Origin of the sequence: Lysinibacillus sp. RS10 (genome assembly GCF_041956855.1) — a bacterium.
Lineage (GTDB): Bacteria > Bacillota > Bacilli > Bacillales_A > Planococcaceae > Lysinibacillus > Lysinibacillus xylanilyticus_A.
Genome location: NZ_CP167122.1, coordinates 346,028 through 403,698, shown reverse-complemented (window position 1 = coordinate 403,698; position 57,671 = coordinate 346,028). Strand labels below are relative to the sequence as shown.

General features: G+C 37.8%; 51 protein-coding genes, 2 pseudogenes and 2 riboswitches (2 of these 55 running past the window's edge). Of the genes and pseudogenes, 12 read left to right on the top strand and 41 right to left on the bottom strand.

Translation table 11 applies throughout. The features are described 5' to 3' along the window. The 10 genes from ACB089_RS02135 to ACB089_RS02090 all read right to left on the bottom strand — a co-directional run. Positions 1 to 155 carry the 5' end (the start) of a sensor histidine kinase gene (locus ACB089_RS02135; RefSeq protein WP_374967647.1) on the bottom strand. 853 nt of this gene lie to the left of the window's left edge, so only the first 155 of its 1,008 coding nucleotides appear in the window; its start codon is at positions 153 to 155; its stop codon lies beyond the left edge, outside the window. Between the two features lie 294 nt (positions 156 to 449). Continuing rightward, positions 450 to 1,481 (bottom strand): fatty acid desaturase, encoded by a 1,032-nt coding sequence (locus tag ACB089_RS02130; RefSeq protein ID WP_374965103.1) that lies wholly within the window; start codon positions 1,479 to 1,481, stop codon positions 450 to 452. Between the two features lie 110 nt (positions 1,482 to 1,591). Next, positions 1,592 to 2,092 (bottom strand): GNAT family N-acetyltransferase, encoded by a 501-nt coding sequence (locus ACB089_RS02125; protein ID WP_374967646.1) that lies wholly within the window; start codon positions 2,090 to 2,092, stop codon positions 1,592 to 1,594. A gap of 116 nt (positions 2,093 to 2,208) precedes the next feature. After that, a complete protein-coding gene (locus tag ACB089_RS02120) occupies positions 2,209 to 2,616 on the bottom strand; it encodes a hypothetical protein (RefSeq protein ID WP_374965102.1) in 408 nt (135 codons plus the stop codon). 176 nt (positions 2,617 to 2,792) lie between these two features. Then, positions 2,793 to 6,224, bottom strand: coding sequence for a methionine synthase (metH, locus tag ACB089_RS02115; RefSeq protein ID WP_374965101.1), 3,432 nt, complete (start codon positions 6,222 to 6,224; stop codon positions 2,793 to 2,795). After that, positions 6,217 to 8,064: a bifunctional homocysteine S-methyltransferase/methylenetetrahydrofolate reductase gene (locus ACB089_RS02110; RefSeq protein ID WP_374965100.1), complete on the bottom strand. Its 1,848-nt coding sequence runs from the start codon at positions 8,062 to 8,064 to the stop codon at positions 6,217 to 6,219. The genes metH and ACB089_RS02110 overlap by 8 nt, the downstream gene beginning before the upstream one ends. Positions 8,065 to 8,152: 88 nt before the next feature. Continuing rightward, a riboswitch (SAM riboswitch) is annotated at positions 8,153 to 8,252 on the bottom strand. Between the two features lie 127 nt (positions 8,253 to 8,379). Then, positions 8,380 to 9,768: a protoporphyrinogen oxidase gene (locus tag ACB089_RS02105; RefSeq protein ID WP_374965098.1), complete on the bottom strand. Its 1,389-nt coding sequence runs from the start codon at positions 9,766 to 9,768 to the stop codon at positions 8,380 to 8,382. Positions 9,769 to 10,031: 263 nt separating this feature from the next. Further along, positions 10,032 to 11,321, bottom strand: a complete 1,290-nt coding sequence (locus tag ACB089_RS02100) for a protoglobin domain-containing protein (RefSeq protein ID WP_374965096.1) — start codon at positions 11,319 to 11,321, stop codon at positions 10,032 to 10,034. Positions 11,322 to 11,826: 505 nt separating this feature from the next. Next, the gene (locus ACB089_RS02095; protein WP_374965094.1) at positions 11,827 to 13,191 is read right to left on the bottom strand and encodes an SEL1-like repeat protein; all 1,365 of its coding nucleotides are present in this window, start codon (positions 13,189 to 13,191) and stop codon (positions 11,827 to 11,829) included. A gap of 106 nt (positions 13,192 to 13,297) precedes the next feature. After that, a complete protein-coding gene (locus ACB089_RS02090) occupies positions 13,298 to 14,314 on the bottom strand; it encodes a YdcF family protein (RefSeq protein ID WP_374965092.1) in 1,017 nt (338 codons plus the stop codon). Positions 14,315 to 14,499: 185 nt separating this feature from the next. On the opposite strand from ACB089_RS02090, the gene ACB089_RS02085 reads away from it, so the two are divergent. Then, positions 14,500 to 14,958 (top strand): hypothetical protein, encoded by a 459-nt coding sequence (locus ACB089_RS02085; RefSeq protein WP_374965090.1) that lies wholly within the window; start codon positions 14,500 to 14,502, stop codon positions 14,956 to 14,958. Then, positions 14,946 to 15,233: a DUF2653 family protein gene (locus ACB089_RS02080; RefSeq protein ID WP_068986427.1), complete on the top strand. Its 288-nt coding sequence runs from the start codon at positions 14,946 to 14,948 to the stop codon at positions 15,231 to 15,233. The genes ACB089_RS02085 and ACB089_RS02080 overlap by 13 nt, the downstream gene beginning before the upstream one ends. Before the next feature lie 75 nt (positions 15,234 to 15,308). Here ACB089_RS02080 and ACB089_RS02075 read toward each other — a convergent pair whose 3' ends face one another. From ACB089_RS02075 to ACB089_RS02050, 6 genes and pseudogenes are all read right to left on the bottom strand, one after another. Then, positions 15,309 to 16,637, bottom strand: coding sequence for an IS3 family transposase (locus tag ACB089_RS02075; protein WP_374964033.1), 1,329 nt, complete (start codon positions 16,635 to 16,637; stop codon positions 15,309 to 15,311). Positions 16,638 to 16,773: 136 nt separating this feature from the next. Continuing rightward, the gene (locus ACB089_RS02070) at positions 16,774 to 17,796 is read right to left on the bottom strand and encodes an S-layer homology domain-containing protein (RefSeq protein ID WP_374965088.1); all 1,023 of its coding nucleotides are present in this window, start codon (positions 17,794 to 17,796) and stop codon (positions 16,774 to 16,776) included. A gap of 259 nt (positions 17,797 to 18,055) precedes the next feature. Then, positions 18,056 to 18,169: pseudogene (locus ACB089_RS02065) on the bottom strand (zinc ribbon domain-containing protein); the annotation flags it as partial. A gap of 625 nt (positions 18,170 to 18,794) precedes the next feature. After that, complete coding sequence (locus ACB089_RS02060; RefSeq protein ID WP_374965086.1) at positions 18,795 to 19,361, bottom strand: GDSL-type esterase/lipase family protein; 567 nt, start codon at positions 19,359 to 19,361, stop codon at positions 18,795 to 18,797. Between the two features lie 79 nt (positions 19,362 to 19,440). Further along, positions 19,441 to 20,607 carry an endonuclease Q family protein gene (locus ACB089_RS02055; RefSeq protein WP_374967645.1) on the bottom strand — a complete coding sequence of 389 codons (1,167 nt, stop codon included), beginning with the start codon at positions 20,605 to 20,607 and terminating at the stop codon, positions 19,441 to 19,443. Between the two features lie 74 nt (positions 20,608 to 20,681). Continuing rightward, positions 20,682 to 20,843 carry a hypothetical protein gene (locus tag ACB089_RS02050; protein WP_374965085.1) on the bottom strand — a complete coding sequence of 54 codons (162 nt, stop codon included), beginning with the start codon at positions 20,841 to 20,843 and terminating at the stop codon, positions 20,682 to 20,684. 146 nt (positions 20,844 to 20,989) lie between these two features. Between ACB089_RS02050 and ACB089_RS02045 the strand changes: the two genes are divergently transcribed. The 4 genes from ACB089_RS02045 to ACB089_RS02030 all read left to right on the top strand — a co-directional run bounded on the left by ACB089_RS02045 (position 20,990) and on the right by ACB089_RS02030 (position 22,732). Beyond that, a complete protein-coding gene (locus ACB089_RS02045) occupies positions 20,990 to 21,568 on the top strand; it encodes a TetR family transcriptional regulator (RefSeq protein ID WP_374965083.1) in 579 nt (192 codons plus the stop codon). A gap of 76 nt (positions 21,569 to 21,644) precedes the next feature. Further along, a complete protein-coding gene (locus tag ACB089_RS02040; protein WP_068986430.1) occupies positions 21,645 to 21,998 on the top strand; it encodes a multidrug efflux SMR transporter in 354 nt (117 codons plus the stop codon). Then, the gene (locus ACB089_RS02035) at positions 21,998 to 22,312 is read left to right on the top strand and encodes a DMT family transporter (protein ID WP_374965081.1); all 315 of its coding nucleotides are present in this window, start codon (positions 21,998 to 22,000) and stop codon (positions 22,310 to 22,312) included. Before ACB089_RS02040 ends, ACB089_RS02035 begins: the two co-directional genes overlap by 1 nt. Positions 22,313 to 22,423: 111 nt before the next feature. After that, positions 22,424 to 22,732, top strand: coding sequence for a monooxygenase (locus ACB089_RS02030; protein WP_374965079.1), 309 nt, complete (start codon positions 22,424 to 22,426; stop codon positions 22,730 to 22,732). Between the two features lie 197 nt (positions 22,733 to 22,929). Here the strand turns inward: ACB089_RS02030 and ACB089_RS02025 are convergent, their stop codons facing one another. Together ACB089_RS02025 and ACB089_RS02020 are read right to left on the bottom strand one after the other, a co-directional pair. After that, positions 22,930 to 23,724, bottom strand: a complete 795-nt coding sequence (locus ACB089_RS02025; protein ID WP_374965077.1) for a heme ABC transporter ATP-binding protein — start codon at positions 23,722 to 23,724, stop codon at positions 22,930 to 22,932. A gap of 5 nt (positions 23,725 to 23,729) precedes the next feature. Continuing rightward, positions 23,730 to 24,776, bottom strand: coding sequence for a FecCD family ABC transporter permease (locus ACB089_RS02020; RefSeq protein ID WP_374965075.1), 1,047 nt, complete (start codon positions 24,774 to 24,776; stop codon positions 23,730 to 23,732). Between the two features lie 153 nt (positions 24,777 to 24,929). After that, a riboswitch (cobalamin riboswitch) is annotated at positions 24,930 to 25,121 on the bottom strand. Between the two features lie 173 nt (positions 25,122 to 25,294). Here ACB089_RS02020 and ACB089_RS02015 point away from each other — a divergent pair. Then, the gene (locus ACB089_RS02015; RefSeq protein ID WP_374965073.1) at positions 25,295 to 25,891 is read left to right on the top strand and encodes a biotin transporter BioY; all 597 of its coding nucleotides are present in this window, start codon (positions 25,295 to 25,297) and stop codon (positions 25,889 to 25,891) included. Positions 25,892 to 26,017: 126 nt separating this feature from the next. Then, positions 26,018 to 26,602 (top strand): YdhK family protein, encoded by a 585-nt coding sequence (locus ACB089_RS02010; RefSeq protein WP_374965072.1) that lies wholly within the window; start codon positions 26,018 to 26,020, stop codon positions 26,600 to 26,602. A 218-nt stretch (positions 26,603 to 26,820) separates the two neighbouring features. On the opposite strand, the gene ltrA (ACB089_RS02005) is transcribed toward ACB089_RS02010, so the two are convergent. From ltrA (ACB089_RS02005) to ACB089_RS01940, 14 genes are all read right to left on the bottom strand, one after another. Further along, positions 26,821 to 28,083, bottom strand: coding sequence for a group II intron reverse transcriptase/maturase (gene ltrA, locus ACB089_RS02005; protein WP_374963429.1), 1,263 nt, complete (start codon positions 28,081 to 28,083; stop codon positions 26,821 to 26,823). A gap of 578 nt (positions 28,084 to 28,661) precedes the next feature. After that, positions 28,662 to 29,345, bottom strand: coding sequence for a response regulator transcription factor (locus ACB089_RS02000; RefSeq protein WP_374965070.1), 684 nt, complete (start codon positions 29,343 to 29,345; stop codon positions 28,662 to 28,664). Between the two features lie 6 nt (positions 29,346 to 29,351). Beyond that, a complete protein-coding gene (locus ACB089_RS01995) occupies positions 29,352 to 30,716 on the bottom strand; it encodes an ATP-binding protein (RefSeq protein ID WP_374965069.1) in 1,365 nt (454 codons plus the stop codon). 129 nt (positions 30,717 to 30,845) lie between these two features. Continuing rightward, positions 30,846 to 31,388, bottom strand: coding sequence for an NADPH-dependent FMN reductase (locus ACB089_RS01990; RefSeq protein WP_374965067.1), 543 nt, complete (start codon positions 31,386 to 31,388; stop codon positions 30,846 to 30,848). Positions 31,389 to 31,450: 62 nt separating this feature from the next. Further along, complete coding sequence (locus ACB089_RS01985; protein ID WP_374965065.1) at positions 31,451 to 32,068, bottom strand: nitroreductase family protein; 618 nt, start codon at positions 32,066 to 32,068, stop codon at positions 31,451 to 31,453. Positions 32,069 to 32,144: 76 nt separating this feature from the next. After that, positions 32,145 to 33,128, bottom strand: a complete 984-nt coding sequence (locus tag ACB089_RS01980) for a ring-cleaving dioxygenase (protein WP_223555348.1) — start codon at positions 33,126 to 33,128, stop codon at positions 32,145 to 32,147. A 61-nt stretch (positions 33,129 to 33,189) separates the two neighbouring features. Next, entirely contained in the window at positions 33,190 to 33,375 is a 186-nt protein-coding gene (locus ACB089_RS01975; protein ID WP_374965063.1) for a hypothetical protein, read from the bottom strand. Between the two features lie 228 nt (positions 33,376 to 33,603). Continuing rightward, entirely contained in the window at positions 33,604 to 34,068 is a 465-nt protein-coding gene (locus ACB089_RS01970; RefSeq protein WP_374965061.1) for a YusW family protein, read from the bottom strand. A gap of 98 nt (positions 34,069 to 34,166) precedes the next feature. Next, positions 34,167 to 36,377 (bottom strand): YcdB/YcdC domain-containing protein, encoded by a 2,211-nt coding sequence (locus ACB089_RS01965; RefSeq protein WP_374965059.1) that lies wholly within the window; start codon positions 36,375 to 36,377, stop codon positions 34,167 to 34,169. 134 nt (positions 36,378 to 36,511) lie between these two features. Beyond that, complete coding sequence (locus ACB089_RS01960) at positions 36,512 to 37,801, bottom strand: glycoside hydrolase family 18 protein (protein ID WP_374967644.1); 1,290 nt, start codon at positions 37,799 to 37,801, stop codon at positions 36,512 to 36,514. A gap of 250 nt (positions 37,802 to 38,051) precedes the next feature. Then, a complete protein-coding gene (gene ltrA, locus ACB089_RS01955) occupies positions 38,052 to 39,314 on the bottom strand; it encodes a group II intron reverse transcriptase/maturase (protein WP_374963429.1) in 1,263 nt (420 codons plus the stop codon). A 600-nt stretch (positions 39,315 to 39,914) separates the two neighbouring features. Continuing rightward, complete coding sequence (locus ACB089_RS01950; RefSeq protein ID WP_374965057.1) at positions 39,915 to 40,472, bottom strand: hypothetical protein; 558 nt, start codon at positions 40,470 to 40,472, stop codon at positions 39,915 to 39,917. Beyond that, the gene (locus tag ACB089_RS01945; protein WP_374965056.1) at positions 40,472 to 41,005 is read right to left on the bottom strand and encodes a hypothetical protein; all 534 of its coding nucleotides are present in this window, start codon (positions 41,003 to 41,005) and stop codon (positions 40,472 to 40,474) included. The genes ACB089_RS01950 and ACB089_RS01945 overlap by 1 nt, the downstream gene beginning before the upstream one ends. Then, positions 41,005 to 41,514, bottom strand: a complete 510-nt coding sequence (locus tag ACB089_RS01940) for an RNA polymerase sigma factor (RefSeq protein ID WP_374965054.1) — start codon at positions 41,512 to 41,514, stop codon at positions 41,005 to 41,007. Before ACB089_RS01940 ends, ACB089_RS01945 begins: the two co-directional genes overlap by 1 nt. 155 nt (positions 41,515 to 41,669) lie before the next feature. On the opposite strand from ACB089_RS01940, the gene ACB089_RS01935 reads away from it, so the two are divergent. Then, positions 41,670 to 42,089, top strand: a complete 420-nt coding sequence (locus ACB089_RS01935) for a hypothetical protein (RefSeq protein ID WP_374965052.1) — start codon at positions 41,670 to 41,672, stop codon at positions 42,087 to 42,089. A gap of 12 nt (positions 42,090 to 42,101) precedes the next feature. Next, on the top strand, positions 42,102 to 47,189 hold the full coding sequence (locus tag ACB089_RS01930; protein WP_374965050.1) for a DUF4132 domain-containing protein: 5,088 nt from the start codon (positions 42,102 to 42,104) through the stop codon (positions 47,187 to 47,189). Positions 47,190 to 47,713: 524 nt separating this feature from the next. Here ACB089_RS01930 and ACB089_RS01925 read toward each other — a convergent pair. From ACB089_RS01925 to ACB089_RS01905, 5 genes and pseudogenes are all read right to left on the bottom strand, one after another. Next, positions 47,714 to 48,325, bottom strand: coding sequence for a hypothetical protein (locus ACB089_RS01925; RefSeq protein ID WP_374965048.1), 612 nt, complete (start codon positions 48,323 to 48,325; stop codon positions 47,714 to 47,716). A 361-nt stretch (positions 48,326 to 48,686) separates the two neighbouring features. Beyond that, positions 48,687 to 48,987: pseudogene (locus ACB089_RS01920) on the bottom strand (zinc ribbon domain-containing protein); the annotation flags it as partial. 589 nt (positions 48,988 to 49,576) lie between these two features. Beyond that, positions 49,577 to 49,738 (bottom strand): hypothetical protein, encoded by a 162-nt coding sequence (locus ACB089_RS01915; RefSeq protein ID WP_374965046.1) that lies wholly within the window; start codon positions 49,736 to 49,738, stop codon positions 49,577 to 49,579. Continuing rightward, positions 49,731 to 51,068, bottom strand: a complete 1,338-nt coding sequence (locus ACB089_RS01910) for an AAA family ATPase (protein WP_374965045.1) — start codon at positions 51,066 to 51,068, stop codon at positions 49,731 to 49,733. The genes ACB089_RS01915 and ACB089_RS01910 overlap by 8 nt, the downstream gene beginning before the upstream one ends. 241 nt (positions 51,069 to 51,309) lie before the next feature. Further along, on the bottom strand, positions 51,310 to 51,579 hold the full coding sequence (locus tag ACB089_RS01905; protein WP_374965043.1) for a hypothetical protein: 270 nt from the start codon (positions 51,577 to 51,579) through the stop codon (positions 51,310 to 51,312). Between the two features lie 630 nt (positions 51,580 to 52,209). Between ACB089_RS01905 and ACB089_RS01900 the strand changes: the two genes are divergently transcribed. Continuing rightward, positions 52,210 to 53,958, top strand: a complete 1,749-nt coding sequence (locus tag ACB089_RS01900; RefSeq protein WP_374965041.1) for a methyl-accepting chemotaxis protein — start codon at positions 52,210 to 52,212, stop codon at positions 53,956 to 53,958. Between the two features lie 119 nt (positions 53,959 to 54,077). On the opposite strand, the gene ACB089_RS01895 is transcribed toward ACB089_RS01900, so the two are convergent. The 3 genes from ACB089_RS01895 to groES form a co-directional block, all read right to left on the bottom strand. Beyond that, positions 54,078 to 54,311 carry a hypothetical protein gene (locus tag ACB089_RS01895; RefSeq protein ID WP_374965039.1) on the bottom strand — a complete coding sequence of 78 codons (234 nt, stop codon included), beginning with the start codon at positions 54,309 to 54,311 and terminating at the stop codon, positions 54,078 to 54,080. 3 nt (positions 54,312 to 54,314) lie between these two features. Beyond that, on the bottom strand, positions 54,315 to 55,946 hold the full coding sequence (groL, locus tag ACB089_RS01890; protein ID WP_368638108.1) for a chaperonin GroEL: 1,632 nt from the start codon (positions 55,944 to 55,946) through the stop codon (positions 54,315 to 54,317). Between the two features lie 124 nt (positions 55,947 to 56,070). After that, the gene (groES, locus tag ACB089_RS01885) at positions 56,071 to 56,355 is read right to left on the bottom strand and encodes a co-chaperone GroES (RefSeq protein WP_049667833.1); all 285 of its coding nucleotides are present in this window, start codon (positions 56,353 to 56,355) and stop codon (positions 56,071 to 56,073) included. 169 nt (positions 56,356 to 56,524) lie between these two features. On the opposite strand from groES, the gene ACB089_RS01880 reads away from it, so the two are divergent. Then, complete coding sequence (locus ACB089_RS01880) at positions 56,525 to 57,289, top strand: CPBP family intramembrane glutamic endopeptidase (protein ID WP_068986768.1); 765 nt, start codon at positions 56,525 to 56,527, stop codon at positions 57,287 to 57,289. A 131-nt stretch (positions 57,290 to 57,420) separates the two neighbouring features. Here ACB089_RS01880 and ltrA (ACB089_RS01875) read toward each other — a convergent pair whose 3' ends face one another. Continuing rightward, positions 57,421 to 57,671, bottom strand: partial view of a group II intron reverse transcriptase/maturase gene (ltrA, locus tag ACB089_RS01875; RefSeq protein ID WP_374963429.1) — the end only. The gene runs 1,012 nt beyond the window's last position; the window shows 251 of its 1,263 coding nt (coding positions 1,013-1,263); its start codon lies beyond the right edge, outside the window; it ends in the stop codon at positions 57,421 to 57,423.

The following is a 57,671-nucleotide window of genomic DNA, read 5'->3' as shown; positions in this document are numbered from 1 at the left end:
ATATTTCCTATAAAGAAAGCTGTAAAAATTGATAAATACACATAACCATACAATATAGTCATAACGATATTAATGACCATCTCAAAACTAATCCACATATAAACTAGACCGCTTTTCGAATTCATGGAAAACCGATAGAAGATAAAATAGAGCATTAAAAATGTAATCCCTATTGATATGTCAATATAAGATGATTTTCTAAAAATGAAGAAAAACGGTAGAAAACAGAAAATAATCCATAAATATATACTGAGCATCGGACTATTCGGAATAATACTATGCCATTTCCTCATCATAATCTCACGCTCTTTCCTACTTTTCCCTCATTATAACAAGAAAATTAATTTTATGCCTGTACATGGTTATCAGTGTATGAGCCATATTGCAATAGAAAACTCATTTATGTAAAACAGCCATCCCTTAGAAGAGATGGCTGAAAAAAATTTTTACTAAGCAGCAAGACTACCTCTTGCTTTTCGTTTGATTATTTCATTAACGTCTTTAAAGGATACAAACTTGCCTTGATCTTCATCATATAACTTGAAGCGTAATGATTCTAAGCTTTTACGTAATGTAATAGTCGTTGCAGTGTGTAATGGCGGTATTTCATTATGCGCTTGTTCAAGATTATAGTTCGGCACACGTGGAGCTAAATGATGTACATGGTGGAAACCAATATTGCCTGTCATCCATTGTAATAGCTTCGGTAATTTATAATACGAGCTACCTTCAACAGCAGCCTTTACATAATCCCACTCTGATTCATGCTCAAAATAAGAATCTTCATACGTATGTTGGATGAAAAATAACCAAATGCCAAGAGAAGCAGCAACATACAACGTTACAACATGCACTAATACGAATGCTTGCCATCCCATAAAGTAAATTAACGCAACACAAATTCCCGTAATGACTATATTTGTTAAATAAGTGTTAAAACGTTCTTTCTGTTTAGCGTCATTACGATTACGACGGTTTAAAATTAACACCATAAACAGTGGTCCTAAGCCAAACATTACGAATGGATTACGGTAAAAACGATACCATAAACGTTGTCCTTTAGATGCTTGTAAAAACTCTTCCACTGTCATCATATCAATATCACCAATACCACGCTTGTCTAAGTTCGAGCTAGTTGCGTGGTGAATTGTATGCTCACGCTTCCATTTTTCATATGGGAATGATGTTAACACTCCAGTTACAAAACCAACCCAGTCGTTTGCTTTTTTACTTTTGAAAAATGAACCGTGTGTACAATCATGGAAAATAATAAATGTTCTTACGACAAAACCAGCAGAAATTACACTTAAACCAACTGTTAACCATGGTGAAATATCCACCAACATATATGCAGCTACCCATAGAGCGATTAACGGTACAATCGTATTGACCATTTGAAAAATACTTTTAGCTGTATCAGATTTCGCAAATGGTGCTACATCCTGGCGCAGTTTTTTTGTTTTTTCTTTATCTGTTGCCATCGTTTTACTCCCTCGTTTCCTTTTTCTTATGACCTCATCATAAAACATGAGTGTAAACTAGCAACAGATGCAAACATCATAAAAAGGATATGACATTTGTCATACCCTTTTTATGCTTTTGGTCCAGTTAAATGTAGCTGATAAAACACAAGATCTAGCCATTGTCCAAATTTAAAGCCCGCATTTTTAATTGTCCCTGCATATTCAAAGCCTAATTTTTCATGTGCTTTAATGCTGCCCATATTTTCACCATCAATGCCAGCTACGAGAGTCTTCACACCTTGCTCTTCTGCAATTCGAATAAGTTCATGCATTAACTTCGTAGCAATACCCTTTTGATAGTGATCTTTATGCACATACACTGAGTGCTCCATAGTGTGTTTATAACCAGGGTATGGACGGAACTGACTATATGTTGCAAAGCCGGCTACTATGCCGTTTTCATCAAAGATAAGGAGAGGATTGCTAGATGCTTGCTGCTCCTTAAACCACTGCTTTTTTTCTTCTAACGATTGTGTCTCATATCGATAAACAGCTTTGCTCGTTAAAATAATGTCATTGTAGATGGCTAAAACCTCGGGCAAATCTTTCTCTTCCATTAATCGAATCATCATACTCACTTCCTTTTATTTAAAGACTTAAAGTGCACTATTATAAATCAACACTCTACCTTTCTCTTCCACAGAAGTTGTTTCCATCCTGATTAATTAGAAGGCTCTGATTTCCGCTACGGGCTACTCGCTTTGTTGCTGTCGCTTCGCCTTCGCACAGATAAAACATTTGTTGCTGACGCTTCGCTTTCGCGCAGATAAAACATTTGTCGCTGTCGCTTCGCTTTCGCACAGATAAAACATTTGTTGCTGTCACTTCGCTTTCGCACAGATAAAACATTTGTCGCTGTCGCACAGATAAAACATTTGTTGCTGTCGCTTCGCTCTCGCACAGATAAAACATTTGTCGCTGTCGCTTCGCTTTCGCGCAGATAAAACATTTGTCGCTGTCGCTTCGCTTTCGCGCAGAGCAAGGCTTCCTGCGGGCGGGAGTCGAGTAGCCCTACGCTACAATCAGTTAATAATGGGCACACATTAGCAAAATAGTAACAAAAAATACTTTTAACGCTCAATAATAATCCCATTCCCCCCTATACAAAACACCTGCATTTAAAACACTTTTTTAGCTCACCACCATAACGTAAGGTTAATTTCCATTCCGACTGGGACGTTCAGCTTCACTCCAATCAACTTATGCACATGGCCTACGTTTCAAACAAAATATCATCCCACTTTCGGTGATGAACCTCTTTTTTCAACTTTACACATTAAAATATCGAGCATCCGGATGTGCAAAGACAATCGCAGACACAGAAGCTTCTGGCTCCATCATAAAGCCTTCCGTTAAATGAACACCAATGTCCTCCGGTTTTAATAAACCGAACAATTTCTCTTGATCTTCTAGGTTCGGACATGCAGGATAGCCGAATGAGAAGCGCTGTCCTTGATATTTTGCCGCAAAACGATCACGCATTGTAAAATCTGTCGCATCTGAGAAGCCCCACTGGTCACGAATTTCTTGGTGCATACGCTCCGCAAAGCCTTCCGCAAGCTCAAGCGCTGTAGATTGTAATGCATGGCTTTCGAGGAATTTCCCTTCTTCTTTTAGCTGACGAGCCTTTGCCATGACACCTTGTCCTGCCGTTACGACCATTAAGGCAATATAGTCCATTTCACCACTTTCGACTGTTTTTAGGTAATCCGCGAGACATAAAAACGGTTCAATCTGCTGTCGCGGGAAGGTAAATCGTTCAATTTCCGTTTTACTATCCGCTGGATCATAAACGACTACATCATCCCCATCTGCTTGCGCAGGGAAAAACTGATACATACCTGATGGCTTCAATAGATCCCCTTGCAAATAATCATCGACTAAGTCTTTTAATTCTGTTGCTCTTGCATCTCCAGCATCAAGTAATTGCTGAACTTGCCCCTTTAAACCTAAGTGATGTCCAAGTAATGTCCGCATATTAACATATGGATATAAATGCGAAACAGCATATTCTCGCTTTACATGGCGTCGCAAATCAGCCGGAAGAAAGACAGAAGCTTCTTTTACCGTGCGTGCAGGCTTTACAGTTACTTCTTTTGCAGGACGAGCCGCTCTTTTTTCGTCTGCCTCTAAGCGTTTTTTCCGTGATTCCTCAATTTCAACTAAGAAGTCAGCTCGTGTATCTGTCCCCATTAACCGATTCGCCTGCTCTAATCCTTGCATCGCATCCTTTGAATAAATGACAGGTCCATTATATTCGCCGGCGATTTTCGTTTCAGTAAAGCGACGAGATAATGCCGCCCCTCCTACTAAAATCGGTACGTCAATACCCGCTTCCTTGAAGTCCTGAGCTGTAATAACCATTTGCTGTGCTGATTTTACAAGTAAGCCAGAAAGCCCAATGAAATCTGGCTTTTCCTTACGAATGGCTTCAATTAATTGGGCAGGTGTTACTTTAATGCCCAGATCAACAACCTTATAGCCGTTATTACTTAAAATAATATCGACTAGGTTTTTCCCAATATCATGCACATCACCTTTTACAGTAGCAAGTACCATTTTCCCCTTACCAGTACTCTCTTCATTTTTCTCCATAAATTGTTCTAAATGTGCCACTGCTGCCTTCATAACTCCTGCTGATTGCAATACTTCCGCTACGATTAGCTGATTATCATTAAATAAGCGACCAACCTCAGCCATTCCATTCATTAATGGTCCATTAATAATATCTAGTGGCATTTCGAAAATTTCACGAGCAGCATCTAAATCCTCAATAAGTCCTTCCTTTGTACCTTCTAAAATATAGTAAGCCAAACGACCTTCTACCGTTTTCGGAATATCTTCCTCCGTTTTTTCCTTCTTTTTATCACGATAGAAATCCGTGAAGATTGCTAATGTTTCGTCATTTGTATTAAAGAGTAATTCATTGGCTAGCTTAATTTCCGCCTCAGGAATAGATGCATAACGTTCCAGCTTTTCGGTATTAACAATTGCATAATCTAAACCAGCCTGTGTACAGTGATATAAATACACAGCATTTAATACTTCCCGACCTACAGGTGGTAATCCGAATGAAATATTACTTACACCAAGCACTGTTAATGTACGTGGCATTTTTTCTTTAATAAGGCGAATCCCTTCAACTGTTTCAAGTGCTGAGCCAATATACTGCTCATCTCCCGTACCTACAGGGAACATTAATGGGTCAAAGATGATATCCTCAGGCGCAATACCCCACTTTTCTGTTAACAAATTATAGGATCGCTCAGCAATCTCTAGCTTGCGGTGTCGATCAACCGCCATGCCTTGCTCATCAATTGTACCCACAACTAAAGAGGCACCATATTTTTTCACTAACGGTAAAACTGCATCAAAACGCTCCTCGCCATCTTCTAAGTTAATAGAATTGATGATAGCTTTCCCTTGAGAAAACTTAAGTGCTTCTTCTATTACTTTTTCATCTGTCGAGTCAATAACAAGAGGTACTTTTACTTTTTTTACAACCTCTTGCATAAAACCTTGCATATCAGCTAATTCATCGCGGTCAGGATTCGCTAAACAAATATCAATAACATGTGCTCCATTTTTCACTTGGGCACGAGCGATTTCAGCTGCTTCCTCAAACTTTCCGCCAATAATTAAATTTTTAAACTTTCTAGAGCCGATTACATTTGTACGTTCCCCAATAAATAATGGACGCATGGAATCGTCGTACACTAATGGCTCGATACCTGATACTACATGACCATGCGTTGCAACTGGTAATTGGCGAGGCTTTTCGTCCCTTAGCACCTCTCGAATTGCTGCAATATGTGCTGGCGTTGTACCACAGCAACCTCCGACAATATTCAGCCAACCCTTTTCTGCAAAACCTTTTAATTTCTGAGATAACGATTCAGGCGACTCATGGTAGCAACCTTCCTCATCAGGTAAGCCCGCATTCGGATAACAGCTAATATAGCCAGTTGAAAGCTCTGCTAATGAGCGAATGTGGTCAGTCATAAACTCTGGTCCCGTCGCACAGTTTAAGCCAACTGATAACGGCTTAATATGCTCAATAGAAATGTAGAAAGCATCGATTGTTTGACCGGCAAGTGTCGTGCCCATTGGTTCAATTGTTCCCGATATCATCACAGGGAGCTCTTTTCCAGTTGCTTCAAAAGCACGAGATACTCCTAGAGTCCCCGCCTTAACATTCAACATATCCTGACTTGTTTCTAGCAATAGAACGTCCGCCCCAGCTTCGATTAATGCCTTGGCCTGAACATAAAAGTTTTCCTCTAACTCATCAAATGTAATACCACCTGTTACCGACAAGGTTTTTGTAGTTGGCCCCATAGCCCCCGCTACAAAACGTGGCCAATCGGATGTTGAAAACTCATCTACTACTTTGCGCGCAATTTCCACAGCACGTTTATTGATCTCTTCTGCCTTCGCGCCAAGATCATATTCGTTTAGTACAAGCGGTGTTCCACCAAATGTATTTGTACAAATAATATCTGCTCCAGCCTCTAAATATTTTCTATGAACTTTTTCAAGCACATCTGGTCTAGTTAGCACAAGATTTTCATTACAGCCATCGTATTCCTCGCCGCCAAAATCGTCCGCTAATAAATTTTCATTTTGTAGCATTGTACCCATTGCGCCATCAAGAATTAATATTCGTTTCTCTAGTTGTTCTTCAATCAAGTGCTTAGCCATTTATACTTACCCCTTTTTTCTGTTCATCCAATTGCTCAATATATTTCATCAATTCAAGTGTCATATCATAGCGCAGAAACGGTGTGATAAGATAAATACCATTGAAATATTCCGCCGCTACTTCCACTAATTCCTTGGCAATTGCAATCCCTTCTAGTGTTGCGCGTTCCTTATCATCACCACAAGCCTTCATACGCGTTAACGCATCATCTGATAGTTTGATGCCTGGTACTTCATGATGTAAAAACTCCGCACTTTTATAGCTTGTTACTGGCATAATACCTATATATATTGGTGTTTCTAAATGCTTTGTCGCCTCGTAAATTTCCACGATTTTTTCCTTTGTATAAACAGGCTGTGAAATAAAATAATCTGCCCCATGTTCAATTTTCTTTTCTAATCGAGACACAGCACGATCCAGTACACGTACATTAGGATTAAACGCTGCCGCTACAGAGAAATTCGCCTTTTTACGAAGTGGTTTCCCTGAGAACGATACACCTTCATTTAACTGTTTTATTAATTGGATTAGTTCCATTGAAGATACGTCATAAACGCTAGTCGCCCCTGGGAAATCACCTACCTTTGTCGGATCTCCAGTAACCGCTAAAATATCATGAATCCCAAGTGCATTTAATCCCATTAAATGTGATTGAAGACCAATTAAATTACGATCTCGGCATGTTATATGTGTCAATGGGCGTACCCCATGGACTTCTTTTAATAGGGCACCCATCGCAATATTACTAATCCTTGGCGATGCCAGTGAATTATCAGCCATCATGACTACATCTGCGCCAGCTTTATATAATTTTTCGGCACCTTCAATAAAGCCTTCAATTTCTAAATGTCTAGGAGTATCTAACTCCACGATAACTGAGCGTTCTCGTTTTACTTTTACATGTAATGGCTCATAACTTGGCGGCTCTGCCTCACGTAAAACTGCGATTTTTTCTGGCTTTGCGTGCTTTTCCTCAACTGGAGATAGCGCCTCTAAATACTTTTTCACTGCGGCAATATGTTTGGGTGTCGTACCACAGCAACCACCTATTAAACGCACTCCCTGATCACGAAGTGCTACAGCTGCTCGCCCAAAATAATCTGCCTCAGATTCATAAACGACACGGCCATCCTCCAAATCAAGAAGAGATGCATTCGGATACGCTGACATAAATGCCTTTTCAGGAAGCTCTACACCTTCAAATGCTTGAATAGTATGGTGCGGGCCTAAGCGACAGTTAACACCTACGATATCAGCACCTAGCGCTTCAAGTTTATGTAAAGCGGCGTTTAAACTCATTCCATTTTGCAAAATGCCTGGTTCGTGCATAGAAACTTGCGCAATAATCGGTAATTTCGTTTTAGCTCGTAGCATTGTTAAAGTTGCTGTCAGCTCTTCAAAATCATAATAGGTTTCAAGCAAAAGACCATCTGGATTTCCCGCAAGTAAAACAGTTGTTTGCTCTTCAACCGTTGCTAGAATTTCCTCTAACGTTGCATCACTCTTTCGAATACCACGGATTCCTCCAATAGTACCCAAGACAAATTGTCCACCATCTGCCGCCGCTCGTTTGGCAATCGTAATAGCAGCTTCATTAAACTGCTGCACACGTGATTCTAATCCATAGCGAGCTAATTTTATGGCATTAGCTCCATAAGTGTTTGTTTGAATAATGTCGGCTCCAGCTGCTATATACTCTCTATGAATCTTTTCAATTAATTCTGGTCTCTGAACATTCATTTCCTCATGGCAGTACTCCAAGCCATAGCCGTACAAAACCGTACCAATTGCACCATCTGCTGTAAGAACATTCGTTTTTAACTTTTCAAGCAATCCCATAAAACTAGCCTCTCTTCCCTTATCTTTAAAATAAAAAAAAAGCCTTCTTTCAAAAAAAGAAGGCTTTAACGTTTCGTAATTGTTTTCCTTCTCATCTTCGACACATTGGTCTTCTGGATTTAGCACCTGACAAAAAGTTGGTTGCTGAAGCTTCATAGGGCCAGTCCCTCAGCTTCTCTTGATAAGAATGTAGTATGAATTTTTTAAATAATTAAAAGAATCATATCGTTTACGAACGATAGAGTCAAGACTATTTCACTGAACAAAAGATATTTTCTACGAAAAAAATATTATATTTTGATTTTTATCAAACAATTACAATAGTTTTTCAGCAAGTTCCTCACCAATTTTTTTCCCGTTTTGAATACAAGCACCTATGCCTACTCCAAAATAAGAGCATCCTGCTATTAATAAATTGGGATAGTTGTTCTCAAGCTCTTGCACTAGACCTTGCAACGCCTCACGATGTGCCAAGTCATACTTCGGCATTTGATCAATCCATTTTGTCACATCGACAACAGTTGGTTTTTCCTCAATCCCCAAGCTTTTTCTAACATCCTCTAAGGCTACAGCTGCTAATTCTTCATCTGTCATCATACGCAATCTCTCATACGCAGGGTTAATGCTCTTATAAAAAAGTCGTACAAGTAATTTCCCTTCTGCAGAGGTGTGCTTCCACTTGCGACTTGTCCACGTTGCTGCATTACATATAACATCGGAATTATGTGACACAATATAGCCTGTTCCATCTGCTGGTAATCTATGATCGGGTACGTCAAATCCTAAATAAATCGTAATGGCTGATGCAGTATTGAATTGACCAAAATAGCGGTTCAATGATTCATCTTGCAATAAGTTTTGTACCGAATCGTTAGGAAGTGCTAAAACAACATGATCTGCTTCAATCATTTTATCGTTTGCTAAAGTAACGATATATTGATTCTCCTGCTTTTTAACACTAGTCGTAGCAATTCCTTTCACAATTTCTACATCTGTTAAAGATTCTTCAAGTCGTTCAATTAGTGACGATAAACCATTTTTAAATGAAATAAATTTTTTATTAGCAGCTTTCACAAATTGCTCTCTGTTTGCATCGAAACCTTTAATAATACTACCGTAATCATTTTTATAATCGATTAAATACGGTAAAGTGGAAGCAATTGAAAGTTGATTTAAATCTCCCGAATATACACCTGCAAGTACTGGTGCTATTTGATTTTGGACAAGCTCCTCACCTAAATAATACGTTAAAAATTCCCCAATAGAGCTTTCCTTTGTAAACCCTTCATTTGGCATTGTTAAATCCTTTAATGCTGCTTTTTTCCCTTCTTCCGATACAAGTGTGCTTTCCTCAAGAGATGATAAGCTCATTGGAATACCGAACGTCGAGTCTGTTGGGATAGCATGTAACTCATTATTTGTATAAATATACGAAATACCAGTTTCGTTATAAACAAGATTCTGTTTAAAATCAAGTTCCTCTACTAACTCTAAAACACCTTTATGACGTGCAACAATGGAATCTGCTCCTGTTTCCAGGATAAAGCCTTGTTCATACGCTGAGTGTAGCTTGCCACCTAGATATGTATTTTTTTCAACGAGCACAAGCTTTACATCTAGGTTTTTCTCTCGAATTTGACGTTGCAAATAATGCATTGTACACAATCCTGTAATTCCGCCACCTAATACAACAACTGTTTTCATGTTAAACCGCCCCTATTTTTAGTTCTTTATTCAGTATAAACTTTTTTACCTAAAAATTACGCAAAACACTTTACAAATTTAGCAAAAATGGAGCTACCCAGCATTTGGGATAGCTCCATTTTTTTCATTACTATATATTATGTAGAGATCATCAAAAATACTTTTGCGTCATTTCTTCAAACTTTATGAAAACACCCATCTAACATACCCTAGACTCATTGGACTCTATATATTAATAGTTGATATAGTGTTTTTTATATTAATTAGTTTAGATTTTGGGCAACGTTCGCTAATTTTTCAGCAGAACTCGTTACTTCTTCAAAGGCAATACCTAATTCATTGAGAATTTCTGCTATAGCTAGAACATCTTTTTCCATACAATCATTTTGTTCTTTAGCTTCAGTCATAGAATCTAATATTTTGGTAAATTGTCCTTCTGTTTGTACCATATTTTCTTCCCCAGATTCGACCTCTTCTTGTATATTACTAAGGGAATGAACAAGTTTATCAATCCGATCATTCGTTTTGTGTAATAACGTCGCTACAGAAGTAACAGATTCTTTTGTTTGAATCGATAATTTTCGAACCTCATCCGCAACAACACTAAAGCCTTTCCCCGCTTCTCCAGCACGAGCCGCTTCTATAGCTGCGTTTAAAGCTAACAAATTTGTTTGGTTCGCAATATTCGTGACAACACTCATGATAGATTCCATTTCCTTTGACATCTCAGTCAACTGTTCAGTATTTTCCGTTATATCATTAAGAGAATGAATAATATTATTCATATTTTGTGATTGACTTTTTAATTGTTCCCGACCTTCTAATGCCTGATTCTCAGCCATCGCCGACACTTGAATTGACTTTTTGGCTAATAGTTTAATTTCATCTGATTGTTTACTTAAGCGCTGAAATGAGTTATTTGTTTCTTGAGATATTGTGGCAAGACCCTCTGAAGATTCTATTATTTTCTTCTCCACAACTTCTTTCTTTCGTTCCATCGTTTCCTTATGCTGCTCAACAGTGTTCTCAAATGCTTCTAGAACCAATTGTTGCTCAAAATTAGAAATCTTCGAAATAGCTCGAATTGTACTGAACTGGTCCTTTGGATGAGTTATATACTGCTCAACTAAATCAATAAATGATACCGTCAAATCTTGAAATGCACAAATATACCATTGTGTTCTTAGACCTATATGTACATGTACCTTTGCAATTTTAATTCGTCTAAGATAAAACTCTTCATCAATGATCCCATTAAACATTTCGATAATATGCCGACGTAGTGTAACCTTCAATTTTTCTACAGAACTATGTCTATTAATAATATCTACTAAGTCACGTTCAGTTACAATCATTGAGTAAAACCTGTCAACAATACCATCAATATTATCCATAACAAATGGTTGAAAGGCTTTTAAATATTGTAAATCCTGCTTTGTTAAATTTAGCATTTCAATTTGCTTTACCATTGACTGGTGATTTGGTACATCCATTTTTACAATGTATTGTTGCAAATCTAGCGCCGTTGTCTTTCTCTGTTTTTGAAAAATCACACATTTTCCTTCTTTCATAACGTGAACTTTTGCAAGGCTGAGGAAAATCCATTCCGTTTACAAAAATATTAGAAAACACGCTCTTATTTTCGATCATATACAACAGATTAATATACCGAAATAACACCAAATGAGCCAAAATTATTAACCGCTGTTTCAAAATCACTCAATATACCTTATACATTTTATAAATAGCTGTCAATTTCTTATGCTCATTTATTTAACATAAATTGCATAAAAAGTCCTTATCATCGAACTAATTGCTCAGAAACATAAAAAGCTACCAATATACTATTTGGCAGCCAATTTATATCATCTTTTGTTACTCATGCTTATTTCTTCTTGTTTTTGTTTGTCGAAATTATCTCGTCATTATATTAGTATTTATACAATGAGTAAAAACTAACGATATATACCTATTATAAAACCATAAATAAAGACCTTTTAACCAAGTGCCAAAACAGAATAATTGAATCGAAATACCCGTTAATTTTTAACAAAAATTTTACATTCCTTTTAATTCTTGAAGTAAAATAGCTGCCTCCTCATTACCTGCATCTGCCGCAAGTCCATACCACTTTATCGCCTCTTGAATATTTCTAGCTATTCCGTCCCCTTTATTATAAATATGCCCTAGTTGTAATTTAGCTTGAGAATCGCCTTGAAGAGCAGCCTGTTTAAACCAATGTATTCCCTTTTCTATATTGCGAATACCTGTTAATCCTTTGCTCCAAATAAATCCTAAATCATAAAAAGCGTCTACATGATATCGCTCCGCAGCTCTTTCATACCAATATAGCCCATTGTTCGAATCTCTAGGTTGGCCTAAACGCCCCTCTAAATAGATTCCTCCCAGCCTATATTGTGCTTCAATATAGCCTGCTTCAGCAGATTTTTTATAGTAGATAAATGCTTGCTCATCATCAATGTCAACGCCTAGTCCCTGCTCGAAAATAATTCCGAGCGTAAACATTGCCTCTGCAACGCCTTTTTTTGCGGCGAAGTCGAACCATTTTTTCGCAAGTACCATATTTTCTTGTACACCTTCACCGTTAAAGTACATATCCGCTAAGTTATTCGCTGCATCTGGATGCCCCTGTTTTGCCGCAGCCTCATACAATATAAAAGCCTGATTATAGTTTTCTTGCACACCTATACCTTCAAAATAAAAATTACCAAGTGCATATTGTGCGTCAGCATTGCCCTGTGCTGCCGCTAACTCAAACCACTTTATCGATTTTTCAGGCTGGAAATGTGTATCGTCAATTGAACTATAATATTCTCCAAGCTGAAATTGAGCATCTGCATCCTGTTCCTCAATGGCATCTTTGTATAAGTCAATAATTATCTCATGATCCAAATCTTCTTCATCAAACGCCATTACCTGATCATCTTGGTGAATAAAATACCATTCCAATACATCAAGTACATCATCAACAACTTCAACGCGATTCGCTAACTTCTCCAACGAAGAAATTTGCCAAATGAATATATAAATAGGGAGTGGAATGGCTTCACGCAGTAAATCATCATATTCAGCTAAAAGCGTTAACACATTCTCCTGTACTGACTGTGTCTGCTCTGGATGTATAATTTGTAAATGTCTTTGTTGATTTTTTTTCAAAAGTCCTCGCACAACTTGATACAATATTTTGTGCAAGACTGTTAATTTCACTTCTTCAACTGTTATCAAATTAATCTTTTGTGCAAACCACGTATCTTGTGTTTGCGTGAGCTTTTGCAGGGATTCAATTCGCTCGTTATTTTGTTTTGCTAAAAATTGTCCATACATTAGTTTCCCCCCTTGCACAGTATCAATTTCACCTTGGCCTACTTGTAGCTGTCGCTTTGCTTTCGCTACAGAAAACATTTTAGCTGACCCTCCGTTAACACTTCGCCTTCGCGTAGAAAAAAATCTGCTGAATGAATATAAAAACTGCCTTACCAATATTATATGGAAGATAGTTCTAAATTGGTTACACATATGATCTCAATATTAATCCGATGAACAATGTGATGAATAAAAAGATAGTAACATGAATCCATTTATACATTTCTAATAAACCGATAAATTCACGAGTAAAGGCATTTGGTAAATAGTAAAGGGCTGTCTTTGAACCAACACCTTGTGCATCTAGCCTAGCCTTTTTGGCATAAATACTTGCTCGAAAAACATGAAAATTGTTCGTCACAAATAAAGATCGATATTTTTTTCCTTGGGCATGTTTATCCATAATTTCTTTAGAGAATGCCAAATTCTGTTCAGTATTTGTCGATTGATCTTCCATAAATATTTTTTGAGTTGGTATTTGATGTACGTCAACTACATATTTTTTCATCGCATATGCTTCTGATACTTTTTCATCACTTCCCTGACCACCTGAGACAATAATGTAAGGTCGTTCACCATATTTTTTATATTGCTTTACCGCCTCGTCTAAACGACTAGCTAAAAGTGGCGGTACTTTATCACCAATTAGCCCTGATCCTAGCGCAATAATATAGTTAGGCTCATAGAAGATGGGTGTAAAAAGGTATATAGTCGCATAAGCCATCACACTTGTATATAAAAACATTGTATAACCAAAAATCAAAAACGCATAGAAGAAAAGAATATGCCAAATCTCATGTTCGATATTCGTAAAAATAACAAATACATACCAAATCATCATGATAAAAAAAACTAAGCCAAAAACAGCTAACAATAAATTACGAACTTTACGTCCTTCTTTTTCAAGTAAAACTTTACTATTAAAAAATGTAGCAATCGATAATATAAACATTATACTCGGGAAACTGCCAAGTATAATGACTATCCCCATTTTTGACATAATCCCCTGTTCATTTGGTAGCAATAAAGGATAATGACTAATTATTGTGCTCAAAATATACAAACCTAAAAAACCTAGCACTACTGCATTGAAGAATCGTCTTTTTTCCGTTATATATAACAATAAAAAAATTGCAATTGCTAATACTATTGTTGTATTCACCGTCTCACTCCTTTCTTTTTATACCATTTTTACACTTATTCCCTATTGACACTTCTTGTTCAAATTTATTGATATACCTAATTTAATGAAAGCGATTATTTTATTTTTCGTGATTGTTCATGTAAGATTACTATTAAGAACTAGTTTATGACGAATCTAAATATTATATTGGAGGAATATAAGTAATGAAAAAAATTCTTGCCGCTCTTTTTGCAGCTACACTTATGTTTTCGACTGTTGGTGCAACATTGTTCATTTCTGATACACCAACTGCAGAAGCTAAATCCTATAAGTCAGGTAAAAAAGGATATTCAAACAATAATAACAACAGCTCAAATATCCAAAAATCTCAGGATAATTCTAAAGATCAAAATAATGTAACAACAAATAAAAACACGAACAAAACGGATTCAACAGCTAAGAAAGGTGGCTTCTTCTCAGGTGGCCTTATGAAAGGTTTAATGCTTGGTGGCTTAGCGGGCTTATTATTCGGAGGTCTTTTCAGCGGAATGGGTATGCTTGGTAACATTTTAGGCTTAATAGTTAACGTTGCAGCTATCGCTATTATCGTAATGCTAGTTATGAAAGTTATTAATATGTTTAAAGATAAAAAACGTAAAGAGGAAGCACAATGGCACAAGTAATTAATGAGCAAGATATTATTAATGCAATTTGCTTATCACAAGCCTATTATAAAAACATTCGCCCTGAAGATGTGCTTGTAGAACTAACATACGATGATGACACAGGCTTTGGTGCAGAAGTTGAAGTTAATGGGCAAATCGAGATATTCAATACCGCAGCCATGATTGGCGCACTACGTGTATGGATTAAAGATGTCCTACATCTTGATCCATTTTCAACTGGTATCGCACTCGTCCTAGACGATGAGGAAGGTATTATTGCTAGACTATCGTAAATAAGAAAAATAAAAGCAGTTCACTAAATCTTGAATAATGTGGTACCCAAGTCAAGGACAAACTAAAAAAAGAGATTAAGCAGCTAATAGATGGTTTCTGTATTGCACAGGAGCCATCCTTTTTAGATTCCATTGATAACGATAATTATTGTAATAGACCATGTAGTGATTGATTTTGGCTTTTAGTTCCTCAAGTGTCTTCAAGGAGCTAAAGTCTACTTCGTCTTTAAAATGACCGAAAAACGATTCCTGTGGTGCATTGTCCCAACAGTTTCCTCGGCGTGACATCGATTGACCTAGGCCATGTTTTTTTAAGAGCGTTTGATAGCGTGGGCTTGTATAGTGAACCCCTTGATCTGAATGGATAAAGGCCTCTGGATGAAGCTGAATGCGCTTATTACTGATCAATTTTTCAATCGTTTCCGTAGCGATTTCGAGCGTGATTCGGTCTGAGACATGGTACGCTAAAATTTCGTTCGTCGAGGCATCTTTTATCGTCGACAAATAAGCCATACACTTTCCGTTATATGGTACATAGCTGATGTCCGTTAATAATACTTTCCCAGGGATACCTTGCTTAAACTCACGATTTAATTTATTTGGCACAACACGATGTTCCTTCGTTGCTTTCGCCATTTGTTTATAGGGATTCGGTTTACGATGCGGGCAGACAATCCCGTACTTGCGCATAATACGCTGGATTTTTTTACGGCTCATAACACATTGAAAATCCTGCTCGAGTGTCATTTTAATCGAACGAGAGCCTTTTTTATAACCACGACGATCAAAGGCTTTTAAAATCAAATCGCGTGCCTTTAAATCCTTCTGTTCTCTCACGGCTCGCGCATCACTCGCCTGTAAATAGCTATAATAGCCTGAGCGAGAAACCTTTAAGAGGTCACAAAAATACGTCACCATCCGTTCAAATGGAAACTGAGTGAGCGTATCTGAAATGAGTTGAAAGACCTTATTTGTGCTTAGTTTTTGGCTGTCGTTTAGCAGCCTCCTTTCTGTCGCTTCGAGCTTTTTTAGTAAATCTACTTGCCCCTCTAATAGTTGAATGCGTGCAGCTTGTCTTTCAATGACTTCTGCCGCTGTTAATTCACGTTTAATCGGTCTACCTGATCCAGATTTGCGTGTATCCGTTAAACCAATTAAACCGTTCTTTTCATATGCTTTTCGCCAACGAAAGGCTGATTGTTCAATACGTTTGATCCCGATTATCTCTTCATCAAAGCCACATTCCTTAAAAATTTGTCTCGGTGTTTTCCCTGCGAAGTATTCATCAATGAATTGACTCTTAAATGTATCTGTATAGGTAATCGTACGTTCGCTAACCTGTTGTACGTTTGGATTTTTTTGAAGTTGTAGTACCTGTTTTGGTGAAAATAAAATTTTACTCATAGTAGCCTCTAGTTCATCCTTTAATCTTGAAAGTCTAGTATATAAAAAATACCTGCAGTTAGCACACTCTTTTTCAAGTGTCCTAACTACAGGTACCATATTAGAATTAGATTTAGTGAACTGCTTTGTTTTATTATCATTTGACTTCAGTATTTTTTAATAGACTACTAAAATTCACAAATATTTTTGCTGCATGGCTACGTTTTGTCGGAGCCTCTGGTGAAAATTCCCCTTCACTACCTCTAACAATACCTTGTTCATATAACATTGTTATTGCACGTTTTGTTTCTTCATTGTAAGAAGCAATATCCGAAAATGGTGCTTTTCCTTTCACAGCATAAGGGTGTTTTAGCTGATGTTCATATGCACGATTAATCATTAATGCTAATTGAGCACGAGTAACTGGCTCTCCTGGGTTAAACTTCTCACCCGTTCCCTTAACTAGACCATATGCGTAAGCTGCTGCAATTTCTGACTGAGTGCCGACATCATAGCTTGATATATCTGTAAATGGTGCCTGTTCTTTCGTCGTTAAACCTAGACTTCTAACAAGTATACTGGCAGCCTGTGCACGGGTTACATTTTGTTCAGGTCTAAACGTACCATCTGCATAGCCTTTCATAATCCCTTCTTCTGCGGCCTTCAGAATAAACTCCTTCGCCCAATGATTTTCTATATCAGTAAAGCTTAAAGTCCTTTCTGTAGTAAAAGTAACTGTTGGACTTTGAACACTTTCATTCCCAGCTGCATCTACTGCTTTAACATTTACCGTGTATGCAGTATTTTTTGATAATTTATCTAAAGTTATAGCTGTTGTATCAGCATTTTGTGTAAATGCTAGCTTACCGTTTACATATACGTTGTAATTAGTGATCCCTACATTATCCTTCGCTTCTTGCCAGCTTAGTTTTACAGTTGTACTATCTTTTATGTTTACTTGGATAGCCTTTGATACATCCCATAAAGTACTTTCTTTAATCGCTGGTAAAAAAGCCTCGTTCGCTACTGCTAAATAACCTGCTTCACTTAAATGAATATTTTCTGGGTTTGGTAAATAGCTTGGAACATCTTTCGCTATAATATCGTATGTTGGTACAAAGATAGCTCCTGCTTTTTCAACAGTTGTTTTAATCGTTGTATTCATAACTGTTAATAGCATTTTAAATTGTTTCTGTACATCCTCACTATAGTACGGGAAAGAATTATAATAACCGATACGAAAAACATATACATTTCTTAAAAAATGTAGACATCTCTACTGTGACACAACTTATATCTTCCGACTTTCGTATTTGCGTCTTCCTTATTCTCCGAGTCTGGTTTCGCCAAAGCTACTGCCATTTAGTATGACTCTCCAAAGGCTTCAATTCCGCAGTATCGTTGCGTACACATCTAAGGCTTAGTTTCAGTTAAGCTCTTTAGATTGAATAATTTGCTAAGTTAATGCTTGCGTTCAAATCTCTATCTATCTTTAATCCGCAAGAGCAGATACATAATCTGTCTTTCAGTCTCAAATCGGATTTGATTTGTCCACAACCAGAACAAGCTTAGCAAATTTTCCAATGGACATTAATTCCATGCGTACCACCTCTCTTTCACTAAGATAAAATACTTTACCCTATTTAGAGAGGTTGTTAACATTTTTTAAATTTGTATCTATTTTTCTTGTTCACACGAAGGCGCAACCCTTCATGCAGTCTTTCTCTCACGAGTAGACCTCTTATGCTTTCACATAAGCGCAGACTATATCTTCATCTTATTTTCTAATAAGAGCCACATTTTTCTTCCGCCATTCGCTTGCGGTTTTACTCTCCCTCAAGGAGATAGTCGTTGAACGTCTTCCTTGTCTCATTAGAGATTTAGGAGTTCGCTGCTAAACATCCATTGCCAAAGCACTTAGCGCTACCGTTTTCCGTTGTCACGATGATCCTTTACGGACACTGAGTAATTTTTTTCAGCTTATGCCATCCTTGTTGTTTTTTCTGCTTTCGCACCGTTACGTCTGCCGTTTCCAGCTCCGCGTTGGTCACAAGGCTTTAGGAGTTAAAAGCAATTAACGTGGAGTTCGCACCAATTACTTGATACGAAGGGTATTCTGTTATAAATCTATGCTTCTATACGATTTTGTATAGTTTGGTCTACATTTGTTGTAACAGTTTAGTTACCCATAACATACACTTGAGCGTTCGGATTTATTTTCTTAATTTCTTCTAAAATTGCTGCAATATTTTTTATTGCTCCTTGTGATGCCTTTAACATCGCTGCTGCGTTAATACCAGTTGTCTGTGACTCTTTTAAAATAGGTATTAAATCATTGGCGCCAGCTGTCAAAGTAATAATTTCAGCCTCTTTAATAGACGTACGAAGTTTTACCTTGTCACTTTGATAACCGAATCCTGTTACAGGCTTTTCCACATCATTTTGTATATCTTCCAATACATTTTTTGTTGTATAGCCTGAATATGCAAACCCCTTATTATAAGAAGTGATGAAACCATCCTGCTGTAAAGCTTGTGCCACAAAATCTGCATAACCTAAACCAATTATGCCAACCTCATTCATACCATGTGCCAAGGAATCACCAAGTGCTACGTAATCCGCCTGGGCTACCCAACTTGGCGCTATGTAATCTATCTGCACTGCAGCATTTGCTCCTACAGGTACCGCTAACTGCAACGCCAGTACACCAGCCGCTAAAAATTGAAATTTCTTTGATAATTGCATAACAACCACTCCCTCCACTTCTATTAATTTCTATTTTAATAGATGAAGGATGAAAATGGGTTAAATATGAGCAAGTATTTTATTCACTTTGTATCTTTCCATAAGTCCCCCCGCCACCAGCTTCAATTGCTAATTGTCCTGTTCTTGCTAAATCGATCATCTTAGCAATCTTATGTGGTACGATTTGTTCAAGCTGTTCTAGTGAAACTCGATGCAAGATCTTCATCTCTGTACCAAATGCTTGTAGTAATCTTTCCATCATTTTCGGCCCTAGACCTGGAATAAAATCCAGTGGTACTTGATGAATATATGGTGGTCGAACATGTTTATCCGTCAGCTGCTCTGATAGCTCTATAATACGTAAAGAAACCCCTTTAATAATTTGAGTACTTTCACAATTAGTACAGATTGTCGCCATATTGCAAAGCTGTTCACCACATTTTGCACAGACGGTCTGATAATATTTACCAAGCAAAGGATTTAAGCCATAATTAGCTGTTACAGCTCGATTTTGCTGTTCATGAAGCGCCATTTTTAATTCTGTAAAATTGGCATCAGATAGTCTTAATTTTTGATACTCGCGTGCAATTTTCCCAAGTGAATGTGCATCAGAATTGCTGACAAATGTGTATGCTTGAAGCTCTCTAATGTTACTCACCATATCGGTATCAGAACTTAAACCTAGCTCAATCGCATCTATAAGTTGAGGATCAAATACTTCTGTTAAACTACGATGTACCCCTTTTCCAAACAAGCTTTTAAATGGTGTAAAGACATGAGCAGGAATAAAAAGCCCTCCTAACTCACGCACCTTTTGTTGCAATGTTTGACCATCACAATAGATTCGCTGAGAGCTTAAATGGATATTTTTCATATGATGAGACATCCAATTTGAAAATTCCCCCATAAGCGAAAGTGTTGGAAAATAGGCAAGTACATGGATTGGTCCAAGGCAATAATGATCATAAATCTCAATTTCAGCGCCTGGAATAAGGGTTGTGTCTTGATAACGAAGTCCTCCCTGTACTAGCTCCTTTAGCTCCCCTTGTTCAATCATCCCTACCATTTCATCCATTATCTCTGGTGAATGACAATCAATAATCCCGATAATATCTAGTCCCTTTCTTGTACTAGCAATCTCAAGAATTCTTGCTAATGTTAGCATCTTACTGCCCGTAATTTTGACAGCTCGCCCACTAGAAGTACGTCCAATATGAATATGTAAATCCGCATAGAAATCTTTCATCATTTGTAACAACTCCCATTGTATTATGTACAAAGTGGAAATACCTCACATTGCTGCAAGGTATTCTCGCTTCATTATGAAGGATGGTTATTATTATTTGACTCATAGGCACTAGAACTCTGTGCTGGCATTGCTGAAGAATCATATGCCACTAATGTCACGCCAATTGTCTTCTCTAGCTCATTAATTTTTTCAAGCTGTTGCTGATCCAGTTGTGCAAGCTTAATCTCTTCCATTTTCATCAATTCCTTTCAGAAATAAAGTTCCCCGAATAGGAAAAATGTATACACGAGAAAGATGACTGATTTTCAGTCATTTTTCTTTGACTTTATGTCAGCTATTTTGTAACATTTAAATAAGCAGGTCAAAAGCGAGGGATTTCATGTCAAAGGAAGAGAAAATTATTCAGGCTGCAATTGAAGTTTTTCGTGAAAAAGGAATTGAAAAGGCTAAGGTTTCAGATATCGTAAAAGCTGCAGGTATCGCACAAGGAACATTTTATCTTTATTTCCCTTCACGACTTTCAGTAATGCCAGCTATCGCGAAAGTTATGGTTGAAAACATTATTACTGCAATCGAAGAAGGCGTATCAACTCAAAAACCTTTTGAACAACAACTTGAAGAAGTTGTAGACGTTGGCTTTTCTATAACAAAAGAATATGGCGATCTCGTTGCACTCATCTATGCTGGTATTGCACAAACTGAGCATTTGAAAGAGTGGGAAAATATCTATGCTCCCTATTATGCATGGATGGATAATTTTTTATTACAAGCTCAACAACAAGGAACGATACGTGCTTCGATAGATACTTCACGGTCTTCCAAGCTCATTATAGGTTTAATCGAATCTGCAGCTGAACAAGTTTATTTGTTTGATGATTGCAAAGATGAAACGATGAAACTTGTTAAGCTCGAGCTCCTAGACTTTTTACACCATGCACTTGGCCTACGTCACCCATAAGTGGCGTTCTCTTTTACATTAAAAATGACTGAATGTCAGTCATTAGAAAACTATCACGTGAAAGGAATCTCTAATTATGCAAAAAGATTGGATATATGTTGGATTAACTAGTTTGTTTGAATTGTTTTGGATATTTGGTTTTAATGTTGCCGATTCTTGGTGGCATTGGGTTATTATCGTGTCCTTAATTGCGTTGGATTTTCATTTCTTATCGAAGGCTTGTGAAAACCTACCTACAGGCACTGTTTATGCGACTTTCGCTGGGGTCGGTACAATTGGTACTACATTAATGGACATTTTTATTTTTGACGGTGAATTTAATGCTATTAAAGGAATTTTCATATTTATTATTGTACTGGGTGTTATTGGTCTTAATTTAGCTGATAACCCTTCAAAAGATCATGCTGAAAAGAAAGGAGCTAATGCATAATGGGTTGGTTACTTGTTTTATTAGCTGCAATTTCAGAAATTATCGGTGTTGTAGGTTTACGCTTTTATAGTCAGGAAAAAACTATACGTAATTTATTAATATATGCGGGCGGCTTTGGACTGTCCTTTGTACTTTTGTATACATCCTTTAACTATTTACAGTTAAGCATTGCCTATGTAGTCTGGGTTGGGATTGGTACAGTTGGTGCTGTTCTTGTAAATATTATATTCTTCGGGGAGTCTAAAAATATGAATAGGATTATTAGTATCATTGCTATTATCATTGGTGTGGCAGGATTGAAAGCAGTATCTTAAATTATTTGGCTCCTGTTCTTTGTGTTGTGAACCAATATTGGAAATTTCCTTTTCGTTGAAACTATATTTTATAATTGCTTATATAAATGAAGATAAAAGGAGTTTTGCTGAATGGTATATTTATTACAAGTTGATTTTACAATGGACGGTCCTTTTGGTGATGAAATGTCTGAAGTATTTAAAGATTTAGCTCATAGCATTAATGACGAAGAAGGAATCATGTGGAAAATTTGGACTGAGGATGCGATAGCTAAAGAAGCTGGTGGTGTTTATTTATTCGAGACGAAGGAAAGCGCAGAAAAATATTTAGCCATGCACTCTGCTCGATTAACAAGCTTCGGGATAACAACTATTCGGGGTAAAATTTTTGAAGTTAATGAAGCCTTATCTTCTATTAACAATGGTCCTATCCATAAATAACAGGCGTATCTGTTATTACAGATACACCTTATAGTGTTGAAATACAAAATGGGCAAGAGAATCTTTGTGAATGTTGTGGCGCTTTAAATAAGGGTGGTTTCTGTTCCAAACTATTCGCTTTCGCACAAAAAACATCTGACAAAGCGCTTAGTCGGAACGGAAATCACCCCTCGTTTTGCCGAAGAGCCATACTTTATTTATGTAGTTTTTAAAGCTTTCTTCGTAAATTGCTCTGAGACATACGTTAAATAAGGCTTCCCTGTAAGTGGATGTGTTTGAATATCAGCGTAAACACCAAAAACATCTTGTAATAATGCTGGTGTAAGTACTTCTTCTGGTGTTCCAAAATTGACAATTCGCCCTTGCTGTAAAACATAAATTTGATCACAATACATAGCTGCAATGTTTAAATCATGTATTGCGGCAACAACTGTTAAATGCAGAGTTTGAATTAGATCCATTAGCTGCAATTGATGCTGTATATCTAGATGATTCGTTGGCTCATCTAAAATAAGCATCTGTGCTTGCTGAGCGAGGGCACGGGCAACCATCACACGCTTTTTTTCTCCGCCTGAAAGAGAACTAAAGCTACGTTTCTCTAAATGAGCAATTCCTGTTTGATTTAGTGCATTTTTCACAATTTGAAAATCTCGTTCCTGATCAAGCTCGAATAGTTTTTTATGTGGTGTTCTTCCCATACTCACTAAATCATGTACGGTAAAATCGAATACGACCGGCGTTTCTTGACTCACTACTGCTAAATTTTTCGCAATACTTTTACTCGACTGCTTTAAAATATCCTGTTCATTTAATAATACTGTTCCACTTTCTGGTTTTAAAAAACGATACATATTCTTTAATAGCGTTGACTTCCCACTACCATTAGGACCGATTAACCCAACAAATTGTTTTTCCTTTATTTGTACACTTACTTCATGTAATATGCGTTCATCAGAAATGGAGAAAGATACTTGTTTCGTCTCTAATGTCATATGCTTTAATCCCCTTCACCGAAAGAATAATTGTTACGACGTAGTAGCCAAATGAAAAATGGCCCTCCACAAAAAGCTGTGATAATTCCAATTGGCATTTCTTCAGGTGCAATTATAATCCGAGCAAGTGCATCTGCCCACACTAAGAAAATTGCCCCAAACAAAGCACTAATCGGTATGACATATTTATGGTTTGAACCTACGATCAGCCGTACAATATGCGGAATGATTAAGCCAACAAATCCGATTGAACCACTTACTGCGACGAGCACACCCGTTAATAACGATACTAATAAGATAAGCTGTATTCGAAATTGTTGTAAGTTAACCCCTAATGTAACCGCTGCTTCTTCCCCAAGAAGTAATAAATTTAAGCTTCGATAATGGAGCCATAACAAGGCAAATACCACGATAAAAATAACTGTAGGAATTAAAAGATTACTCCACTTCGCACCAGCTAAGCTTCCTAGCATCCAATACATGACTGCCTTCATTCCGCCCTCTTGCTTCGACGTCATTAATATAAAATTTGAAATAGCAGATAGAATAAACGACACCGCCATCCCTGAAAGTAAAAGTCGAAAGACAGAAACTCTACCGCCAACACGTGCTAAGAAGAAAACTAACGCCATTGCTGTCAGAGAACCTATAAATGCAGATACGGAAAGAGCATAAACGCCAAGAAATGAAAAAGCACCTAAAATGATGACAGCTGTGGCCCCAACCGTTGCACCAGAAGAAATCCCTAAAATATATGGTTCGGCAATTGAATTACGGACAAGAGCCTGAATAGCTGCTCCTGCAATTGCCAACCCTGCTCCAACAATAGCAGCGAGCAATACACGCGGAACTCGTATTTGCCAAATAATAATTTCCTGAGAACGACTCCAATCTTGGTCGATTAAGTTTTGTACAATTGGTATTTTGGAAAGGATAACCTTCCATACGTGAATTGGCGTAACAGAAACCGATCCAACCATTATGCCAATTGTCATTGAAATGATTAGTACTAAAAGAAGAGTCATTGATAGTAGCATAATTTTTTTATTCATCTGTTTATTAACTCCTAATCATTAATAATAGACTTAATGAAGATAAAAAAAGGGTATTCCATGCAAAATACGCATAGAAATACCCTAGATTAAACAAAGTCAGAAAGATTTCCTTCTACTATTGTCCGTAATCGCTTTCATCCTCGTGGGCATTACAGATATTCGCTAATTGGCAGGTCTCCTGGCTTCGAATCAATGTACCTATGATTGCCTTCCCATTCTAGAACAGTGGCTGAATCATCATAGAACTCCTCGTTACAGTTGCGGGACAGCGTCGGATTTGCACCGACTTCCCTTTTAAGTGACACATTTACAAGATGTCACACCATTTGCATCTGATATTTTAAAATTATGACGATTCTATCATATATTTTAATAGTTAGTCTATTACTAGTAATTATTTATCAAATTAAGAAGGATAAATATTTTTGTGTTAACCTATACAAAATATTAGGTTGACACAAAAACTTTATTTTTTTACACTATTATTATCAACATTACTTATTAGGGGTGAAATAATGACAACAGTAGCGGAACACTCGCATCACAAATTAAGAACAGTAGATATTGCTTATATTGGACTATTTTCAACATTGATGATGATTGGCGCTAATATTACTTCCTTTGTACCTTTTATGGTTGTTGGTGGCGTACCCATCACGCTACAAACATTTTTTGCTATATTAGCAGGACTTATTCTTGGCAGTAGAAAAGGTGCACTCGCTTGTACTGTTTATATGTGTATAGGTTTAGCAGGCGCACCTGTATTTGCACGTTTCAGTGGTGGCTTTGGACAAATTTTAAGTCCTACATTCGGTTTTATCGTTACTTTTATATTAGCTGCATATGTTGCAGGGCGTATTGTAGAGCGCAGTGGAACGAAAAAAAGCTATGTAATGGCTGCTTTAATTGCAACAGCCATTAATTATTTACTTGGGACTAATTGGATGTACTTCGCCTACAAGTTATGGGCTAGTGCTCCAGAAGCTTTTTCTTATAAGATGGCATGGCTTTGGATGATGCCTCCATTACCAAAGGATATTATTTTAGCTATATTTGCCGGTATTTTTGCATACCGTCTCCAAAAAATAGTGAAAATAATTCCTGTTAAGTAACGTAAGCCCTTCTTTAGTTTGATGCTAAAGAGGGCTTTTTGTTTTGAAACTCCTATATGAATGCTGTCCACAATTTCTGCACATTTATTTGCTACATTAAGAGCAAATAGTGAGGAGGAATATAATATGTTATTCAAAAGAAAGTGGTCAATTGGCTTAATGGCAGCAGTAGTTTTACTAACATTATCGGCTTGCTCTGCCGATACAACTAAGTCAGAATCCGATTCAAAAAATAACATCGAAACTGAACATAGCACAGTGATGGATCATTCCACGATGAACCATTCAAGCTCTGGCGCAGTACCAACAACTTTGAAAAATGCTGAAAATCCAATGTTTCCAGTTGGAAGCACCGCCATTATCACGGATGGACACATGGCAGGTATGAAAGGCGCAGAAGCAACGATTGTTGGCGCTTATGATACGACAGCATACATTATCTCCTATGAGCCAACTACAGGTGAAAATCGCGTAGAAAATCATAAGTGGGTTATTCATGAGGAATTGATAAATCAAGGTGAGGCCCCATTAGCTCCGGGTACGGAAGTCAAAACCGATGCATCTCATATGGAAGGCATGGAAAATGCGACTGTCCATATCGATGAGGCAATACAAACGACAGTTTATATGATTGATTATACGTCTACAACAAATGGCGAGGCCGTAAAAAATCATAAATGGGTTACGGAAGAAGAGCTAGAAGCAAAATAAGGACTAATACGCTGGACAGCCTGAAGCAAAAGTAAACGCTCCACCACTTTTGTCCGTGGGATTGAAGCAACCTTAAGGATGTTGCGCTTTAGCCTAAACGACTATGCTCCAAACAAGCGAAAAAAATCTATAGTTTCCTTCATAATCGAGTAGGAGGGAGTGACTAACTCCCGACCTCTCCAACCACCGTACGTACGGATCCGTATACGGCGGTTCAATTAAGATGAATAACGCAAGATTTCATAACGAGCTTGCAGACTTTTGAGCCCTTGGTTACTCCAATAAGAGTTACCAAGGGTTCTGTGTAATATTGGACTTTTCGAAATACGCCAGTAACTCTTGCGAGTATTGCCCCATTCGTAAGCCTTCCAGTCTGGAACTCCTAAGCGAATAAGGTTGCGCACTTTCGTACGAGGCTTCTTCCAATTCTTCCATAAACACATGCGAAGTCTTCTTCTAATCCATCCATCCAGTGATTCAAATATTGATTTCGTATCCGCTAATGAAAAGTAGCCACACCACCCAATTAAGTATTGATTCAATTGTTGAATTCGGTACTCCATTGGAAATGGCTTCTTTCTAGCTGTTAATTCCCGAATTTTGTTCTTCATTCGCTTTATGCTCTCTTTCGCAATTCGAACTTGTGGTTCTTTGCGGGAGGTAAAGCTAAATCCTAGGAATTTACGTTGCCAAGGACGAGCCACTGCGGATTTCTTCTCATTTATTTTCAATCGCAGCGTCTTCTCAATAAAGGTTTTGATACTTGCCATCACTCGTTCTCCTGCTCGTTTTGTTTTCACATAAATATTGCAGTCATCGGCGTAACGGACAAATTTATGACCACGTTTCTCTAATTCTTTGTCTAATTCATCCAGCACAATGTTTGAGAGAAGTGGACTCAGTGGACCCCCTTGGGGTGTTCCTTCATCTGTATCATAAACGACACCATTTATCATGACACCCGATTGCAAGTATCTACGAATCAGCTTGAGTAGAGGTTTATCAGAAATTTTCTTCGCTAATGTACTCATTAGACGGTCATGGTTTACTTTGTCGAAGAATTTCTCTAAGTCCATATCTACTACCCAGCGATATCCTTCTTTTATATAGCCTTTGGCTTCTCGGATTGCATCGTGAGCACTTCGTTTTGGTCGAAATCCGTAACTATGATTCGAGAAGTTCGGGTCGTATAGGTTGGATAGCACTTGGGCAATTGCCTGTTGAATGAGTCGGTCTGTCACGGTTGGGATTCCTAATAGTCGCACACCGCCGTCAGGTTTCGGGATTTCGATTCTGCGAACTGGTTGTGGTTGGTAGGTTCCCTCAAGAATTTGCTTCTTAATCGTTAGCCAGTTTTCGACTACATGCTGTCGTAGGAATTTTACGGGCATTTTGTCTACTCCATGACTCCCTTTGTTTCGTTCCACCCGTTTGAGTGCGAGAAGCAGATTCTCTCGTGATAAAATTTGATTCATTAACATCTCGTTCGACTCCTCCGTGAATAGCTTGTCTTCTTATAACAGTTTCTACTGCACCCGCTCAATGTCCCTCATGGGATTCACCATTACCTCCATTAAGTCGGTCCTTCTGGATTTTCTGTGTTTATCATAGAAAACTGCATGCCAAGGGCTATTCTCTCCGAATTGTTCGGTCCTTTCCATTCATTCTAGAAGTGAATGGTACTATGACCTCTGCTGACTTCTGATGGTTCAGCTACCTATCGCTAAGTAGGTTACAAAGTGTACTTTGCGTTTCCATCAGACCTCCCCGGGTAAGCGTATGCACTTTCACACCATCTATCCGCCTCATTTACTCGATATGACCTTCGACAGAAAGGACTTTGTGTTGTTGTGCACACTCATCCAATCATACCTAGCCTTATATGAGATTTGTGTTCCTCGGACCGGTGTTTTGCCTCCAGCTTCCTTCAGATTCCGCGTCGCCACGGACACCCTTGCTCTTGGCTAACCTCTACTTCTGTCTTCGAGGTTCGGGACTTGCACCCTATAGTTCATACGCATGCCGGGCGCACACAAAAAACCAACCTTTGCGGGAATCGTCAAAGATTGGTTTTTTTTAGCTGCCATTTGTATCCGATCCCCCAAACAGTCTGTAAATATTCATCCGCAGGGAAACCACTTCTCCTTAATTTTTCTCGTAAATTACGGACATGTGAGTCGATTGTTCTATCTTCGATTGATACATGATAACCCCAAACCGTACTGATGAGATGCTCCCTTGAAAATACTTTATTTTGATAATCAAGAAATAACGCTAACATCGCAAATTCTTTCGGCGTTAAAGAAATAGCTTCTTGTTGAAAAGATAATTCAAAGGATTCTTTATTTAAACGTAGCCCTTTAAAGAAAATAACTTTTTCTTCAACTTTCGTTCTTCTTAATACCGCGTTTATACGGGCTAGTAACTCTTCCTCATCGAAGGGCTTTAAAATATAGTCGTCTGCCCCCATATTTAAGCCATTTATAATATCAGCCTGCTCCCCTTTTGCTGTTAGCATTATCACTGGTACATCCCAAAACTTCCTTATTTCCTGACAAGCTTGCCAGCCATCCATCTCTGGCATCATGATATCTAACAGCACTAAGTCTACATGATTTTCCTCTAAATAAACTAGAGCATCTTTAGCTGATGACATTGCTTTACAATGAAACGCAGGCTCTAAGTAAAGGATTAGTAAATCTAACATCCTAGGTTCATCGTCAATTAATAATATTGTTTTCATTCGTTTCTACTCCTTAAACAATAATTCAAAAGTAGTCCCTTTATTTTCCTCACTAAAAACGGTTACTTCTCCTCCATGGGCATGTACAAGCTCTTTAACAATAGCGAGGCCTAAACCTGAACCTCCAAGAGCACGCGTACGAGATTTTTCTACCCTATAAAAGCGTTCAAAAATATAAGGTAAATCCTTCTTCGGAATCCCTTTTCCAGTATCTTTTATGCTAATTTGTAAAAAGTGACTGTGCCTGTTCACAATTATAGAAGTTGAATCTCCTGGGGAACAATAAGTTAATGCGTTATTTAAAAGATTTAAAATAATTTGTTCAAGTCTTGCCGAATCTGCCATTAATGTTAATCCCTCTTCACATTGAACAAAAAAGTGTATTTGTTTTTCCTGAAAAGCAGGGCTCAGCTTTGTCTCAATATTGGCTAAAAACTTATCCAAATGAAGACTTTCTTTGTCAATAACAAAAGAGTTTTCATCCATTTTTGCTAAATCAAATAAGTCTTTTATTAAACGAGAAAGTCGATTGGTTTCTTCTATAATAATACCTAAATACTTTTGGCGATCCCGCTCCGTTAAATCACGTTTATAGAGAATATCTGTATAGCCTTTTATAAACGTTAATGGTGTTCTAAGCTCATGGGCAATACTTGATAAAAATTCCTTTCTTTCCTCTCTTAAATGATGTAAATCATCTGATAAAAGCTGTATTGCATTAGAAAGATCACTTAGTTCATCTTTACCATTCGTAGAAAGGGCCACTGTAAAATCCCCTTTACTCATTTTCAAAGTCGCTTCTTTCATCTGAACTAATGGGAAGGCAAGCTTTCTAGACAGAACAATAATGACTGCAATGGTCACCACTCCTGAAATAATACCAACAATTAGAAAATGTCTATTTAATCGTTCCATTAATGCATGGATGGAATCTGTATTTTGAAACATAAAAACATATCCAATTGTCGTTTGCTGTTTTTGGATAGGGCTAATTGTGGAAATATAGTTTTCCTCCTGCCAATTACCCTGCAAAACCTTACCATTATAAGGAACATTATCTTCGGAATTTTTAATATAAGCTTGTATTTCAGGATGTGGATGTGAAGCAGCTAATATTTTCCCAGTCTTATCTGTAATAACAACATCCGTATTTTCTTTTGATTCCATTAATACTACGTGAGCTAATGTTTCCTTATCGAAATTTCGCTCTAATATTGTTCGATGCGAATTTCCCCTTGCCTGCAAGCTCGTTAATTCCTCTTCAACTCTAGAATTGGTTAAAGAAGCATGTAAAAATAACATCATAAATGTTTCAATACTAAATAATGTGATAAAAAAGATTATTCCTAGCTTAAGTGAAAGTTTTTTCATCCTCTAACCACCAATTTAGGATTTCATAAAAGTATAACGTTAAAGTGTGAAGATTTCATGCAGAAATAAATCTTAGATAGACAAAAAAATGTCCATAAGTATGAAGATTACTTATGGACATTCTTATCTTTAAATGTAATTTCTCATCCAGTTTAAGAAGTTATCAATAACTACATCAAGGAATTTGACAGTACCCTCATCTGTTAAATTGCCTTCTCCATCAAACTTAGTGTGTACTGCACCAATATAAACATCATTACCGCTAAGTAATGGTGAATTAACACCAGGTGAGAATAAAATATCTCGTAAATGTAATTGTGCTTTAACAGTACCTAAGTTACCCATTGATGCCCCCATCATGAATGATGGCTTGCCAATCATTGCTTTGTCCACACGGGATAACCAATCGATTGCGTTAACCATTACACCTGGCACAGTTCCATTATATTCTGGTGTCACCCAAAGAACTGCATCCGCCGCTTTTACTCGTGCTTTAAAATCAAGTACTGTTTGTGGTGCTTCATTTTCGATATCTTGGTTATACATAGGTAAATCCTTCAAGCTTAATACTTCAAGATCAAATTTCTCTGCATAACGCTTTTCAATAAATTTTGCTAATTGCATATTATAAGATTCTTTACGGATACTACCTACGATTGCAACTACTTTCAAGACGTTTCCTCCCCAATGTGAAAAAATTCTTTATTTGTAAATCAATTTCATTGTATACCGACCTAATAATAGGTTGCAAATTCCTCAACTGGTTTTCGATAACCACGTAGGCGGCGACTGCTTTCTTTTTCCTTACCTATTGTCATCATTAGTGCAATTTCATGTGTTTCTGGGATATTAAAAAGAGCTCTCATTTGTTGCTGATCAAAGCCGATCATTGGACATGTATCCCATCCGCGATTTTTGGCTGCTAGCATAAATAACATAGCTGAAAGTGAAGCGTTACGAATGGCTTCCTCCTTCATAAATTCCTCGCCACGTTCTTCATAAAATTTAGCGTTTTCATTAACGATATTTTCTAATTCACAAGCATTAATAATGCCTAAGTCAACCATTCCTTGATTAAGGTTAGCCGTATTTTTATAGGCTTCTTTATCTCCTAATACAAGTATAACCGCTGAGGCTGAATGCACTTTATATTGCCCGTTTGCTGCTTCTCGTACTTTTTCTTTTTTTTCTTCATCTAGTACAACGATATAATTGGCATGTTGTAAATTAAAGGCGGATGGAGCAAGCTTTACATCCTCCAAAATGGGACGTATATCTTCTTCACTCATCTTGATGCCCTCTATAAAATTATTTGCTGATCGGCGCTTATCTATTAGCTTTGCAAATTCCATCCAGCTGACCTCCTAAGAGTATGTAATTTCCATTCAGTAGAGACTTATGTTTCTCTACTGAATGGGATTAAAAGTATTACTCATATTCTTTATCGAACGTAATAGCACTTCTTACAGTGTCAATAGGGCGAACAAGCTCTTCGATTTGCGCACGCTTTGGCTCTAAAAATGGTGGTAACGATAATTTTTCACCTAAAGTTTCATACGGCTCATCTCCCATAAATCCTGGGCCATCAGTAGCTAACTCGAATAAAATTTGTGGTGCTACTCGTGCATAAAGTGATTCAAAGAAGTGTCGATTTACATAACCAGAAGTATGGAAGCCAAAGCTTTCAAATCGTTCAGTCCATTCATCTAATACAGCCCGATTCTCTACGCGGAATGCTGCATGGTGTACTGTACCGAAGCCTTGTCGAGCTACTGGTAAAACTGTGTTAAATTCTACAACCATTTGTGCACCATTTCCGCCTTCACCAACCTCAAATAGATGGAAATCTCCTTCCTCCGCAATTTCTGTAAAGAGCATCACCTTCTCTAGTACCTCTTTGAAATGTTTAAAGTTAGCAACTCTAACAAAAACCGGACCTAAGCCTGTAATCGCATATTCAAGTGGTATCGGCCCATCTTGCCATGGTGTACCTGACGCAACACCTGTATTATTTTCATCAGAGATCAGTTGATATTGCTGATCGTCAAAATCGACGAAAGATAAAGTTTTCTTACCAAACTGTTCTTTAATACCTGTATGTTTAATATTTAATCGATCAAATCGTTTTAGCCAGTAGTCCAATGCAACATCTGTTGGAACTCGGAATGATGTTTTTGAAATTTCGTTTGTTCCATGTACACCTTTTTGAATGTTCGGGAAGTCAAAGAAAGTCATATCTGTGCCAGCACTTCCTTTATCATCAGCAAAGAATAAATGATATGTTTGGATATCATCCTGATTAACCGTTTTTTTCACTAATCGCATTCCTAATACATGAGTAAAAAATTTATAATTCTCTTCTGCACTACTTGTAATAGCAGTAACGTGATGAATTCCTTTTAAATGGTTCATTCTATATTCCCCCTATTTATCTCGAATTCGAGATATTTACGTAAAAATTTTTTATTATTTTTTATTGCAAGCCAACCTTTTTCAAAGACAGAATCATTGTTTCCATCTCTGGTTGATCTAATACTTTAAAAATCTCGTTAATTTTTTGTTCATGCTTTGGAAATATTTCTTCCATTAAAGTATTTCCTTCATATGTTAATAAATCATATGTGACACGACGATCCTTCGGGCAAGCATGTCGAGACACAAAGCCTTTTTGTTCGAGCTTATCAAATCAATTATCTTTAATTCGAGATAATAATATCATATAGACTTCTCAACAGCAATTCTTTTGTATTGCTGTTATCTCCTAAAGTACAATGTTGGCTCATTTATTCGTGCCCTTACATGGGAGACGATCATCCTAGCGAAATTAAAAGAGCCAGTAATTATAGTGTTAACTAGCTCTTCATATTATAAATGCAACGAAGTTTTGTTATTTAATTCGTTTAAATTCCTTTTCATTACCATCAGCAAACTCCACTTCAACCTCAATCGATTGGAAGTCTTCAGTAATATGAAATACTGAGATTACTTGGTCTATTACCTCATCATTCGGTGTAGTAGAATCAAATGTCAGTTGCTTGAACAATGGTTCTAATTTTGTATAAGCAGCATCACCTTGAAGCTTTTCATTCTTACGTTCATCCTTTAGTCTCGCCTCTATGCCGGATTTTTTATTTTCATATTCCATCTCATAAGACTCCGTTGCAGAATAATCAACATCCAATGAAAGTTCCAAAAAATTAAACGTTATTTGTTCAGTAGCAGTATCGCTCACCTGCTGTCCTGTATTTTGTTTAGTTGGAGCATTGGCAGGGACGTCTTGAACTTTTTCCTTGGTACAACCATAAAGTATGACTGTCATTAACGAAACAACTAATGCTAATTTTATTCTCATCTTGACACTCCTTTCTTCAAATATTATTTCCCAAATCGTCTACAAACAAACAAAAAAGAGTATCCCCAACTAATAGGAGATACCCTTTTTATTTTTGATTACCAGTAATTACGACTGCTGTTATTTTCATTAACTGCTTTTGCTAAACGAACTGTTGAAACAGCTAAATCTGCATATGTCACTTTCTCAGTAGCATTAAATTTATTTTGCTGTGCATCCATCAATCCCATTGCGCTTACTAAAGCAACATAGCCTGCATACGCTGGATCAATCGAGCCTGCATCAGTGAAGTTTAACTTATAAATATCACTATGTTTAGCTACTTTTTCTAAATCTAGTACACGTACTAACCATTCTGCAAGCTCTTGACGAGTCAATGTTGCATCTTCTGCAAATTGATCCGCCGGTTGTAACATGCCCATGCTTACAGCTTGTTCAACAGTTCCATATAAAGGATGCTTTTTGTCAATATTTTTGAAGGATTGCTTCTCGTTTCCTCTACCATAATCATATCCCCATGATAATGATTTAACTAAAATTTTCAAAGCTTCTCCCTTTGTTACAGCTGTATCAGCATTAAAGTTTGCTGGGTCTTTAACGTCTAACACATTTTGACGTAGTAAATAAGTTAATTCTCCTCCAGCTGTTGGATGTGAAATGGCAGGAAGTTCTTTAGAATCATCAATTTTATGAAGCCATTCACCAGATGTTGCATCAACAACATTGAACAAGCTTCCATTATAAACTGGAGAGTATACTAAATTATAGTGGCTATTACCCTCTCCATCCTGTTTTGCATACTGTAGATTCAATTTTGCATCATCACTATACATTGCTTTTGCTTTATCAGCAGAAACAGCCTTGTTTACAGACGGCCAATTATCAACCTTGTGATTACTAACATTTAAACCTTGTAGTTTCCCATCTGCACCGATATTAACAGAGATTTCATCCCCTACTACAGCAATGCCATTGACAATACGTGGGAACGAGAAGTAATATTGCTTACTATACTTATCATATATTGGCTCTTCTATTGGTTTTGAATAATTATGAATATATGAAGGAGCCCACTCTTTTACGTAGCCTAATGCCTTTTCTAACGCAGCATCTTTTGAGATTGGCTCTACTTTATCATCCTTCTCTAAGACTTCATCACTTATATCCCAGAAGCTTATAAGTTCACCTGTTGCTTTGTTCACTTCGAATGATGCGCCTGTGCCGTGATTCCCATAATCATACATGTAATTTACTGAATAAATTGTCTCACCATTTTCATTTTCTCTTTCATCAATCGATTCAATTCGCAGCTTTACTTTGTCCGAATCAACTTTTAATAGAGACTGTGCTAACTCTTCAACTTCAGCTAATGTTATATTTTTCTTTCTAGGCTCAAGTGGTTGTGCTGAAAGTTTTTCCACACCTTTTGTCTTTGGCACCTGTGAAGTGAAACCATTCATCGTTTGCCACTGCCCATTTAATGCATTTACACCCATGAAGTTAGTTGGCACGTACACAAGCTTAGCAATTGCTTCATCTGTTCCGTAGTTATAGTCAATATAATAACGTAACTCTACTGATAAGTTTTCGCGAATCTGTGCAAGTATGTCTGCCTCACTCTTTTTCTGTTCTAAGCTGTCAAATGTTGCTTTACTAGTTGACTCAGTATTACGATACATACCCACAATTTCACCATTTGCTAGAACTTCAATATGCATACTCTCATCACTAAATGGTACACCATTATGAGTTGGCGAATAAGTGAATGAATACGAAATTGGTTCAGAAATCGGTCTACTGAAACCAAAATCATCATACATTAAATCTTCACGAAGCTTGTAATTGGCAGTATTAGGCATTTTTTTCAGGAAGTCTTCAGCAACTTTTTTTGCCTCAGCCTTTGAATATTTAGCAGGATAAATTGCATCCGCTACATTGGCAGGCTGATAGTGGAAGTTTTCTAATTCTAAATCGTCGCCTTTAAACGTAAAACCACCGTAAATATCTTTGCCGTCGATTGTTTTATGGAAGAATAATTCATAGCGTACCGTTTTATCATCATTATAGTAATGCCCTTGTCCCATATTGAAATCATTCTCTGTGACAAAATTAAATTTATCTCCAAACAGTGTCTGCACTTGCTTAACAAGCATACTTTTTGTTACTTTAGTTTCTTTTGAATCTACCTGAATTGCAACTCTTTCTGGAGATTCCTTTACATTAGCAGAAGCCTGTGCCATTGGTGAAAGTACCCCAACGGAAAATGCTGTAGACGTTAGTATAATACCTAATTTTTTAAACTTACCCAAAATATCCCTCCTAAAATACTATTTACCATAATTATACTATACATTACCAAAAATAGAAATGATATTTACAGATTTTTTCCACTTTGAAGAAAATAGATTGGGCAACTCGCGATTTCTATATCTCCTAAAGCTTCTCATTTCTTCACCACATCAAAATTCGATCCAATTAATAACCAATTTTGCGGGAATGGTAGACCCAACTTCCAATAGCCTACTCCTCGAAGTTTGTACTGTTTGATTAAATTGAACTTCGCCTGAATGGATCTTGCATCCTCGAACCACACGATATGTGCTTTACCTTGCTCATCATAGTATTCAAAGAAAGGTGCCTGAGATCTCAAATCATACTGAATAGCGGCATTATATTTCTTAGCAATCTCGATTGCTCTTTGCGGACTAACTGCTTTTGCATATGGTCCCCCTTGTACAAAAGGTAGTGTCCAGTCATAGCCATATAAATTCTGTCCAAGTAATATTTTGTTCGGAGGTATTTCACTTACTGCATATTTTACAACTTCCTCAACTTCAGGAAGTGGCGACACTGCCATAGGAGGCCCGGCAGAATATCCCCATTCATAAGTCATTAGCATAACAAAATCGACTATTTCGCCATGTGCCTTATAATCATGTGCCTCAGTCCACGGACCTCGCTCACTAGCACTTGTTTTGGGAGCGAGCGCTGTCGATACTGTATAGCCCTGTGGATGGAATCGGTTCACAGCTCTCCTTAAAAAATTGTTATACGCCTCGCGTTGATCGCCCGGCAAATGCTCAAAATCGAAATGTATATCTTTAACGTTTCCTAATCGCTTTGCCTCTTCAAGAATATTATCGAAGAGCAAATCCTGTACTGCTGTACTTTGAAAAATATCTCTTGCTAACTCACCACTAAAAGTAAAATCCTCCAAATTTGAGACAACCATTGCTAGAGAAGCTCCTGTATCATTAGCAATTTGCGGTACACCTTGACTTGGCGGTCTCTTAAGCGTCCCATCTCGTCTTGCCTCATAGCTAAACAAAGCAAGATAAGTTAAAAATGGACCCGCTTCTCTTGCCTGATTCAATAATGATTCACTAACGGATGTCCCTCTCGGCTCTAAATACGCCAATGTTTCAGCTCTTGTTTTTGGTTGAGGTGGAATATAAAGTCTCAGACCCACTGATAAAGGTTGATTCGGGTTAATACCGTTTACTTGTGCGAGCGTTAAATAATTGATGCCAAAGCGTTGGCTGATAGTCCAAAGACTATCCCCTGGCTGCACATAATAAAAACTCCCGACAATTGGAATCACAAGAGCTTGCCCTACAACTAATCGATTGGGTTCAGGAATTTGATTGGCATCTACAATTTTCTGAACTGTCGTCCCATAAGCCTGCGCAATCCCCCAGACAGAATCCCCTGCTCGTACAACATGTATTTGAATGTCAGTGCCTCCTTTTGAAATGATTAAACTGCCGATTCATTACAGTCATACTTAAATTACATTTACCCGAGTATTAAAAAAATAAACATCTTTTGCAATGAACCGGACAATACCAATTAATCTTATGACAACGGAAATAGCTTTATTCGGTTATTTGCCCCTAATAAAATTGAGAAATCGAGTAGGAGGGAGTGACTAACTCCCGACCTCTCCAACCACCGTACGTACGGATCCGTATACGGCGGTTCAATTAAGATGAATAACGCAAGATTTCATAACGAGCTTGCAGACTTTTGAGCCCTTGGTTACTCCAATAAGAGTTACCAAGGGTTCTGTGTAATATTGGACTTTTCGAAATACGCCAGTAACTCTTGCGAGTATTGCCCCATTCGTAAGCCTTCCAGTCTGGAACTCCTAAGCGAATAAGGTTGCGCACTTTCGTACGAGGCTTCTTCCAATTCTTCCATAAACACATGCGAAGTCTTCTTCTAATCCATCCATCCAGTGATTCAAATATTGATTTCGTATCCGCTAATGAAAAGTAGCCACACCACCCAATTAAGTATTGATTCAATTGTTGAATTCGGTACTCCATTGGAAATGGCTTCTTTCTAGCTGTTAATTCCCGAATTTTGTTCTTCATTCGCTTTATGCTCTCTTTCGCAATTCGAACTTGTGGTTCTTTGCGGGAGGTAAAGCTAAATCCTAGGAATTTACGTTGCCAAGGACGAGCCACTGCGGATTTCTTCTCATTTATTTTCAATCGCAGCGTCTTCTCAATAAAGGTTTTGATACTTGCCATCACTCGTTCTCCTGCTCGTTTTGTTTTCACATAAATATTGCAGTCATCGGCGTAACGGACAAATTTATGACCACGTTTCTCTAATTCTTTGTCTAATTCATCCAGCACAATGTTTGAGAGAAGTGGACTCAGTGGACCCCCTTGGGGTGTTCCTTCATCTGTATCATAAACGACACCATTTATCATGACACCCGATTGCAAGTATCTACGAATCAGCTTGAGTAGAGGTTTATCAGAAATTTTCTTCGCTAATGTACTCATTAGACGGTCATGGTTTACTTTGTCGAAGAATTTCTCTAAGTCCATATCTACTACCCAGCGATATCCTTCTTTTATATAGCCTTTGGCTTCTCGGATTGCATCGTGAGCACTTCGTTTTGGTCGAAATCCGTAACTATGATTCGAGAAGTTCGGGTCGTATAGGTTGGATAGCACTTGGGCAATTGCCTGTTGAATGAGTCGGTCTGTCACGGTTGGGATTCCTAATAGTCGCACACCGCCGTCAGGTTTCGGGATTTCGATTCTGCGAACTGGTTGTGGTTGGTAGGTTCCCTCAAGAATTTGCTTCTTAATCGTTAGCCAGTTTTCGACTACATGCTGTCGTAGGAATTTTACGGGCATTTTGTCTACTCCATGACTCCCTTTGTTTCGTTCCACCCGTTTGAGTGCGAGAAGCAGATTCTCTCGTGATAAAATTTGATTCATTAACATCTCGTTCGACTCCTCCGTGAATAGCTTGTCTTCTTATAACAGTTTCTACTGCACCCGCTCAATGTCCCTCATGGGATTCACCATTACCTCCATTAAGTCGGTCCTTCTGGATTTTCTGTGTTTATCATAGAAAACTGCATGCCAAGGGCTATTCTCTCCGAATTGTTCGGTCCTTTCCATTCATTCTAGAAGTGAATGGTACTATGACCTCTGCTGACTTCTGATGGTTCAGCTACCTATCGCTAAGTAGGTTACAAAGTGTACTTTGCGTTTCCATCAGACCTCCCCGGGTAAGCGTATGCACTTTCACACCATCTATCCGCCTCATTTACTCGATATGACCTTCGACAGAAAGGACTTTGTGTTGTTGTGCACACTCATCCAATCATACCTAGCCTTATATGAGATTTGTGTTCCTCGGACCGGTGTTTTGCCTCCAGCTTCCTTCAGATTCCGCGTCGCCACGGACACCCTTGCTCTTGGCTAACCTCTACTTCTGTCTTCGAGGTTCGGGACTTGCACCCTATAGTTCATACGCATGCCGGGCGCACACAAAAAAGCATTCGTTGCATATAGACGCATCGAATGCTTAGATTTCGCTTATTTCAGCGAAGGGACCTTGTTTTCATTGATTTCTTTATAGTATTTATGACACGCTCGAAAATAGAATAGAAAAAAGAAATAAGCAAGTAACTGTGGTACATAACCTATAAAATGAACATTTTCTCGCATACTTGCATCAATATTTATTGAAAATGACTGTATGACAAAGCCACAAAGCATAAATGCTATAAACTTTTGATATGTTTTAAATGTTTTAGCTTCTAAAGGTTTATTTTTATGAATGTGCAATAATAACTGGAAAACAACGTACATAAAGACGATGAATAAAAATTGCATAAACTGTACCCCAATTTCCCCTAGCATCTTATAACCTAGCCATTGATCTAGCTCCACAAAAAATGATAATACGGCTAAAATAATGGCGAAGTTTTTCGACCAACGCTTTAAATTATGAAGTGATGGCAGTAAGTGGATACCATATGTAAAAAATAGATAGCCAATAAAATCTGGATAGATATCTGGTAAGCCAAAAAAACTTAAATCTATAAAAACACAGCACACACCGTTAAATAAATGTTCGTAAGGCTTTTTCATTATTTTATGCCTCCCTCTGTTGTTTTCATGAAATAGTTATCCTGTTGAATTTCATCTATATGATCTTGCTTACTATCATAGGATTCACTATAACTTGGTTGCACAATAGGTTCATCTATGTTTTGTTTCTCTGCATATACTAGGTTCCCAATCCATGCCAAGAAAGACAATGCGAACGTCATGTAGACAAGTTTTCCCCTCGTAAGCCCTTTATAATAAACGAACAAAATAAACATCGAGAGCGCAAGCAATAGAAAAATGACTACTAGATGTGTAAAGTTTTTCTCCTGATTGATGGTTAACTGTGCTGCATTTTTCAGTTCGAACGATTGCCCTGCACCAATCATGAAGACAAATAGAAAAACGGCTAATGATACAGGAACGGTTAGTATTGTTGCAACAGGTAATCGTTTTGTTTTCTTTATATGACTCTTTTGTAGCTCTCTACGCAATTGATTGGAGAAATCTACATCCGGATCTTTATCAGGGCGTTTTTTTAATGCGTCAAATAACTCGTAATCACGTTCGTCCATCAATCATCCCTCCCTACCTTTTTTCGAAGTCTTGCCAGGGCTCGGTGAAAATCAACGCGCACTTTGACTTCCGAGATACCCAAAATTGCTGCTGTTTCTTGAATAGTGTAGTCTTTTAACATTCGGCAAATAATGATTGTTCGATCATGTGATTTTAACGTCATTAGTGCCTCTTGTACTGTTTCCCATTGTTCATGTAGTTCTACCATTTTTAGAGGCTCAGGAACTTCCTTTAATACAGGCTGCCAGCTAAGTTTTTCTATTAATAGACGTTTTATTTTCTGCCTTCTATGTATGTCTACTGCTGTATTTCGTGCTATTGATATGATCCAAGTTTTTACTTTATCTTTATCCTTTAAATGATCTAACTGCTTCATCACTTTAAAAAACGTTTCTTGCGTAATATCCTCTGCCTCTTGCTTGCTATTTGTATAATAAAGCGCAAAATGATACACATCACGATAATAACAATCGTACAAATGTTCTATTTCCCGTATATCCTTATGCAAAACTTCACCCCACTTTCTACACTCACAAATAAGTCGTCGCAACAATTTATTTGTTACACTTTTCCCAAATTTTTTTATACAACTAACGTAAAATGCCTCATTCTTTTCGCCATTTACTCTCTTGTATAATGAAGTTACTGTAAGGAGGTGTTAGATTGCATTTATTTTACCAACAAAAAACAATCGGCAAAAAATCACGTAAACTTCAAAAAATTCCATTTACTATTGAAGAGCCTGTCTATACTTTGAAAGATTTACTTACGCAACTTGTAACACAAGAAGTTCAGAATTATAACGAAAAAGCACTGGATACTCCGCTCCATATTTATATTACTGATCAGCAGCTAGAGGAGGCAGTACAGCATGGCAAAGTACATTTTGGTGAGAAAAAAAATGCCTCTGTACAGTCTATAGACCAAGCTATATCGACAGTGCTCCAAGCCTTTGAAGATGAGCTTTTCTTAGTACTCCATAATGAGGAACAATTGAATTCACTTACTACACCATTCACAATACAAGAAGACGATGTTTTTACATTTATTAAACTAACAATGCTAGCAGGACGCATTTGGTAAGGAGCGATTCTCATGACACTTACACATGAACAAAATGTACAATTGCAAAACAAAATAGATACTGCACCAATAGCTATTCAGCCACTAGCCACGGCATTGCTTCACTATATGGATAATCGTGATCATGATATTGAGCGACAAGTTGCTGAATTAAATGTCACAACACTTGAGGAGCTATTTGCTGGGCCACTATTCGATGTTCTTACACTCTTTTCTTCACAAGAGCGTGCACAAACTATTAAGAAACTGGCATTACGTTACGATACAGCAATGTTTCAGACCGGCTTTATGCGTAGATCATTTCGTTCTGCACAACCCGTACAGGACCACCTTTCTCAATGCTTACAATTAATTGAAGAAATGCTGACATTTGAAGAAATGAATCTGCAGGAATTACTGATAAATCACAATCAATTTGAACATGGTTCTTACCCTAACTATAGCTCCTTTGTCATTAAAAATGAGAATACAAAGGTAATGCCCTTTAATGTTTTTGAACAAATGCTTGCTGAAGAACTGTCCTTAGAAAACTCTGTTATTGAAGAAGCGGTTGAAAATATATTATTTGACGAGCATCAGGGTACCTTTTTTGGATACCCACTGATAAGAGGTATTTTCAAATCAACCAATACTCGTATGCATGAGGCACTTGGTAAACTATTAGTTGCTGCTGCACGGCAAGAGGGACTACGTCAAGCCATTGTAGAAAATATTGATCATGGTACTCTCGATGCGCAGCTGACAATTATGAAGCTAATTCAGGAGCATCAGCTCACTCGCTTCTCCTCCGTGATTCGCGCTGTCGATACATGGATGGGACTTGGCTATACTAGCTTCGAAAATCAAAAAGTAACAGAGGAAGTATTATCGTTAGCGATTCAAGCAATTGAAGACGACCAGTTCGCCGTTGAGCTACTAAAAAGTGAGCGAACGATCGATATTTACGTGGCACTTTGGACAATTTCTACAAAGGATTACACGAAACTCGATACTATTTTGCCAGAGTTGTTAAACCGCGAAAAGCATATCCAGCTGACAACACTTGCATTTTTAAAAAATCTAGGGAAAACTTCCTTCACTGCACAGTATGTCAAGGATCTTATTTTAACAACGACGGATATTGAGCTATTTACATTTGCTTGGGGCAATTTCCTATATGCAAATAACTATATTAATAGTGAATATGCTAGAGATAACGATTGGGTTAAAGATTTACAAAAGTTCATGCAAGACAATACCCAGCTACAAGGTATTGAATACTCTCTATTTGAACAGCTTGAATGGGCAAAAAGCGAAGTCACGAAAGATGGTATAACAATTACAGGAAAACCTTTATCATTCGTCTATGCACACTTGTCGTTAGAAGATTTAATTTCAACACAAATCATTTTAGCCCACCATTTACAAGATGAAGAGCTATTTCAACGTATTATTGCGGATGCAGATTCTTACTCTCCTACAAGTAGAATCGGCCTTCTGAATATTTATTGTCTTGACGATACTACGCAAGGAAAGCGCGATTTTCTATTTAGCGCTTTACGAGATCGAAGCTCTATCAATCGTTCCCTTGCGTTGAACAAAATACAATCACTAACACCTACAGACGATGAAGTTTTAAAAATTGAGGACCTTTTAGCGAATAAATCAGGCTCACTTCGTAAAGAAGCCATTTCACTCTTAAAGCTTCAGTCGCAGGAGAAAATATTGCAAAGTGCCGAACGACTCATACAGGACAAGAAGCAGTTGAAGCGACTTGGTGGGCTTGAGTTGTTGTTGGAAGCTTCTAAAGAATATCACTTAGCTAGTGAGCAAATAGCCGCATTCTGTGACCTGCTTCCGAAAGTAACGAAGACAGAACAAGTGATGTTAGATCAATTGTTAACAAGTGATGTTCCAGAATATAACGAGGACGATGGCTTTGGTTTATATACGCCACACCCTCCTATTCAATACGACAACATCACTACTATTGATATAAAGATGAACGGTGTGGAAGCATGGCAGCAGCTTGTTCCTTTATATATGCAGGAATCCATGCCGCTGGAAAAATTCTTTCATTATGATATAGAGAAGCTGTTGTTAAAGCTTGAACAACTTATTCAACTATTAGATGCTAATGCCCACTATGAGTACGAGACATATCAATGGAATGATACGCCGATTACAACAACATTAGGGCAAACATTTAACATCGTTGCTGCGAAAACAGAAAACAATCGAAACGCAAGTCTCGATGTATATCCGATACCAGATGAAATTCTCCAGTGGATAAAGACGTCCAAATTCAGTACAGAGGATTTAGCTTATTTTAACTTTTATAACAATCTATCTGAACATCCTGCGGTACATGAACTGAGCGAAGCAGCACAAACCTTAATCGCTCCATTCTTTAATTATGCAGAAATAAAAGAATTTGTTGCTAAGTTTAACAACTTCAAATATCAGCGAACAGTGGAACGAATTTTCACTGTACTTTCCCAAGATTTAGATAATGTCTCTGGAGAGCAGGCGCTTCATAAAGAGGCTGTCGCATTACTAACACAGCATGCACCTGAGTTTAATGCTTTTGAACAAGCAATCGGTATTATGCTTCAGCTTTTAACACAAATATCGGCCGAGCAGTGGAAGCTCGAGGTACGAGAGAGGGACTATTATTATAGCTCTACTTCAACTATAGTAGCTTTAGATGTTATTGGTACTTTTGTTCATCGATGCTTCTCTGACTATACGACTTACGGTGAATATGTCAAAATGCTTGCCATTAACGAAGAGTTAACAAAGAGGAAGCAGACAGAGCAATATAGCCCAACTATATACAATCTAAACCTATTCCAATATTTAGATGCTTGTAAAGCAGGCTTGTTCACTACGGATCATTTATTTGAAACCATCTTCACAGATACATTAGCCTCTGAAATACTTGGTGCACCAAGTAAATTAACGGAGCGTTATCAACAGTCATTTGAAGACTTATCGAATCTCTTTGCTGTTCGTGAGCAGGCCATTGATCGCATTTTAGAGATCGAGCTTATGCGTGGTGATATTCCTACAGCAGTAACGAAACTCGCTAGTAGAATTTCTTATATAGAGGGTATTGATTATTTCTTAAAGATTTTACAAGCATTAGATGGTGAAAAGCTTGCTCGTGGCTATATTTGGCAAGCAGAAACGAAAAAGGATGTTTTTTCTCGCCTACTTGCAAGCTGCTATCCTAAAAAGGAAGAAACTGCGCAGCAATTAAAAGATGCGTGGGAAAAAACAGATATTTCAAAAGAACGCTTAATTGAAGCGATGATGTATAACCAACATTGGGTCGACCTTGTTAGTGAATTGATTGATTGGGAAGGATTAAAAGAATCAGCATGGTACTTTATCGCCCATACAACCGACCATTTATCGGACTTTGCTAAAGATCAGATTACTCTTTTCTCAAGCATTACTGCTGATGACTTCCGTGACGGTGCATTTGATTTAGCTTGGTTCCAAAGTGCGTATCAAACAATAGGCGCCAAAAATTTCAAGATTGTATATGATGCAGCAAAATATGCATCGGAGGGAGCTAACCACCGTCGAGCACAGCTTTATGCTGATACAGCAATAGGCAAGCTTAGTCCAGAACCGTTAATGGAAGAAATTCGTGATAAACGCAATAAAGATAAACTACGTGCACTCGGACTTATCCCACTAAAAAAATCGGATCAACAGGATGCGCTAACACGCTATCAATTCATCCAACAGTTTTTAAAGGAAAGCAAACAATTTGGTGCACAGCGTCGTGCTAGTGAAGCACGTGCAGCCAGCATTGCGCTCGAAAATTTAGCACGAAATGCAGGAGACGGCGAAACAACACGCTTCACATGGCGCATGGAGCTAGCAGCCTTTACCGATATCAAGCATTTATTCGATGCACAACAAATCGAACATATTACTGCACAGCTACAAATTGAGGAAGATGCAAATGTGACGATGATCGTTGAAAAGGATGGGAAGCGACTAAAAAACATTCCTGCTGCACTGAAAAAACATGCGCAAGTTGTAGAATTGCAGGAGGCAAGAAAAGAATTACAGGAGCAATATAAACGAGCACGCCCAGCACTCGAACAGGCAATGGAGCTTGAAACTAAATTCTTTGCCGAAGAGCTGATCAATTTATTAGAGCACCCGATTTTAGCTCCACTTCTACAAAAGCTCATCTTTAAAAAAGAAGAGCATGTAGGATGGCTAACTAAGGATGGTCTAAAACTACTAGCAGACGACATAGTATCGCTTGCTCCTACAGCTATATTAACAATCGCCCATCCGTATCACCTACTGCAAAGCGGACAATGGCGACAATGGCAAGCTAAAATGTTCGAACACGAAATAAAACAGCCATTTAAGCAAATATTCCGTGAGCTGTATGTAATAAATGCAGATGAACAAGGACAAAAAAGATCATTGCGTTATGCGGGACATCAAGTAAACCCTTCTCAAACGGTTGCACTCTTAAAAACACGAGGTTGGCAAATTAGTTATGATGAAGGACCACGAAAAGTGTATTACAAAGAAAATATCGTTGCCTCCTTGTATGCGCAGGCAGATTGGTTTACACCAGCAGAGATCGAAGCACCGGCTATTGAAGGTGTCTATTTCTACAATCGTTTAACTGGTAAAGACCTAGTATTAGATGACATTCCTGCAACGATATTCTCAGAAGTAATGCGAGATATTGACCTCGTTGTAAGTGTTGCACATGTCGGTGGCGTTGATCCTGAAGCGAGCCATTCTACAATTGATATGCGTAGTGTCATTGTAGAAGAATTAGCGAAGCTATTAAAGCTAACAAATGTCGAAGTGAAAAAGCAGCATGCACTTATTGAAGGCAAACTTGCTAGCTATTCATTGCACTTAGGCAGTGGCGTTGTCCATCAAGTGGGCGGTTCAATGATTCCAATAATCGCCGTACCATCTCAGCACCGCGGACGAATTTTCTTACCAATGGTGGATGACGATCCGCGTACAGCCGAGATTATGTCAAAGCTTTTACTGTTAAGTGAGGATACAAAAATTAAAGATCCAGCTATTTTAGGACATATCCGTAGCTACGAGCAAATGCGCTAAAGCCTCATGTGCACAAAAACAGGAAACGGTCGCTAGAAATTTTCGTCACCTGTTGTTAAAATTGCAATGCCCTCCATTTAAATATTGGAGGGCATTTATAGTGTTGAAAACAAACTGGTCAGGAAGATCTTTGTGAATGTTGTGGTTCTTTAACATAAAGGTGATTTATTAAGGTGTCATAGTATAGAGCGAAGCGTCAGCAAAAACAGATATACAATCGCCCTAACTGTTATAAGTCTATTATGAAGAGCAACCATTTGTTCACTTTTGAAATGCATAGATTTTATAAAAGTTCTACACTATTGCTGATTGTAGTGGAAGGCTACTCGACTCCCGTGGGAAAGCGAGACAGGCGAGACCCTGAGGCCAACACGATGTTGGTCACGAAGGCGTTGTCACAGGAAGTGACGCACTTCGCCTTCGTTCCTTTAGCGGAGGAAGCGGCTCGACGCTCGCCCACAGGAAAGCGAGTAGCCTGGAACGGAAATCATCATTCACAAAGATTACCTTAGCCATTTTGTTTTTCATTGTACATCTGATTTAATCATTTCAAATAATAACGGCACATTCGTTCCGCGTTGTAACGAATTACAGCCCTCCATTAAAAATGACCAGCTCATTTTCATTTTTTCTTTATACGGAAGCTCTGCGTTAACTGGAAGAAATTCTGTTAAATATTCTTCTATGGAGCTCGATAAACTTTCCATAAATTCATCAGCTTTTTGCACCTTTTCCGTTGCTACTTCATTACGCTCATCCCATAGTACATGCTCCAAGTTTGTAGAAAAATAAAATAGCTGATACGGTATTTTTAATCGTTGAATGCTAAAATGATCATTCGCTACAAGGATTTTGGCATTATTCGCCTTCATTTCATTACGTTGCTCGATTTGCTCCTTACGCTTCTCAGACTTCACCAATATTGCATCTTCTGTGTAATGTAACTTCCCCTCAATATCTTCCTTCACCTTGACAAATTCAGGGGCAATAAAGCAACCATCTGCATCTGTAATATGAACGATAGCGGTTAAATCTTTCGCTAAAAACTTATACTTCTCCAAATAGTTCTGAATCACTCGTGCAACACTATTTTTAATATTAGGTATTCTTTTATTGGAATCCGATACGAAAAACATATACATTTCTTAAAAAATGTAGACATCTCTACTGTGACACAACTTATATCTTTTGACTTTCGTTTTTGTGTCTTCCTTATTCACCGAGCCTGGTTTCGCCGAAGCTACTGCCATTTTGTATGACTCTCCAAAGGCTTAAATTCCGCAGTATCGTTGCGTACACATCTAAGGCTTAGTTTTCAGATCAATTATGCCTCGGCATAATTGCGTCCGGAATCGGCTTTGTGCTTGCACAAAGAACTCCTTTCCGATTCCTTGACATCCGCCGGAGGCTTTAACTTCTTTCAGCGGATGTTTAGACACCTGCTGAAAGAAGTTAAGCACCTTAGATTGAATAATTTGCCAAATTAACACCTGAGCTCAAATCGGATTTGATTTGTCCACAACTAGAACAAGTTTTTGATGATAGAAACCATCTGTCGGTTTCAACAAATTCAATTCTATATTTTTACATTTGTATTGAATTTGCCGTTTGTATTCATATAACTTTTGCCCGGCTGCCGCCTTCGCCAGATGTTTATTTTCATCAACCCTTTTACATTTAAATGTTCCATGACAATACGAGATGGCTTGGTTTTCACAATCTCATTAGAACACTGGTGTAAATGACTTGTTCGAATGTCGTTAAGCCGCTTATAAAAATTACGGATTTCAGCGTTTAGCAAATTTCCCAATGGACATTAATTCCATGTGTACCACCTCTCTTTCGCTAGGATAAAATCACTTTACCCTATTTAGAGAGGTTGTTAACATTTTTTATATTTGTATCTATTTTTCTTGTTCACACGAAGGCGCAACCCTTCATGCAGTCTTTCTCTCACAAGTAGACCTCTTATGCTTTCACATAAGCGCAGACTATATCTTCATCTTATCTTCTGATAAGAGCCACATTTTTCTTCCGCCATTCGCTTGCGGTTTTACTCTCCCTCAAGGAGATAGTCGTTGAACGTCTTCCTTGTCTCATTAGAGATTTAGGAGTTTCGCTGCTAAACATCCATTGCCAAAGCACTTAGCGCTACCGTTTTCCGTTGTCACGATGATCCTTTACGGACACTGAGTAATTTTTTTCAGCTTATGCCATCCTTGTTGTTTTTTCTGCTTTCGCACCGTTACGTCTGCCGTTTCCAGCTCCGCGTTGGTCACAAGGCTTTAGGAGTTAAAAGCAATTAACGTGGAGTTCGCACCAATCGCTTGATACGAAGGGTATTCTGTTATAAATCTATGCTTCTATACAGGTTTGTATAGCTTGGTCTAAATTTGTTGTAACAGTTTAGTTACCCACTTCGTTAAAATATCCTCCCGTTGTACATCGAAACGAATCGTGGAATTTGCAAAATGTTCATCCAGATAATCCTCCAAAACAATTTGCTCCGTCTGCCCCTCTACAATGATTAATAGAACCTTTTTAGTCATGCTGGACACCCGCTTTTCGAAAAGCACGCTTGATTTTAAATATCTTTGTTTCCTTATAAATCTCCTCATCCTGTCCGCCCAACTGAATTGCACGTAAATAAACATCTCGAGCATTATTGACCTCTTTGATACCTTTTAGCTGCACATAACGACGATCCTCATTCGTTGTCGTAAACCATAAGTTCTTAATAGCAAGCACCTCTAACACACGTAAATTATGAGACGTAAAAATAAGCTGGCCTTTTCCGTCCTCATCAATCACTGTTAACAACTCGCCTAACAAATATTCAAAAACACCAGAATCTAATTCATCAATTACTACACAAGCATTTGGGTTGTTATAAACAGCAATGAGTACACTGAGTACAGAAATAATTTTCAAAATTCCCTCTGACTCTGTCCGTAGTGGTAATTCGCGTTCCCCTCGCTGCGATAAAAATTCAAAACGGATTCCTTTTTCCCCGTTATCCATAGTTTGTTTTGTAAGCACATTAATCTTTATAGACAGACCAGGAATAATCGCTGATAATACTTGATTACTTTGCTCTATTACTTCACATAACACGTAAAATGCATCCTCAGGCAATAACGCTGGCCCCTTCAAATTATAAGGGATAGAACCACGAGTTTTTTCAAGATGAATACTAAAGGGCATACTGCGCTCTTCATATAACGGTGCGATATTTTGATTATTAACGACATGTAAATCCCGATTAAAATCTATTGCTAAATTATGAATCAATTGCATTTCTAGCTCTGACAACCTGTCCTGTAATAATGGCTTTAAATCTTTGTGAAAGATAAAGGACATATATTGTTTTTTAGCTAATTGATGAGTGACTAGTAATTGGATACGCGTTTTTTCATTCATATCAGAAAGATTTGCTTTACGTAGTTGTATGTCTTCCTCTGTAACATTAATTAGAATCTTTGAACGCTTCCCTTTCTCGTTTTCTCTGTAAGCTAAACGTTCAACCGTTGTGTACAGTCTGTTTTGATCTTCTTGTAACTCTACATAATAATTGAGAAAAAATGTGCCAAATTGATTTTCTACTAGAAACTCGAACTCAATACTTGCCATATCCTCCCCTGCCATAATTAATTTCTTTTCCTGAGATGGTAATTTAATTTCAGCAATCCAGCCGGAGATCAGTGACTTTAACAAGCCAAATGCATCAACAATAGTTGTCTTCCCAGAACCGTTTTGTCCATATAAACCTACAACATTGGGTTTAAAAAACGTCTCGAAATTTACCGCTAAAATAATTTCACCATGTCGTACATTTCGTAAATTTTGTATCTTTATTTTTTTGATTTTTATCATTGTCATCTCACTAAACATCCTTTAATGATATTTTCTTCTATTATAATTAAAATCGATATATTTTATAACAACTTCTATTTTAAAGACTGATATCATTAGCGATTATTCACTCCTAGTTTAAAGCCTATGACAATCATAATAGTGAGCATATGTTAGAAAAGAAAAAATGAAGAAAGGTGTGTTTCATTGTTCAATCCTAGATTAACTCCCGAAGATGAAAATTTTGATGCTAACATTCCGTATCACCCTAGCATGCTTCCTGGTAGCTCCTATCCACCTTCATATCCGTCTCAACCATACCCATCGCGTCCTTCGATGCCATATCCTTCACAACCATATCCTTCACATCCTTCAATGCCATATCCTTCACAACCATATCCTTCGCGCCCTCCGATGCCATATCCTTCACAACCATATCCTTCACATCCTTCAATGCCATATCCTTCACAACCATATCCTTCGCGCCCTCCGATGCCATATCCTTCACAACCATATCCTTCGCAACCTTCAATGCCATATCCTTCGCGCCCTCCGATGCCATATCCAGGCGGGCAATATCCTAGTTTCCCAGGGTTAAACTTACCAGGAATGCAAGATATGTTACCTGGCATCTTTGGTAATCCAAGGTAAATAACTATAACAAAAAAGGCTATCCATACGTTCAAATACGAACTAGTGGATAGCCTTTTTATCTATTACATGAAAGGATTTCCCCTTCCCCCATAAAATAAAGCCTTGAAATTTTCTACCTATATTTTAATCATTTGAAATCAACTTAGAAAACGACTCTCAAGTCATTTTATATTAGTAAAAAGTTATTTTTCAGTAAAATTATCCACACCAAAAAGATTATTACAGACTAAAAACCTATTTTGTTATTTTAATTTCGAAGATTCACAGTTGGAATAGTAAGTTCTTTGGGTTGTGAACTATATTTTTTGGCAGTATAGTTGTTTATTGTCAGGGTATAAATGGATTAATTTACATTCATAATTTTTTGAGTAAAAAGGAACATAAATTTTCATGATTAATTACATCTGAACTGTCAATTGTCGCGAGCTCTTCTCGTTACATTCGACTATCATATCAACGATTGTCCCTTTTTTTATCTAAAATATGTTTTGTATATAATTTTAGGAGGAAGAGCATGAAGACAAGCAAGCAAAAGCATATGTCCATCAGTAAGAAATTAACGGCTATAACGTTAAATATCTTATTACTATATGGATTAGTTACTTTAGGTCTTTCCTATTATATAGTGAAAGGCAGCAATTTTAAAAATATGGACCTATCCCTTCATGATCAAGGAATGATTCTATCAAAGACTATAGATTTAAAAACATTGCAATCTGTATTGCAGGAACCTAATGCTAGTAACCCAGATGTCCTTCGTTTGACAAAAGAAATGGATGCTGTAAACAATCAATCAGATCTGATTACGAATCTTTTTCTCATTACAGTAGATGGAGAAAAAATAAATGCACCGGTTCTTTCGTCTAGTGTACTTAATGAAGGAGCTGAATATAATCAGGATATGATAGAAATGGGTCTATCTTCAGATTTCCTTGCAAAGATTAAAGAGGTTTTTAAAACAAAGGAAGCTACAGCTACTGAAATATATAGCGATGAGTATGGTAGCTATAAAACAGGACTTACACCAATTTTGGATGAAAATGGATCTATCTTGGCTGCTTATGCAATGGACTACGATGTATCAAAGGTAACTGCTAAGGCAATGTCAGAAGTATTATGGACTCTTGTAGTTACAGTTATTTTCTTAATTGGTTCTTCCATTGCAGTTTTCTCGCTTGTAACAAGAAAATTAACACCTATCCAACAACTTTCTCTACAATCTAAAAAGGTAGCAGAAGGTAATTTAGAGCTTGAGCCTTTACCTGTATCATCAACAGATGAAATTGGCCTCCTAACGAAAAACTTTAATTCCATGATTGAGAATTTAAAAACCGTTAATAAAAGTGCCACAAATGTCTCTACACACGTTTCAAATTCTGCCAATGTTTTATCGACCAATATGCTGGAAGCAACAGATTCTTACAATAGTATAGCTTCTTCCATGCAAGAGATCGCTGGGGGCGCTGATTTACAAGTACAAAAGGCAAAAGAAAGCGCCATTACAATTGAAGAAATGAGCATTGGTATTCAACGACTTGCCATGACATCAAATCAAATTTCAGAGTCCTCTATCCTTACTTCAGAAGAAGCTGAAAAAGGCAATGAATCTACTAATAAATCCGTTGCCCAAATGAATGTCATTAGTAAAGCTGTCAATCAATCTGCGGCATCTGTAAAAATGCTTGGTGAGCATTCAGGTAAAATTGAAGAAATCGTCGGTATTATTGCAGGTATTGCTTCCCAAACGAATTTACTAGCATTGAATGCAGCAATAGAAGCTGCTCGCGCTGGAGAAGCTGGAAGTGGCTTCGCTGTTGTAGCAGATGAAGTTCGTAAGCTTGCCGAGCAATCTGAGGCGTCAGCTCGTGAAATTTCTACACTTATTTCCCATATCCAACATGATACGAATGAATCAGTAAGTGTCATGGTACGAGCTGTGGAAGAAGTGGATAATGGTCTAGTGATGATTAATGATTCTGAGAAATCATTTAGTCAAATTTTAACTTCTATCCATCATGTTACTGGGCAAATTCAAGAACTATCTGCAACAATTGAAGAAATGGCAGCGGGTATGGAAGAAGTAACTTCGGCTGTTAAGGATATGGAAGATTTCTCGGTAACTTCGAGAGATAATACGAGAGCAGTAGCCGAAACGTCTGCATCGCAACTTAACACTGTGCAGAGAGTTTCCGAAGAAGCTCAAGTGTTGAATGACTTATCAAGCGAATTATTAAATGTTGTCAACACATTGGCAGTGAAATAAGGTGAAACTTCTTTCAGAGGGATTTTCTTTATCCCTCTGAATGTTAGTTAAACCAATCGGGCAGTTACATGCGGGATAAAAATGAAAGGAGCTGTCCTATAAGTAGAAGTAAGTCATTTTTACTTGGTCAGGCATCCCGCAGCGATTCGTGAGCTTTTATCAGCGAGTTCGTTACCTTTATCAGCGATTCGTGGGCTTTTATCAGCGATTTCGGTACCTTTATCAGCGATTCGTGGGCTTTTATCAGCGATTTCGGTACCTTTATCAGCAATAGTCAGCATTCTATCCATTAAAGCATAAAAAAAAAACCACTTCTCAAATTTGAGAAGTGGTTTTAAATTGGCTAGAGCCACAGATTACATCATTCCTGGCATGCCGCCCATACCAGACATATCTGGCATTGCTGATGCTGGTTCTGGGATGTCTGCTACTACTGCTTCTGTTGTTAAGAATAAAGCTGCCACAGATGCTGCGTTTTGTAGAGCTGAGCGAGTTACTTTCGCTGGGTCTACTACGCCTGCTTCCATCATGTTTACCCATTCGCCTGTTGCAGCGTTGAAGCCTACACCGATTTCTTCGCGTTTTAGGCGATCCACGATAATTGAACCTTCAAGACCTGCGTTGTTAGCGATTTGACGAACTGGTTCTTCTAATGCACGTAGAACAATTTTCACACCAGTTGCTACGTCGCCTTCTTCTGAATCTGCAACTTTTTCAACTGCTGCATATACGTTAAGAAGTGCCGTACCACCACCTGATACGATCCCTTCTTCAACTGCTGCACGAGTTGAGTTAAGAGCGTCTTCAATGCGAAGTTTGCGTTCTTTTAGTTCTGTTTCTGTTGCAGCACCAACTTTAATTACTGCTACACCGCCTGCTAATTTTGCAAGACGTTCTTGTAATTTTTCTTTATCGAACTCTGAAGTTGTTTCAGCAAGCTGCGCACGGATTTGACCAATACGACCTTCGATTGTCTCTGCACCGCCAACGCCTTCTACGATTGTTGTATTGTCTTTTGTAACAACAACCTTTGCAGCGCGACCAAGTGATGTAATATCAGCGGATTTAAGGTCTAAGCCTAATTCTTCTGTAATTACTTGACCACCTGTTAAAATTGCGATATCTTCTAGCATTGCTTTACGACGGTCACCAAATCCTGGAGCTTTCACCGCTACAGCGTTGAATGTACCACGCAGTTTGTTCACTACAAGTGTTGCAAGAGCCTCACCTTCAACATCTTCAGCGATCAGTAACAGTGGACGACCTTGTTGTACCACTTGCTCTAATAATGGTAATACTTCTTGGATGTTTGTAATTTTTTTATCAGTAATTAAAATGTATGGGTTGTCTAGTACCGCTTCCATTTTGTCTGTGTCTGTTACCATGTAGTGTGATGCATAACCACGGTCGAATTGCATACCTTCAACTACATCTAGCTCAGTTGTGAAGCCTTTAGATTCTTCAATAGTAATAACACCATCGTTACCAACACGTTCCATTGCTTCTGCAATTAATTGACCTACTTCATCATCAGCAGCAGAGATTGCCGCAACTTGTGCGATTTCCTCTTTGTTACTTACTGGACGAGAAATAGCGTGTAATTCTGTAAGAGCTGCTGCAACTGCTTTGTCAATCCCTTTACGAATGCCTACAGGGTTTGCACCAGCTGTTACGTTTTTCAAGCCTTCACGAATAATTGCTTGTGCTAATACTGTTGCAGTTGTTGTACCATCACCAGCAATTTCGTTTGTTTTAGAAGCAACTTCTGCTACTAATTTTGCCCCCATGTTTTCATATGGGTTTTCTAATTCGATTTCTTTTGCAATTGTTACACCATCATTTGTAATAAGTGGTGAACCGAATTTTTTTTCTAACACTACATTACGACCTTTAGGCCCTAGAGTAATCTTTACTGCGTTTGCTAATTTATCTACACCTTGTAACATTAATGAACGAGCGTCTTCTGAAAATTTAATATCTTTTGCCATTTGAATTTACCCTCCTGAAATGGAATATTCGTTAAGCTTTATAAATATATATTTATATTAATCTCGCCCCAGTGTAATTGTCATGACAACACTAAAGGCATTAACTTTTTCAAGTTAATTTAAGTTATTCAATAATTGCAAGAATATCGCTTTCGCGTAAAATTAGGTATTCATTACCTTCATACTTAACTTCTGTACCTGAATATTTAGAGAAAATAATGCGGTCGTCAACTTTAACGTCAAGCTCAACACGTTGCCCGTTCTCTAATATACGACCTGTCCCAACTGCTACAACTTTACCTTCTTGCGGTTTTTCTTTTGCAGAGTCTGGCAGTACAATACCGAATGCAGATTTTTCTTCTACCTCGATTAGTTCGATTACAATACGATCTCCTAGTGGTCTTAACAAGTGAAACAACCTCCTAATAAATAATATATGTTGATTTATTAGCACTCTATCTAGTCGAGTGCTAACACAATTATTATGATAATCAATCACACTTTCTTTTGCAAGTCAGAACTACGAAAAATTTTGTTTTCTTTCCATATTCCTCTACAATAGAAAGGTAGCATAATGAATGGAAAGGATTTTGACTGTGACTACTTCTCAAAAAATAAATAAACATAAAAAAACAGCCCTATATGTTTTACTGATTTATATTCTCATGCAAATATCAGGCAGATGGCTGTTAATACCGTTTCACAAGCTTGTTATGAGTACAACCGGTTTACCTTCTGAGCAAGCCGCTCCGCTTACGCAAGGCTGGTATATCGCACTTAGCTTTGCCATTGCGTTAATTTTAATTTTAATCCTAACTTCTCGCGATAAAGCATTTTGGGCTATTTATAAAGGAAAGAAAGAAACCATACCACTTACAATTGTATGGGGAATTATTGGTTTCTTCTTAGTTTTCTTTGGTCAAATGATTGGCGCTGCTATCGAAATGACTGTATTCGGTATCCAAGGTGGGTCACAAAACACAGCTGATATTGTAGCTATTGCGAAAGGTGCTCCTATTACAATACTAGCAATTGTCGTCTTTGGACCAGTTTTAGAAGAGTTCGTCTTCCGTCGTGTTATTTTTGGATCACTTGTCCAAACAACTAATTTTTGGGTAGCCGCAATCGTAAGTGCCATTTTCTTCGGACTTATTCATTTCGACTTCACACATATTTTGCTTTATACAATTTGTGGATTGATTTTTGCCTTCTTATATCACAAAACAAAACGCATTTGGACGTCCATTATCGCCCATGTCATGCTTAATGGATTTGTGACATTTGTACAAGTGTTTGCAGAACCATTACAAAAGTTTCTTGAAGAACTCGAAAAAATGCAATAAAAATCAGTGGGAATTTTCTTCCCACTGATTTTTTAGATTCTAACCTATTCTTTTATAATCGAGTAGGAGGGAGTGACTAACTCCCGACCTCTCCAACCACCGTACGTACGGATCCGTATACGGCGGTTCAATTAAGATGAATAACGCAAGATTTCATAACGAGCTTGCAGACTTTTGAGCCCTTGGTTACTCCAATAAGAGTTACCAAGGGTTCTGTGTAATATTGGACTTTTCGAAATACGCCAGTAACTCTTGCGAGTATTGCCCCATTCGTAAGCCTTCCAGTCTGGAACTCCTAAGCGAATAAGGTTGCGCACTTTCGTACGAGGCTTCTTCCAATTCTTCCATAAACACATGCGAAGTCTTCTTCTAATCCATCCAT

Excerpts from the sequence above, each read along its gene's own strand:
- ACB089_RS02130 (WP_374965103.1), bottom strand. The coding sequence starts at position 1,481 with ATGGCAACAGATAAAGAAAAAACAAAAAAACTGCGCCAGGATGTAGCA.
- ACB089_RS02125 (WP_374967646.1), bottom strand. The coding sequence starts at position 2,092 with ATGATTCGATTAATGGAAGAGAAAGATTTGCCCGAGGTTTTAGCCATC.
- ACB089_RS02120 (WP_374965102.1), bottom strand. The coding sequence starts at position 2,616 with ATGGGATTATTATTGAGCGTTAAAAGTATTTTTTGTTACTATTTTGCT.
- metH (WP_374965101.1), bottom strand. The coding sequence starts at position 6,224 with ATGGCTAAGCACTTGATTGAAGAACAACTAGAGAAACGAATATTAATT.
- ACB089_RS02110 (WP_374965100.1), bottom strand. The coding sequence starts at position 8,064 with ATGGGATTGCTTGAAAAGTTAAAAACGAATGTTCTTACAGCAGATGGT.
- ACB089_RS02105 (WP_374965098.1), bottom strand. The coding sequence starts at position 9,768 with ATGAAAACAGTTGTTGTATTAGGTGGCGGAATTACAGGATTGTGTACA.
- ACB089_RS02095 (WP_374965094.1), bottom strand. The coding sequence starts at position 13,191 with ATGTTTTCTGTAGCGAAAGCAAAGCGACAGCTACAAGTAGGCCAAGGT.
- ACB089_RS02085 (WP_374965090.1), top strand. The coding sequence starts at position 14,500 with ATGAAAAAAATTCTTGCCGCTCTTTTTGCAGCTACACTTATGTTTTCG.
- ACB089_RS02080 (WP_068986427.1), top strand. The coding sequence starts at position 14,946 with ATGGCACAAGTAATTAATGAGCAAGATATTATTAATGCAATTTGCTTA.
- ACB089_RS02075 (WP_374964033.1), bottom strand. The coding sequence starts at position 16,637 with ATGAGTAAAATTTTATTTTCACCAAAACAGGTACTACAACTTCAAAAA.
- ACB089_RS02070 (WP_374965088.1), bottom strand. The coding sequence starts at position 17,796 with ATGCTATTAACAGTTATGAATACAACGATTAAAACAACTGTTGAAAAA.
- ACB089_RS02060 (WP_374965086.1), bottom strand. The coding sequence starts at position 19,361 with ATGCAATTATCAAAGAAATTTCAATTTTTAGCGGCTGGTGTACTGGCG.
- ACB089_RS02055 (WP_374967645.1), bottom strand. The coding sequence starts at position 20,607 with ATGAAAGATTTCTATGCGGATTTACATATTCATATTGGACGTACTTCT.
- ACB089_RS02050 (WP_374965085.1), bottom strand. The coding sequence starts at position 20,843 with ATGGAAGAGATTAAGCTTGCACAACTGGATCAGCAACAGCTTGAAAAA.
- ACB089_RS02045 (WP_374965083.1), top strand. The coding sequence starts at position 20,990 with ATGTCAAAGGAAGAGAAAATTATTCAGGCTGCAATTGAAGTTTTTCGT.
- ACB089_RS02040 (WP_068986430.1), top strand. The coding sequence starts at position 21,645 with ATGCAAAAAGATTGGATATATGTTGGATTAACTAGTTTGTTTGAATTG.
- ACB089_RS02035 (WP_374965081.1), top strand. The coding sequence starts at position 21,998 with ATGGGTTGGTTACTTGTTTTATTAGCTGCAATTTCAGAAATTATCGGT.
- ACB089_RS02030 (WP_374965079.1), top strand. The coding sequence starts at position 22,424 with ATGGTATATTTATTACAAGTTGATTTTACAATGGACGGTCCTTTTGGT.
- ACB089_RS02025 (WP_374965077.1), bottom strand. The coding sequence starts at position 23,724 with ATGACATTAGAGACGAAACAAGTATCTTTCTCCATTTCTGATGAACGC.
- ACB089_RS02020 (WP_374965075.1), bottom strand. The coding sequence starts at position 24,776 with ATGAATAAAAAAATTATGCTACTATCAATGACTCTTCTTTTAGTACTA.
- ACB089_RS02015 (WP_374965073.1), top strand. The coding sequence starts at position 25,295 with ATGACAACAGTAGCGGAACACTCGCATCACAAATTAAGAACAGTAGAT.
- ACB089_RS02010 (WP_374965072.1), top strand. The coding sequence starts at position 26,018 with ATGTTATTCAAAAGAAAGTGGTCAATTGGCTTAATGGCAGCAGTAGTT.
- ltrA (WP_374963429.1), bottom strand. The coding sequence starts at position 28,083 with ATGTTAATGAATCAAATTTTATCACGAGAGAATCTGCTTCTCGCACTC.
- ACB089_RS02000 (WP_374965070.1), bottom strand. The coding sequence starts at position 29,345 with ATGAAAACAATATTATTAATTGACGATGAACCTAGGATGTTAGATTTA.
- ACB089_RS01995 (WP_374965069.1), bottom strand. The coding sequence starts at position 30,716 with ATGAAAAAACTTTCACTTAAGCTAGGAATAATCTTTTTTATCACATTA.
- ACB089_RS01985 (WP_374965065.1), bottom strand. The coding sequence starts at position 32,068 with ATGGAATTTGCAAAGCTAATAGATAAGCGCCGATCAGCAAATAATTTT.
- ACB089_RS01980 (WP_223555348.1), bottom strand. The coding sequence starts at position 33,128 with ATGAACCATTTAAAAGGAATTCATCACGTTACTGCTATTACAAGTAGT.
- ACB089_RS01970 (WP_374965061.1), bottom strand. The coding sequence starts at position 34,068 with ATGAGAATAAAATTAGCATTAGTTGTTTCGTTAATGACAGTCATACTT.
- ltrA (WP_374963429.1), bottom strand. The coding sequence starts at position 39,314 with ATGTTAATGAATCAAATTTTATCACGAGAGAATCTGCTTCTCGCACTC.
- ACB089_RS01950 (WP_374965057.1), bottom strand. The coding sequence starts at position 40,472 with ATGAAAAAGCCTTACGAACATTTATTTAACGGTGTGTGCTGTGTTTTT.
- ACB089_RS01945 (WP_374965056.1), bottom strand. The coding sequence starts at position 41,005 with ATGGACGAACGTGATTACGAGTTATTTGACGCATTAAAAAAACGCCCT.
- ACB089_RS01930 (WP_374965050.1), top strand. The coding sequence starts at position 42,102 with ATGACACTTACACATGAACAAAATGTACAATTGCAAAACAAAATAGAT.
- ACB089_RS01925 (WP_374965048.1), bottom strand. The coding sequence starts at position 48,325 with ATGTTTTTCGTATCGGATTCCAATAAAAGAATACCTAATATTAAAAAT.
- ACB089_RS01915 (WP_374965046.1), bottom strand. The coding sequence starts at position 49,738 with ATGACTAAAAAGGTTCTATTAATCATTGTAGAGGGGCAGACGGAGCAA.
- ACB089_RS01910 (WP_374965045.1), bottom strand. The coding sequence starts at position 51,068 with ATGACAATGATAAAAATCAAAAAAATAAAGATACAAAATTTACGAAAT.
- ACB089_RS01905 (WP_374965043.1), bottom strand. The coding sequence starts at position 51,579 with ATGGCATTGAAGGTTGCGAAGGATATGGTTGTGAAGGATATGGCATCG.
- ACB089_RS01900 (WP_374965041.1), top strand. The coding sequence starts at position 52,210 with ATGAAGACAAGCAAGCAAAAGCATATGTCCATCAGTAAGAAATTAACG.
- groL (WP_368638108.1), bottom strand. The coding sequence starts at position 55,946 with ATGGCAAAAGATATTAAATTTTCAGAAGACGCTCGTTCATTAATGTTA.
- ACB089_RS01880 (WP_068986768.1), top strand. The coding sequence starts at position 56,525 with ATGGAAAGGATTTTGACTGTGACTACTTCTCAAAAAATAAATAAACAT.